At 52.6% G+C, this 56,823-nt stretch carries 59 protein-coding genes and 2 pseudogenes (1 of these 61 only partly in view); 21 read left to right on the forward strand and 40 right to left on the reverse strand.

The features are described from left to right. Positions 1-384: 384 nt before the first annotated feature. The 4 genes from KOL70_RS23020 to KOL70_RS23035 form a co-directional block, all read right to left on the reverse strand. Complete coding sequence (locus KOL70_RS23020; protein ID WP_127835221.1) at positions 385-585, reverse strand: hypothetical protein; 201 nt, start codon at positions 583-585, stop codon at positions 385-387. A 244-nt stretch (positions 586-829) separates the two neighbouring features. Further along, a complete protein-coding gene (locus KOL70_RS23025) occupies positions 830-1,267 on the reverse strand; it encodes an antirestriction protein (protein ID WP_127835222.1) in 438 nt (145 codons plus the stop codon). Positions 1,268-1,708: 441 nt separating this feature from the next. Beyond that, on the reverse strand, positions 1,709-1,939 hold the full coding sequence (locus tag KOL70_RS23030) for a hypothetical protein (RefSeq protein ID WP_215481717.1): 231 nt from the start codon (positions 1,937-1,939) through the stop codon (positions 1,709-1,711). Between the two features lie 20 nt (positions 1,940-1,959). After that, the gene (locus KOL70_RS23035; RefSeq protein ID WP_215481718.1) at positions 1,960-2,604 is read right to left on the reverse strand and encodes a DNA methyltransferase; all 645 of its coding nucleotides are present in this window, start codon (positions 2,602-2,604) and stop codon (positions 1,960-1,962) included. A 359-nt stretch (positions 2,605-2,963) separates the two neighbouring features. Between KOL70_RS23035 and KOL70_RS23040 the strand changes: the two genes are divergently transcribed. Continuing rightward, positions 2,964-3,275, forward strand: a complete 312-nt coding sequence (locus KOL70_RS23040; protein ID WP_215481719.1) for an antibiotic biosynthesis monooxygenase — start codon at positions 2,964-2,966, stop codon at positions 3,273-3,275. A 103-nt stretch (positions 3,276-3,378) separates the two neighbouring features. On the opposite strand, the gene KOL70_RS23045 is transcribed toward KOL70_RS23040, so the two are convergent. Further along, a complete protein-coding gene (locus tag KOL70_RS23045) occupies positions 3,379-3,882 on the reverse strand; it encodes a GrpB family protein (RefSeq protein WP_215481720.1) in 504 nt (167 codons plus the stop codon). 381 nt (positions 3,883-4,263) lie between these two features. Between KOL70_RS23045 and KOL70_RS23050 the strand changes: the two genes are divergently transcribed. Then, the gene (locus KOL70_RS23050) at positions 4,264-4,866 is read left to right on the forward strand and encodes a LysE family translocator (RefSeq protein WP_215481721.1); all 603 of its coding nucleotides are present in this window, start codon (positions 4,264-4,266) and stop codon (positions 4,864-4,866) included. Positions 4,867-4,957: 91 nt separating this feature from the next. Here the strand turns inward: KOL70_RS23050 and KOL70_RS23055 are convergent, their stop codons facing one another. Further along, positions 4,958-5,935, reverse strand: a complete 978-nt coding sequence (locus KOL70_RS23055) for an IS110 family transposase (RefSeq protein WP_215481722.1) — start codon at positions 5,933-5,935, stop codon at positions 4,958-4,960. A 363-nt stretch (positions 5,936-6,298) separates the two neighbouring features. On the opposite strand from KOL70_RS23055, the gene KOL70_RS23060 reads away from it, so the two are divergent. Further along, entirely contained in the window at positions 6,299-7,270 is a 972-nt protein-coding gene (locus KOL70_RS23060) for an IS110 family transposase (RefSeq protein WP_215481723.1), read from the forward strand. Between the two features lie 1,610 nt (positions 7,271-8,880). Further along, positions 8,881-9,345 (forward strand): hypothetical protein, encoded by a 465-nt coding sequence (locus KOL70_RS23065; RefSeq protein WP_215481724.1) that lies wholly within the window; start codon positions 8,881-8,883, stop codon positions 9,343-9,345. Positions 9,346-9,583: 238 nt separating this feature from the next. Here the strand turns inward: KOL70_RS23065 and KOL70_RS23070 are convergent, their stop codons facing one another. Next, positions 9,584-9,919, reverse strand: coding sequence for a hypothetical protein (locus KOL70_RS23070; protein WP_215481725.1), 336 nt, complete (start codon positions 9,917-9,919; stop codon positions 9,584-9,586). Then, positions 9,916-10,164, reverse strand: a complete 249-nt coding sequence (locus KOL70_RS23075) for a hypothetical protein (RefSeq protein ID WP_127835297.1) — start codon at positions 10,162-10,164, stop codon at positions 9,916-9,918. The genes KOL70_RS23070 and KOL70_RS23075 overlap by 4 nt, the downstream gene beginning before the upstream one ends. Before the next feature lie 343 nt (positions 10,165-10,507). Here KOL70_RS23075 and KOL70_RS23710 point away from each other — a divergent pair, with 343 nt between their 5' ends. The 4 genes and pseudogenes from KOL70_RS23710 to KOL70_RS23090 all read left to right on the forward strand — a co-directional run bounded on the left by KOL70_RS23710 (position 10,508) and on the right by KOL70_RS23090 (position 13,052). Next, positions 10,508-10,690, forward strand: a complete 183-nt coding sequence (locus tag KOL70_RS23710; RefSeq protein ID WP_371824688.1) for a winged helix-turn-helix transcriptional regulator — start codon at positions 10,508-10,510, stop codon at positions 10,688-10,690. Between the two features lie 101 nt (positions 10,691-10,791). Further along, entirely contained in the window at positions 10,792-11,112 is a 321-nt protein-coding gene (locus KOL70_RS23715; protein ID WP_254185921.1) for a transposase, read from the forward strand. Beyond that, on the forward strand, positions 11,109-11,456 hold the full coding sequence (tnpB, locus tag KOL70_RS23085; protein WP_211726044.1) for an IS66 family insertion sequence element accessory protein TnpB: 348 nt from the start codon (positions 11,109-11,111) through the stop codon (positions 11,454-11,456). Before KOL70_RS23715 ends, tnpB begins: the two co-directional genes overlap by 4 nt. A 19-nt stretch (positions 11,457-11,475) precedes the next feature. Then, positions 11,476-13,052: pseudogene (locus KOL70_RS23090) on the forward strand (IS66 family transposase). Positions 13,053-13,056: 4 nt separating this feature from the next. Here the strand turns inward: KOL70_RS23090 and KOL70_RS23095 are convergent. The 4 genes from KOL70_RS23095 to KOL70_RS23110 all read right to left on the reverse strand — a co-directional run bounded on the left by KOL70_RS23095 (position 13,057) and on the right by KOL70_RS23110 (position 18,707). Further along, a complete protein-coding gene (locus tag KOL70_RS23095; RefSeq protein ID WP_254185922.1) occupies positions 13,057-15,693 on the reverse strand; it encodes an autotransporter outer membrane beta-barrel domain-containing protein in 2,637 nt (878 codons plus the stop codon). A gap of 719 nt (positions 15,694-16,412) precedes the next feature. Then, complete coding sequence (locus KOL70_RS23100) at positions 16,413-17,453, reverse strand: CAP-Gly protein (protein ID WP_215481726.1); 1,041 nt, start codon at positions 17,451-17,453, stop codon at positions 16,413-16,415. Positions 17,454-17,832: 379 nt separating this feature from the next. Continuing rightward, positions 17,833-18,372 carry a VOC family protein gene (locus KOL70_RS23105; RefSeq protein ID WP_215481727.1) on the reverse strand — a complete coding sequence of 180 codons (540 nt, stop codon included), beginning with the start codon at positions 18,370-18,372 and terminating at the stop codon, positions 17,833-17,835. 143 nt (positions 18,373-18,515) lie between these two features. Next, a complete protein-coding gene (locus tag KOL70_RS23110) occupies positions 18,516-18,707 on the reverse strand; it encodes a DNA polymerase III subunit theta (protein ID WP_215481728.1) in 192 nt (63 codons plus the stop codon). A gap of 54 nt (positions 18,708-18,761) precedes the next feature. Between KOL70_RS23110 and KOL70_RS23115 the strand changes: the two genes are divergently transcribed. Next, entirely contained in the window at positions 18,762-19,436 is a 675-nt protein-coding gene (locus KOL70_RS23115; RefSeq protein WP_215481729.1) for an SOS response-associated peptidase family protein, read from the forward strand. Between the two features lie 104 nt (positions 19,437-19,540). Here the strand turns inward: KOL70_RS23115 and KOL70_RS23120 are convergent, their stop codons facing one another. Then, positions 19,541-19,813, reverse strand: a complete 273-nt coding sequence (locus KOL70_RS23120; protein WP_215481730.1) for an XRE family transcriptional regulator — start codon at positions 19,811-19,813, stop codon at positions 19,541-19,543. Positions 19,814-20,353: 540 nt separating this feature from the next. Here KOL70_RS23120 and umuD point away from each other — a divergent pair. Continuing rightward, entirely contained in the window at positions 20,354-20,803 is a 450-nt protein-coding gene (gene umuD / locus KOL70_RS23125) for a translesion error-prone DNA polymerase V autoproteolytic subunit (RefSeq protein WP_215481731.1), read from the forward strand. Between the two features lie 8 nt (positions 20,804-20,811). Beyond that, positions 20,812-22,086 (forward strand): translesion error-prone DNA polymerase V subunit UmuC, encoded by a 1,275-nt coding sequence (gene umuC, locus KOL70_RS23130; RefSeq protein ID WP_215481787.1) that lies wholly within the window; start codon positions 20,812-20,814, stop codon positions 22,084-22,086. 312 nt (positions 22,087-22,398) lie between these two features. Here umuC and KOL70_RS23135 read toward each other — a convergent pair whose 3' ends face one another. The 6 genes from KOL70_RS23135 to KOL70_RS23160 form a co-directional block, all read right to left on the reverse strand. Beyond that, on the reverse strand, positions 22,399-22,674 hold the full coding sequence (locus KOL70_RS23135) for a hypothetical protein (RefSeq protein WP_254185923.1): 276 nt from the start codon (positions 22,672-22,674) through the stop codon (positions 22,399-22,401). A 45-nt stretch (positions 22,675-22,719) separates the two neighbouring features. Further along, the gene (locus KOL70_RS23140; protein ID WP_141496951.1) at positions 22,720-22,953 is read right to left on the reverse strand and encodes a plasmid partition protein ParG; all 234 of its coding nucleotides are present in this window, start codon (positions 22,951-22,953) and stop codon (positions 22,720-22,722) included. Positions 22,954-23,078: 125 nt separating this feature from the next. Next, positions 23,079-23,699: a ParA family protein gene (locus KOL70_RS23145; RefSeq protein ID WP_166712467.1), complete on the reverse strand. Its 621-nt coding sequence runs from the start codon at positions 23,697-23,699 to the stop codon at positions 23,079-23,081. Between the two features lie 271 nt (positions 23,700-23,970). Then, the gene (locus tag KOL70_RS23150; protein WP_215481732.1) at positions 23,971-24,726 is read right to left on the reverse strand and encodes a site-specific integrase; all 756 of its coding nucleotides are present in this window, start codon (positions 24,724-24,726) and stop codon (positions 23,971-23,973) included. Between the two features lie 26 nt (positions 24,727-24,752). Next, positions 24,753-25,418: a hypothetical protein gene (locus tag KOL70_RS23155; RefSeq protein ID WP_215481733.1), complete on the reverse strand. Its 666-nt coding sequence runs from the start codon at positions 25,416-25,418 to the stop codon at positions 24,753-24,755. A gap of 15 nt (positions 25,419-25,433) precedes the next feature. Further along, positions 25,434-25,793 (reverse strand): hypothetical protein, encoded by a 360-nt coding sequence (locus tag KOL70_RS23160; RefSeq protein WP_371824689.1) that lies wholly within the window; start codon positions 25,791-25,793, stop codon positions 25,434-25,436. A gap of 536 nt (positions 25,794-26,329) precedes the next feature. Here KOL70_RS23160 and vapB (KOL70_RS23165) point away from each other — a divergent pair. Beyond that, positions 26,330-26,560, forward strand: a complete 231-nt coding sequence (gene vapB, locus KOL70_RS23165; RefSeq protein WP_063881285.1) for a type II toxin-antitoxin system VapB family antitoxin — start codon at positions 26,330-26,332, stop codon at positions 26,558-26,560. Further along, positions 26,557-26,970, forward strand: coding sequence for a PIN domain-containing protein (locus KOL70_RS23170; protein WP_215481734.1), 414 nt, complete (start codon positions 26,557-26,559; stop codon positions 26,968-26,970). Before vapB (KOL70_RS23165) ends, KOL70_RS23170 begins: the two co-directional genes overlap by 4 nt. 466 nt (positions 26,971-27,436) lie before the next feature. Here the strand turns inward: KOL70_RS23170 and KOL70_RS23720 are convergent, their stop codons facing one another. The 8 genes from KOL70_RS23720 to KOL70_RS23210 all read right to left on the reverse strand — a co-directional run bounded on the left by KOL70_RS23720 (position 27,437) and on the right by KOL70_RS23210 (position 35,774). Further along, a complete protein-coding gene (locus KOL70_RS23720; protein ID WP_254185924.1) occupies positions 27,437-27,811 on the reverse strand; it encodes a hypothetical protein in 375 nt (124 codons plus the stop codon). Positions 27,812-28,723: 912 nt separating this feature from the next. Beyond that, a complete protein-coding gene (locus KOL70_RS23180) occupies positions 28,724-29,593 on the reverse strand; it encodes an N-acetylmuramoyl-L-alanine amidase (RefSeq protein ID WP_127835280.1) in 870 nt (289 codons plus the stop codon). A gap of 17 nt (positions 29,594-29,610) precedes the next feature. Then, the gene (locus KOL70_RS23185; protein ID WP_215481789.1) at positions 29,611-29,883 is read right to left on the reverse strand and encodes a helix-turn-helix transcriptional regulator; all 273 of its coding nucleotides are present in this window, start codon (positions 29,881-29,883) and stop codon (positions 29,611-29,613) included. A gap of 101 nt (positions 29,884-29,984) precedes the next feature. Further along, positions 29,985-30,722: a molecular chaperone gene (locus tag KOL70_RS23190; RefSeq protein WP_127835160.1), complete on the reverse strand. Its 738-nt coding sequence runs from the start codon at positions 30,720-30,722 to the stop codon at positions 29,985-29,987. After that, the gene (locus KOL70_RS23195) at positions 30,722-32,008 is read right to left on the reverse strand and encodes a fimbrial protein (RefSeq protein ID WP_215481735.1); all 1,287 of its coding nucleotides are present in this window, start codon (positions 32,006-32,008) and stop codon (positions 30,722-30,724) included. The genes KOL70_RS23190 and KOL70_RS23195 overlap by 1 nt, the downstream gene beginning before the upstream one ends. A 9-nt stretch (positions 32,009-32,017) precedes the next feature. After that, complete coding sequence (locus KOL70_RS23200) at positions 32,018-34,501, reverse strand: fimbria/pilus outer membrane usher protein (protein ID WP_215481736.1); 2,484 nt, start codon at positions 34,499-34,501, stop codon at positions 32,018-32,020. Positions 34,502-34,519: 18 nt separating this feature from the next. Continuing rightward, entirely contained in the window at positions 34,520-35,191 is a 672-nt protein-coding gene (locus tag KOL70_RS23205) for a molecular chaperone (RefSeq protein WP_127835163.1), read from the reverse strand. 40 nt (positions 35,192-35,231) lie between these two features. Next, positions 35,232-35,774, reverse strand: a complete 543-nt coding sequence (locus tag KOL70_RS23210; RefSeq protein ID WP_127835164.1) for a fimbrial protein — start codon at positions 35,772-35,774, stop codon at positions 35,232-35,234. 427 nt (positions 35,775-36,201) lie between these two features. Between KOL70_RS23210 and KOL70_RS23215 the strand changes: the two genes are divergently transcribed. Then, on the forward strand, positions 36,202-37,083 hold the full coding sequence (locus KOL70_RS23215) for a winged helix-turn-helix domain-containing protein (RefSeq protein WP_254185925.1): 882 nt from the start codon (positions 36,202-36,204) through the stop codon (positions 37,081-37,083). Continuing rightward, the gene (locus KOL70_RS23220; RefSeq protein WP_215481738.1) at positions 37,076-37,534 is read left to right on the forward strand and encodes a FidL-like protein; all 459 of its coding nucleotides are present in this window, start codon (positions 37,076-37,078) and stop codon (positions 37,532-37,534) included. Before KOL70_RS23215 ends, KOL70_RS23220 begins: the two co-directional genes overlap by 8 nt. A 70-nt stretch (positions 37,535-37,604) precedes the next feature. Here the strand turns inward: KOL70_RS23220 and KOL70_RS23225 are convergent, their stop codons facing one another. Continuing rightward, positions 37,605-39,170, reverse strand: a complete 1,566-nt coding sequence (locus KOL70_RS23225; protein ID WP_215481739.1) for a sensor domain-containing diguanylate cyclase — start codon at positions 39,168-39,170, stop codon at positions 37,605-37,607. A 743-nt stretch (positions 39,171-39,913) separates the two neighbouring features. Here KOL70_RS23225 and vapB (KOL70_RS23230) point away from each other — a divergent pair. Further along, on the forward strand, positions 39,914-40,144 hold the full coding sequence (gene vapB / locus KOL70_RS23230; RefSeq protein WP_215481740.1) for a type II toxin-antitoxin system VapB family antitoxin: 231 nt from the start codon (positions 39,914-39,916) through the stop codon (positions 40,142-40,144). Continuing rightward, on the forward strand, positions 40,141-40,557 hold the full coding sequence (locus tag KOL70_RS23235) for a PIN domain-containing protein (RefSeq protein WP_215481741.1): 417 nt from the start codon (positions 40,141-40,143) through the stop codon (positions 40,555-40,557). Before vapB (KOL70_RS23230) ends, KOL70_RS23235 begins: the two co-directional genes overlap by 4 nt. Before the next feature lie 40 nt (positions 40,558-40,597). Here KOL70_RS23235 and KOL70_RS23240 read toward each other — a convergent pair whose 3' ends face one another. Continuing rightward, positions 40,598-41,476, reverse strand: a complete 879-nt coding sequence (locus tag KOL70_RS23240; RefSeq protein ID WP_215481742.1) for a restriction endonuclease — start codon at positions 41,474-41,476, stop codon at positions 40,598-40,600. 294 nt (positions 41,477-41,770) lie between these two features. Between KOL70_RS23240 and KOL70_RS23245 the strand changes: the two genes are divergently transcribed. Both KOL70_RS23245 and KOL70_RS23250 read left to right on the forward strand, forming a co-directional pair. After that, on the forward strand, positions 41,771-42,370 hold the full coding sequence (locus tag KOL70_RS23245; RefSeq protein ID WP_215481743.1) for a hypothetical protein: 600 nt from the start codon (positions 41,771-41,773) through the stop codon (positions 42,368-42,370). A gap of 162 nt (positions 42,371-42,532) precedes the next feature. Beyond that, entirely contained in the window at positions 42,533-43,573 is a 1,041-nt protein-coding gene (locus KOL70_RS23250; protein ID WP_215481744.1) for an Abi family protein, read from the forward strand. Positions 43,574-43,607: 34 nt separating this feature from the next. On the opposite strand, the gene KOL70_RS23255 is transcribed toward KOL70_RS23250, so the two are convergent. After that, positions 43,608-44,336 carry a hypothetical protein gene (locus KOL70_RS23255; protein ID WP_215481745.1) on the reverse strand — a complete coding sequence of 243 codons (729 nt, stop codon included), beginning with the start codon at positions 44,334-44,336 and terminating at the stop codon, positions 43,608-43,610. 102 nt (positions 44,337-44,438) lie between these two features. Next, positions 44,439-47,243 carry a TrlF family AAA-like ATPase gene (locus KOL70_RS23260; protein ID WP_215481746.1) on the reverse strand — a complete coding sequence of 935 codons (2,805 nt, stop codon included), beginning with the start codon at positions 47,241-47,243 and terminating at the stop codon, positions 44,439-44,441. A gap of 206 nt (positions 47,244-47,449) precedes the next feature. Here KOL70_RS23260 and KOL70_RS23725 point away from each other — a divergent pair. Then, positions 47,450-47,625: pseudogene (locus tag KOL70_RS23725) on the forward strand (ISNCY family transposase); the annotation flags it as partial. 85 nt (positions 47,626-47,710) lie between these two features. Here KOL70_RS23725 and KOL70_RS23265 read toward each other — a convergent pair. From KOL70_RS23265 to KOL70_RS23280, 4 genes are all read right to left on the reverse strand, one after another. Then, a complete protein-coding gene (locus KOL70_RS23265; protein WP_254185926.1) occupies positions 47,711-49,027 on the reverse strand; it encodes a DUF1173 family protein in 1,317 nt (438 codons plus the stop codon). Positions 49,028-49,173: 146 nt separating this feature from the next. Beyond that, complete coding sequence (locus KOL70_RS23270) at positions 49,174-49,581, reverse strand: phospholipase D-like domain-containing protein (RefSeq protein WP_371824690.1); 408 nt, start codon at positions 49,579-49,581, stop codon at positions 49,174-49,176. A 469-nt stretch (positions 49,582-50,050) separates the two neighbouring features. Further along, positions 50,051-50,284 carry a KTSC domain-containing protein gene (locus tag KOL70_RS23275; RefSeq protein ID WP_215481747.1) on the reverse strand — a complete coding sequence of 78 codons (234 nt, stop codon included), beginning with the start codon at positions 50,282-50,284 and terminating at the stop codon, positions 50,051-50,053. 205 nt (positions 50,285-50,489) lie between these two features. After that, a complete protein-coding gene (locus KOL70_RS23280) occupies positions 50,490-51,092 on the reverse strand; it encodes a DUF2913 family protein (RefSeq protein WP_215481748.1) in 603 nt (200 codons plus the stop codon). Between the two features lie 312 nt (positions 51,093-51,404). Here KOL70_RS23280 and KOL70_RS23285 point away from each other — a divergent pair, with 312 nt between their 5' ends. Next, a complete protein-coding gene (locus KOL70_RS23285) occupies positions 51,405-51,719 on the forward strand; it encodes a hypothetical protein (protein WP_215481749.1) in 315 nt (104 codons plus the stop codon). Here KOL70_RS23285 and KOL70_RS23290 read toward each other — a convergent pair. The 5 genes from KOL70_RS23290 to KOL70_RS23310 all read right to left on the reverse strand — a co-directional run. Continuing rightward, positions 51,716-52,537, reverse strand: a complete 822-nt coding sequence (locus KOL70_RS23290; RefSeq protein ID WP_215481750.1) for a DUF4225 domain-containing protein — start codon at positions 52,535-52,537, stop codon at positions 51,716-51,718. The genes KOL70_RS23285 and KOL70_RS23290 overlap by 4 nt on opposite strands. Positions 52,538-52,748: 211 nt before the next feature. Next, positions 52,749-53,246 carry a hypothetical protein gene (locus tag KOL70_RS23295; protein ID WP_215481751.1) on the reverse strand — a complete coding sequence of 166 codons (498 nt, stop codon included), beginning with the start codon at positions 53,244-53,246 and terminating at the stop codon, positions 52,749-52,751. 267 nt (positions 53,247-53,513) lie between these two features. Further along, entirely contained in the window at positions 53,514-53,774 is a 261-nt protein-coding gene (locus KOL70_RS23300) for a DUF2767 family protein (protein ID WP_215481752.1), read from the reverse strand. 829 nt (positions 53,775-54,603) lie between these two features. Continuing rightward, a complete protein-coding gene (gene repA / locus KOL70_RS23305) occupies positions 54,604-55,539 on the reverse strand; it encodes a plasmid replication initiator RepA (RefSeq protein ID WP_215481753.1) in 936 nt (311 codons plus the stop codon). A gap of 722 nt (positions 55,540-56,261) precedes the next feature. Next, positions 56,262-56,823, reverse strand: partial view of a DsbA family protein gene (locus KOL70_RS23310; RefSeq protein ID WP_215481754.1) — the 3' portion only. 236 nt of this gene lie beyond the right edge of the window; 562 of the gene's 798 nt are visible here — the last part of the coding sequence; the start codon falls outside the window, past its right edge — the gene reads right to left on this strand; the stop codon is at positions 56,262-56,264.

The following is a 56,823-nucleotide window of genomic DNA, read 5'->3' on the forward strand; positions in this document are numbered from 1 at the left end:
GAAACCCGCAGGGGTTCGGTGGCGCTTGGCGGCTTTGCCGCTTAGCGACATAGGGCTCGACGACCCGGCTTGCCGGGAAGCCGAAGGTGGCCCCTGCTTTTGCTGTTAATTAGCCATGACCTTAAGAGCTCTTAAATATAACGCCTCTTACTGCGAAGAAATAAAACCTTTAAGGTCTCGTAAATATTGGAAATCTGCACAAAAGACTTTATGGTTTTTAGCGGAAAGCTTAAAAGACTCTGAGTTCTGGGAGTCAGAGTTTTATTATTTCAGTAGGCTTAGGCTTTCTGTAATTTTCACGACAGAAGATCACACTTACTTGCGATCCCAGGGAGTCACTTAAATGATATAAATATCAACAACATAAAACCGCGCCCGATAATCTCAGGCGTCCTGATGTGTCACCTCGCAAATCATCTCGTCCCCTTGCATCCACGTAGTCAGCTTTTCACCGGACAGCAGTTTTTGTGTGATTCTTGCGCCTTCCTCGTACATTTTCATAAAATCATCAATATAAAAAGTGACGCCATTAAATTCTGCGAAAGGCGGGCGCTTTTCATCCATGGCATATTTATTAGTTTGCATCAGATATCCTTTAATTAATTTTGGCGCACATCCTGACTGATTACATATATAAATTCAAGCTGGTTTTAATATTTGCTTAACCGGTGTTGTCTGTCCTGATACCGGCGCGGCCACCGCTGGCGTTAGCCAGGGGTGGCCATGGGGTTTACGCGCGCTCAGACGGGTCCGCTGCCGGATGTTAAATCCCTCCATCGTCAGCCCGCATTGCATGGTGGGGCGGCGGCAACACCGCCCGCGTAGTTAATCAGTCCAGCGCACGGAAAATCGCGTCTGCTTCGTGATGTTCACCGGCGTACTTCATCAACTGCCGGTGGCGTTCGCAGTAGTGTGCACAAAGTTCTTCTTCATCGTGTCGGTCATACATCCAGCTCCGGTGATTGAGAACCAGCGCGGTGACGATGATCCCCGCCGCCTCCGCGCTTACGTCCAGCTCGCTGTAATTGCCCGGATTTGAAAAGTGCCAGCGCGCCTCCCCTTCCGGCTTCATAAAGCCGCCGCCGCCGGGCAGCTGCGCGAACTCCCATACGCCGCCGTCATAGTCGCTGAGAAAGCGATCGGCATACTGGTATATGTTGAGTTCGGCGCGCATGAAATCGCCGGCAAAAAGCATCGGCAGAAAGCGCATTTTCACGTAACCGTCCAGGATTTGCGCCGGCTGGGGCGCGTGCAGTGCTGTGTTCATCAGAAACCTCCGCAGTCAGAGTGGATAACCGTTCCGGCCTGTGCCGTGACTGAATGACAGCCCGGCGAAAAGCGAAGTGTTCAGGAGCGACACCGCAGGCCGCAGCGCAAGCGAGCGGGAGGCGGGATAACGGACGGCGGCGACGCGAAGCATGAGCGGAGGCGCGACGGGAGTGAGCCCGCCGGAGCGAGTGCGAACGGGCGAGGACGGCGAGCGAAGCGATCTCTTGAACACGCAGCGGCCGGGCTAAAGTGAAGTCACGGCACCGGCCGCAGACCGCACGTTTTTCCTCCCCCGCCGCAGGCGGCATAAAAGCGGCGCGCAGCAACGTCCTTTTCCTCTCAGTCCTGTCCACAGCCGGCGTGCATATCAGCGCCGGAACCCTGTGGATAAAACTGGCCCTGCCGTACGCCGGCAGGGCTTTTGTGTTTTGGTTATTTATTAACCACCCTGGCGATAGTGTTTCCGGATCTGCGCCGCGCGCCGGCAGAGTTCCACCAGGTCGTTGTCGATTCCCTCAATGAGTAAGCCGGTCATGCGCTGCTCCAGGCTGGCGCCGTGCCAGAGGTGGCGCGCTGTCATATCACGCAGCCGCAGATGAAACTCATACAGCGATTCTTCAAGATCTGCCACGTCGTCGGCCAGCGCGTTTTCAGGGGTTTGCGTATTCATGTTTTTCTTCTCCGTAATGGTCAGGCGGCGCGCGCGCTGCGCCGGGCGTAAAGGCGGCGCAGGCCGGCGGCGTGGTACTGTTCCAGCAGCTCGATACCGATCCAGCGGCGCCCGCATTCCTCGGCTGCCACGCAGGTCGAACCGCTGCCGGCGAACGGATCCAGCACAATGGCGCCCGGCTGCGTAAAGGCTTCAATCAGCGGCCGCAGGATGCTGAGCGGCTTCTCGGTCGGGTGGTGGCGGTTGCCGGTGTATTCCCATGGCATCACGTCCGGCAGCGGTTTTGCCGGCAGCGACGGGCGCCCCTTCGCCAGCAGGTAGGCACTTTCATGCTGATAGCCGACAAAGGCCGACTTTAAGGCGTAGGGCTTGGTGAAAACCAGGTGACCGACAACGCGAAACCCCGCTTCCTTCCAGGCCTGCATGAACGTGTCCACGCGGTTCCAGCCGTAGAAACTGACCGCCAGGCTGTTATCTTTCAGCACCCGGTACATTTCCCGGCTCGCCGGCAGCACCCAGTCGCTGTTTACGTCATTCGCAATGGTGCGCCCGGACCGGTCTTTAAAGCCGACCAGGTACGGCGGATCGGTGAGAATGAAATCAATGCTTTTGTCCGGAAAGCCGCCCATAACCTGTACGCTGTCGCCGTGCATGAATCGTGACATTGCTGTGCTCCTGTGGATGAAGGGGGGCACCACTCTGGTGCCGTGACCTCCACAAAGCCGGGCGACCAGCTGAGCAAACAGGGGCGGACGCGCAAGCCGCACGCGCCGCCGGAGCGGACTGAATGTCCCGCGCACGGCGGGGAACGGGTGAGCAGTTGTGTTTGATGTCAACCTGGAAGGATGTTTCAAAGACGTCAGTGGTTACAGGTGATGAGCGTCCACTAAGAGCGAAGAGCGGACGTCGAAATAATGATGACAGGTGAGTTCTGCCAATTTTACCATAACATCCCGATCACGAATCACATCACCTTCCACATCATGTTATGTTTAAATCCCTTCCAGAACATGAGGATAGAAACGTGATCGTAAGAACATGGCACGGATGCGTACCGCTCAAGCACGCAGAAGGCTTTGCAAACCATCTGCAAAAAACCGGCGTTGAACATTCAGAGAGTACGCCAGGAAATCTGGGGGCATATGTACGCAGAGAGACGCAGGGTGAATGGGAGCATTTCTTCCTGGCTACTTACTGGAAAGATCTTGAGGCCGTAAAGGCATTCGCAGGCGAACAGTATCAGGTTGCAGTCACCTATCAGGACGACGAGCAATTTGAGCTGCTGTCCGATCCTTACGTCTTCCAGCACGACGTACAAGCCGTATCCTCCCTGTAGTTATTTGCTGGCCGCACCCATGAGGCGGCCTCTCCTCTTCTGATTCTGCCCAGCACTCATATTTAACATAACAGTGCGGCAACGAACTCAATCACTATCGTTTTCAGACAGCCAGTGCCAGTTGCAGATGATGCTCTATGAAGTCCGCTTTTAGGATGCTATAGCGGTGAACATCATTCCTGCTAAGCAATGCTGCTGAGTGTTTTATCTCAGCATACTTCCCTGTAATCTCCTTGTTTCGTCGGAGATAATCACGGAAAGCAAGATGCTTTAATACCTGCAAATCTCCGACGGCAAACGCATGCACTTGATGACTACGCTGATCACCACCCTTAATGAAGTATCTACGCCCCGGAATCCCGTTCTCACCGCGAGCAACATACCCGCCGCGAACCATTGCTGAGTTATATGTATCCAGTTCATTGATGTCGGAAACTTCAAGCAGCATGTCGATTACGGGCTTTGCTGAGAGACCAGGCACTGACGTACTTCCAATATGATGGACACTTTTAGCCACTCCGCCGAGCAATGTCCTTATCAGTAAACTTTCAGCCTCAAACATCTCAGGCCATTTATCATCGTATGGCACAACAACGACTGTCCGCATAAGCACATCCTCCATGCCTGAGTATTTACCATAACACCTCGATCACTTGGCCGCACCCCCTGAGAGCCCCTCAGCGCGTTTCTGACGCGTGCGGGCCGTTTCCGGCACCTTTCCCTAGCCATAACCCTGAAAAACGCCCCTGATGATTTCGGCGCATATGAATGGTTATGCAATGAGATCCGTTCTCCACCGACGAGTGCTCGCAGATGTTGAAAATGACAGCTTTTGGCACAAAGCGGTAGGTTGGCGCTGAAGGTCCGCTATGAGCGAGGAGCGGACTTTGATTCATGACGATTCCCTGTTTCTGCCCAGCTGAAAATTACCTATATGCGAAACGCATGACTGGCAATTTCAGGAAGTGCCAATTACTATCCAGAATCTATGGATATGAACATTTTTGGCTTTATGCCAGCATTACTCCCTGTTGCACTGTCCCCTGGAGCGAGCTTTACTCTCGTTATGAACAGTGCTCTGACAGGAGGTAACAAAGGTTTATTAAGAACCCTCACCGGAACAGCTCTGGGTATATATACCCATGCATTTTTTATAGGGCTTGGTATCACGGCAGTGCTCATCTCGTCGCCAGCAGCGTTTGCTGTACTTAAAGTAACCGGAACTGTCTATCTGCTTTGGTTAGGCGCGATGCTTATTCGGAGTGGGATAACGGTAAATGCAGGCGGGCTTACTGGTGCAAAGCATTCCGTGACTTTAAAAGAGGCTTGGCTGGCTAATGTTTTGAACCCTAAAGCCATCCTTTTTTATCTGACAGTCGTTTCACAGTTCGCAGGCGCGAAGGGTGGCGTTGGCAACTACCTTATACTGGCATCAGTTCATATAGTAGTAATGAGCATCTGGCTTTTTGCAATCACTCAAACGCTCATATTCTCAGCAAAAAAAACCAACCCATTGATGCTGAAAAAATACGTCAACATTGTCGGGGGGATGATGCTAATTGCTTTTTCTCTGCACAGCCTTATCTATTAACTCCTCAGCAAGAGCCTTCACGTCCGCTACTGGCACATAGCGGACATTAGCCCTATCTCCCAATCGTAGTTGAAACAATTCCTTTATAATCTCACTTTTCAACAAGTGAAACATTCCTGTCGCTGTTCGGGAGCACTGAGCTCTGCTTTTTCTCACCATCCCGGATTATCGCATTTATGATAGTTATCAGCTTCCGCATACATGCAGTCATAGCAACTTTGAAAACTTTGCCTCTGGCAATCAGATTTTCATAAAAAGCCTTTATCTCTGGGTTAAAGCGCACAGCCGAAAGTACGGCCATGTATAACATTGAACGGATATCAGAACGACCACCCCATATCATCCTGCGCCCACTGAAATTCCCACTATCCCTTGAGTAAGGACATAGTCCAATAAGAGCACTTATCTTACGGCGCTCAAGAGATCCCAGTTCAGGCACTTGTGTTAGTAATGCCGCCATCACAACCGGCCCAGTTCCTTTAACCTCTTTAAGCAGCTCAACTTTTTCTTTCAGTTTGGGAATCTTCCCGATCCTTCCAGAGAGGACTTCGTCGATACGCTTAATTTCCAGGGTCAGCCACTGAATATGGCGACGTATATCAGTTTTAATTTCCTGTTCTGTTTGTGCTTCAAGACGGTTCGTCTCCATTGTGCGATTAGCGACGAGCTGACGTCGGCGACTGACCATTGATTTAAGCTTCAAGAGTTCTTTATCAGGCTGCTCTCTGATCGGCGGCTCCATACGCATACCGTATTCACAAATTAGTCTTGCATCCTGTACGTCAGTTTTTGACCGAAGACCTAACGCACGACTGAAATTTTTTATCAGGCGCGGATTAACGACAGCAACTCGAAAATCATGAAATTCCAGTACTTCTACAAGTGCTCTGTGATAGTTACCTGTTGCTTCAACCACGAATGAACTGATTTTGTGGCTGCTGACTAAATTCAGCAATTCTTCAAAACCTTTGGCTGAATTTTCAAAATGATAGGTGCCCGAACATCCACTGACACATACGTCAAAGCTGTTCTTAGCTATATCTACACCCACAATGACTTTCGTATTCATTTCAGTTCTCCCAATCTTGCAAAATTCGGGCTGGAATTAACCGCCCAGGCAGTTGTTCGGGCTGGTGCTGAAAAAATGCTGCGCTATTCAGCTCACCCTCGGGCTTGTAAACCCAGCAGGCCGATCGTGCAGCAGCATTGCCAGTTTAAAGAGGCTTGCTCAACATACAAGCAGGCCGGCGACAGCTCCCTTATATGTCGGGAAATATCTAAACTGACTTTGCAGGTCTGGCGAAGTCTGTGCAGCAGGTGAAGCTTCCGGGGCGCAAGAGCCCGTAAACAAGCGAGTGCGCACGGACTGAGCCACTCATCATTAGCCCGGACAGTTGTCTGAACCCCAATTCGTATCGTAAGGAGGGGCACCATGAGTCAGCCGGATTTGCAGTGCGTGGGAATTGACGTAGCCAAGGCCATGCTGGATGTGGCAGGAACTGAAGGGATGCCCCCTTTTACTGCCAGCAACGACGGGGCCGGCTTTAAGACGATTACCGATAAACTCAGCGGAGTAAACGTTTCGCTGATACTGATGGAAGCCACGGGCGGACTCGAGGCAAAGATTGCTGTATACCTGCAGTCAGAAGGCTTTGACGTGGTTATTATCAACCCGCGGCAGGCGCGCGATTTTGCCCGTGCTATGGGACATCTGGCGAAAACGGACCGCCTGGATGCTGCTGTGCTGGCACAGCTGGCGCGCGTGATTGACCGCCACCCTGACCGCAACCGCTACATTAAGCTTATGCCTGATGCGGCCAGGCAGGCGCTGACGGCTCTGGTGGTCAGACGGCGTCAGCTCAATCAGATGCTGGTTGCGGAACGCAACCGGCTTTACCCCTCCCACCCCGATGGCCGTGAAAGTATCAGTCGGGTCATGACGGCCCTCAAGGCTGAACTTGCTCTTGTGACCAGCATGATGAATCGTCAGGTACGACAGCATTTCCGCGATCAGGCCCGCCAGATGACCAGCGTGAAGGGCGTGGCGGAAATCACCGCCGCCACCCTGCTGGCCGAACTGCCGGAGCTGGGTACCCTGAGCCGCAGGGAAATCAGCGCGCTTGTCGGTGTCGCCCCCGTTAACAGAGACTCAGGAAAAATGCGGGGAAGACGAACGATTTTTGGCGGAAGGGCCGGCGTGCGCTGCACGCTTTACATGGCGGTCATAACCGCCATTCAGTTTAATCCGGCAATCAGGGCCTTTTATGTCAGGTTAGTTGAAGCCGGTAAGGCTAAAAAGGTGGCGCTGGTTGCCTGCATGCGTAAGCTGCTGACCATCCTGAACGCCATGGTCAAAAGCGGGACGTACTGGGAGGACCATTTCACGTCACCCCCGACAATTTAGTGAATTAAAAACTCAGTCCGGTTCTGAGATTAATTTCATCAGAGCTGTTTCGATGCCACCCTGAAAAAGTTCTGCAGGGCCATCAGTGCTCTGCTGGTTATAGCTGTTTCTGATACCATCACGGCGTCAAGCTGATCTGGCCACGTCGTGAAGCGGCTCATGCCTGTGAAGGAACAAAACGAACCAGATGTCAGCTTAAGCTGCGTCGGTCTTTTAATCCGGGCATTCAAAGACGCTCTGCGAGCTCCTGATAAAACAGATCTCATTGTGAAAAAATAACGTTTTTTACGCCCCTATACTCTGATTATTCAACTTAAATGTAACCGATTACAATATTCGAATAATGTTTTCCTTCACCAAAGGGAGGTTGCGCATCAGGTACGGAGACATGCTCATGTATCATGGAGAGTCTTTGCAAAACAGAACTGTCAATCCTTCTTGGTACTTTCGATGAGTGACTCCAGAAACTTACGTTGTTTATCATTCAAATCAAGCGATTTTACTTTTTCCCGAATGCTTTCACTGCTTTTGTCTGTGGGCTGTGATGGTTTTCCTTTGTCAGGCTGTGCTCCATAAACGAACGCGGCGAAAATGCTACCCCATACCAGACAGCAAAAAATTAACATAATAATCCAGGCAGTTCTGCGACTTACTTTCATCATTAATCCCAGTAATCGTTAAGAACACGTAAGACAATTCTCATGTGATGTGGTTCTAGGTGTAAGCGATTACAGTGATATGTGCGGCATTTACAGTGCTATGGATAGCTGTAGTAAAATTTCCATCTGAAATAGTTTCAGTCTGTGGGAAGATATCTAAGTACCCTCGCATGTTGTTAGCGCTCGGACTATTATGGCTGTTTACGATGTCATCCCATTATCATAATACTTACCGCTCTGAACGCCATGGTCAAAAGCGGGGCAAACCGGGAGGATCATTTAACAACGCTTTAATAATTTACTGGGCCAGAAATTCATAGCAGCTCTGAAAGAGCATTAAAATTCTTTAAATGGAACCTGGTAAAATTTTGCATGCAGTTATCTTATTTTCAAGCATAATTGCCCACGTGAGATATCAGAAACGTAGTTCAGGATGCTTACAGAGCGCAATGGCATCAGCCCGCAGCCCGTTACTTCGCTTACGGGTCTGCGGGTATAAGCAACTTAATGTTACAATATAACATTTGAAGTTGCGCCCGAATTTTTTTGCAATGACACGGTACAGGTGGGCGGCGTTGACTCCGTGCCGTGTGTCGCTGCGACCCGCCTGACAAATGGCCGTCTTGCCAGTAACATCCGGCAAGGCGGCTTCCCTTGAGTGCTCCTGCAAATGCCAGCGGCTGCGGAGTCAGTTTTTATCAGCAGCCGTAGCGTAAATGCGGGCCCGATAATCCTTACTGTCCGTTCCACTTGCTTGGCTTTTTCACATCTCAGCCGTTCCCTCTGGCTGCGGTCTTCCCGGTGACGATGAAAGTACGCCCAGACAGCCCGGGAACAGGCATGAAGGAAAATGATGATGACGACATGAGCGCAGCAGCCCCGCCCTTGCTCTACAGCGATGGCACTCAGAAGGATAACGCCTGCTCTCTCATATCTTCTCAGAGGTAACTAATGACAATAGCCCCAGACAGGGAATCCAGACTATTCGAAACGATATATAAAAATGTCCTTTCCGCCTTGGGTATGCCCGGCGTTACCCGCTTTGGCAGTACACTTAAAGCTTATGTAACCTTCCGTACGTTAATTATTTTTAAACTTGATTTGATGCTGTACGACTATAAAGAGAAGAACGATCCATTTCGCTTTACTCTGCGCGGTCGGGCTGCGTTGGACTCGTTTCTTTTTAACTACAAAGGAATTACCTTTGATAAAACAGCCACATTAACGCTCCATGAGGTGCTAACTTTACTTGCGCCCGAAATTCAGACGTATCAGATCCCTAATGACGTTATGCAACTTCTGAAAAAAAAACCTGAGTTCAGTTTTGAGCCTTTTGAGAGGAGCTTTTCAGCATCACAGCCGGATTTCTTCGGAACCGAATGGGATCCTGAACTTCTGGACAGGCAGTATCGCTGATCAGCAAAGCTAGACACGTATTGCCCGCGCACCATCGACAAAAAATTACCATCAGATGATATGCAAGCACAGTTGCTTGTTTGCGAGGCCGCCCGGCTACCGTGAGGGCACGGCACTTTATGCCCGCCGTTTACCGGCCGCAGGACGGGAGACGGCATAAACGTGGAGCGAAGCGACGTCATCATTATCTTTCCCGTGAAAAGCGCCGCCCGCCGGGCGGCCGCCTGAGTCGTCGTTTTCAGCCCCGGAAATCAGGCCAGTGGCAACCGCACCGGTCGCTCACCACGGGTGCCAGAAGCGTACCGGTCACTTCCCACTCATCCAGAAAATGGAGGCCGGAAAGTGTTGCTGCCTGCTGCGCATCAAGTTGCACGAGAGACTTCAGCCAGACGTCATTGCCGTCAAAGCGCCAGTAACAGCCTTCACTCTCACGGGGTTCGCCCTTCCACCACGTACGGCCCATGAGCATGCAGCCCGCCTCTGCCAGCTGCTCATCCGGTGACAGGATGAGCATATGCTCCTCTGAGCATATGCCCTGCCACTCTGCCTGAAAGGAAGCCAGCCAGGTGTTCACTCTTTTTCCTCCCGTTTTGCCAGAACCGTGTCAGCGCAGTGGCGCAGGAAGTACCAGCTGAGACTGATATCCGCATCGAGCGTGGCATCGGCCAGCGCGATCGTGGCCAGCACCTCATCGGACGTCAGCTCCGGTGCCACGTCTTCGAAATCATCGGCTACCCACAGGTGCACTACGCAGGGTGTGTCTGGTGCAAAACGCTGCAGCTGTTCGGCCAGCTGGCCAGTGGTGAGAGGGTGATTCATGGTTACTCCGGTTACAGGTTGCACGGCATCAGCGCCGTGACGTCACGGCAGCCGGGTCACTGCGGAGTACGCAGGATCGAGGGACGAAGCCGCACGCGCCGCCGGAGCGGACTGAATGTTCCGCGAACGGCGGGGAACGGGTGAGTCATGAGGCGAAGCTGCCTTGCGGACGAAGCGGTCCGGCTAAGGTGAAGTCACGGCGCAGCCCGACGGTCAGGAGGGAGGTACACAGGCAATTCATGCTGTAAAAGTTGTGGGATAAGCGTAAGCGTCTCGTTCACACCGTCTTCCATTTCTGGCCGTGTTTCCTACCATGGACCCTTTCGCGAACGTGGACACTACCGTGGACAGAAACACGCCTTACATCAGCAGACCCTGGATCATCACCGCACTCAGCCTGCGGTTTAACGACGCCCTGACTTACCGTGAAATCGCTGAGCAACTGAACATTAGTACTTCCGCCACGCATAAAATGTTCAAACGTTTTCGCCGCACGGGTATTAACTGGCCGCTGCCGGATGAATAACGCCTGAGCGCCTGGAGGAGGAGCTTTACGCCTTCAACCTTGAAACAAACCTGCCTGTCAAAAAACGCCGTCCGGACTGGCCACTGGAGTTCAAAATCCGCATGGCGGATTTGACCCTGCAGCCGGGAGCCTGTGTGGCGCAAATTGCACGTGAGCATGGCATCAACGATAACCTGCTCTTCAACTGGCGGAACCTGCATCGTCAGGGACTGCTGGACCCTGCCAGCAGGGCCGCTCTCATTCCGGTCTCCGTGGAGCCGCTTCCGCCACCATCCAGACACAACGGGGCCGTTTCATCAGACCAGCCACCGGTCATCAGCTGTAAGCTGACACTACCGGGTGGCAGCCTGAGCCTGACCGGGCCACTGACGCCGGAGCTGCTGCGGGCGCTTGTGAGTGAACTCCGGGAGGGTGAGGCATGATTAACTTTCCGGCTGGCTCGCGCATCTGGCTCGTTGCCGGCGTGACGGACATGCGCTGCAGCTTCAACGGGCTGGCGGCCAAAGTGCAGAACATGCTGCGTACAGACCCGTTCAGCGGTCACCTGTTTATCTTCAGAGGCCGGCGCGGCGACATGGTGAAAATCCTCTGGGCCGATGCTGACGGCCTTTGCCTGTTCACCAAGCGCCTGGAGCGGGGCCACTTTGTCTGGCCGGTAAACCGGGACGGCAGGGTGCACCTGACGCAGGCCCAGCTGGCGATGCTGCTTGAAGGTATCAACTGGAAACACCCGCAGCGAATAAATCATCCTGGCCTGCGCATCTGAACCGGCGTAATGTGGACGCATGGAACGCTCACTCTCTGCAGAAAACGCCCGGCTAAGGGCTCTGCTGGACACGCAGCAGCACACCATCCGCCAGATGGCGGAATATAACCGCCTGCTCTCACAGCGGGTGGCGGCCTACGCCAGCGAAATCAACCGGCTGAAGGCGCTGGTCGCCAGGCTGCAGCGCATGCAGTTCGGCAAAAGCTCCGAAAAGCTGCGTGAGAAAGCGGCACGTCAGGTGCGCGAAGCTGAAGATCGCATCAGTGCCCTGCAGGAAGAGATGGCGGAGGTTCTGGGTGAACAACATGACCCGGCTCTCCCGCAGCCGCTGCGCCAGTCTTCCGCCCGTAAACCGCTGCCGGCCTCGCTTCCCCGTGAAACCCGCATTCTGTCGCCAGCCGAAACCGCCTGTCCGGCTTGCGGCGGCGGCCTCAGCCCGCTGGGCTGCGACGTGTCGGAGCAGCTTGAGCTTATCAGCAGCGCCTTTAAAGTTATCGAAACGCAGCGGCCAAAGTTTGCATGCTGTCAGTGCGACCAAATCGTTCAGGCATTTATGCCTTCCAAACCGATTGAGCGCAGCTACGCCGGACCCGGGCTGCTTGCGCGCATCGTCACAGCAAAGTATGCAGAACATATTCCACACTACCGTCAGTCGGAAATCTACCGCCGGCAGGGCGTGGAACTCTCCCGGGCCACGCTCAGCCGCTGGTCCGGCGCGGTCAGTGAGCTGCTGGCACAGCTGTATGACATGCTGCGGCAGTACGTGCTGATGCCGGGCAAGGTCCACACCGATGATGTCCCGGTGCCGCTGCAGGAGCCGGGCAGCGGCAAAACCCGCACGGCGCGGCTGTGGGTGTACGTGCGGGATGACCGCAACGCAGGGTCGCAGCTCCCACCGGCAGTGTGGTTCGCGTACTCGCCGGACAGGAAAGGTATCCATCCACGACAGCATCTTGCAGGATACAGCGGCATTCTGCAGGCAGATGCCTACGGTGGCTACAATGCCCTGTACGAAACCGGCCACATTACTGAAGCGGCCTGCATGGCGCATGCCCGGCGAAAAGTCCACGACGTGCACGTCCGTACACCCACGGACATCACCACCGAAGCGCTCAGGCGCATCGGTGAGCTGTATGCCATCGAGGCGGAAATACGCGGCAGTCCGGCAGAGGAACGACTGGCGGTCAGAAAAGCCAGAACCGTCACGCTGATGCAGTCGCTGTACGACTGGACACAGGTGCAGATGGCGGTGCTGTCGCGCCACTCGGATACGGCGAAGGCCTTCGCGTACCTGCTGAAGCAATGGGAGGCGCTGAACCTGTTCTGCGGCAATGGCTGGGCGGAAATCGACAACAACATCGCGGAGAACGCGCTGCGCGGCGTAGCCCTGGCCGGAAAAACTGGCTGTTTGTCGGTTCAGGTGCAGGTGGGGAGCGCGCTGCAATCCTTTACTCCCTTATCGGCACCTGCCGGCTCAATGGCGTGGACCCGGAAATATGGCTACGCTATGTGCTGAGTCATATTCAGGACTGGCCGGTGAACCGGCTGAATGACCTGCTGCCCTGGAAAGCTGCCCTGCCGCCTGCAATGGGATGATGTCTCAGAACCGGTAGCTCACCTGCAGCGAACCCTGACTGTCGCGGTAGCCACCGCCCCCGGCCTGCTGCGTGAATACTACGGCGCCCGTCAGACTCTGCGAAAGACGCCCCTCCACGCCCGTTTTCAGCTCCGCGATATTACGGCTCCCCCGCACACCATCCGCGTCCTCGTTCATGCGCACGCCGTACACCTGTGTATTGTGCAGCCAGTTCACTTCCACGAACGGCTGGAACTCGCGCACGGTCTGCTGGTCTGCCCGGCTTTTCCCGTTCAGGTAAGTTCTGAGTCCGAGGCGGGTGGTAACGCCGTCGTTTGCCGTATTCTGCACGCGGGTGCCGCCCGCCTCGGTGTGGTCATCCGCCCGGATGCCGGACCAGATGACCTGCGCGTGTGGCTCAAGGAATACCCGGCTTTCCATACCGGTGTCACTCTGCCAGCTGTTTACCTGCCACGCGTAGCCTCCTTCCAGCGACGCTTTCAGCCCCTGGCTGTTATAGCGCTCCACCGGCAGCATGTCGCCGGATACCTGGTTGCGGAACCAGTTATATTGCGCCCACGTCTCTGCCCACGCTCCGGTCTTTGACTCCGCGTTCTGGTACCACGTGCCATAGGCCCCTGCGCTGTATCCGCTCACGCGGCCTTTCGCGTCCCGCCCGGTGAGACCGTTGTGCGAGCTGCTGTCTGCCCTGCCATATCCGCCCATGAGGCCGGCGTGAAGCGTGTCCGTACCGTTTGTTGAACCCTGAATAACATCACCGCCCAGTTGCAGCACGTAGCGGTTAGTCTGAGTACTATTCTGTCCATCTGCCATTGATGCCCGCCCGTGTCCGCCCAGGTTGCGCATCCACAGGCTGGTTGTCCGGTTTTCACCCGTTAACGGGGCGGTATAGCGAATTTCGCCGCTGCGATCCCGCATTGACAGGTCAAACAGGGTACTCGCCGCCTGCAGGTTGGCGGTATAGGCCGCCGCTTCCGGGCGGTACATTCTGACCAGCTCAGAAACAGGCTGAGGCTGGAGCTGGGCCTGAGGCTGGGGCTGAGGCAACACGGAGGTGAAACTTGTCAGGTACCAGCCCGCCGTGTCAGTGCCAGAGACATTTCCTTTGCGCAGGCTGTAGTCATAAGCTCCTGCCACCACGCGGCTCCCCAGCGAGAACACCGCATCAGAACGTCCGCCCACGCTGATGAGCTGAATACCGTCCAGCGTCTGAGCGCCACCGCCGTTCTCATTGGTCACGAAGAGGGTGCTGGCACCGCGCGTGTTCCCGGTCACCACCAGACGGTCGGTCAGCGAGTCATCGCCGCCCAGCACGCTGCCGAGCGAGACTGAACTGCCGGGCAGGCCGGTATAGTCACCGTTAACGGTCAGGGTATTGCCGGCGCTGATCGGGGTCGGGTTCAGCACAAGGCTCCCGCGGTTGGTCAGGCTGGCGTTGATGGTGGAGGACGCGGTCTTTTCAGTACTAAAAAGAAGCGTGCCATTCTGGGACAGGGCGCCGTCAAGCACGCTACCATTTTCCAGCGTCAGGGTGCCGTTGTTTACTGTACCGTTTACAGCCGCCCAGCGGGCAGAGGAAGAGAGGGTCAGCGAACTGCCGGAGTTGACGGTAATGTTGTCTACGCTGACGTTATTCGTGGCAGTGAAAGCTGCGTTGTTACTGCCGTCGCCCACGGACACGTTGGAGCCAGCCTGACCAGTCACTGCACCGTTAATAACTGCTCTGGAGCCACTGATATATATTGCTGAGTGACCAAGGTATACCGGCCCGTCAATCAATCCCGAGTTGTGAACACCGCCACTTATATTACCTGAGTTATAAACAGACCAGTTTCCCCCCCTTATTGTACCGCTGTTTTCAATCTGAGAGATGTTTCCGGCATTGCTGATTCCGGTGTCTGCGCCCTGAATGATTCCGGCAGACTCGTTTATAATACTGCCTACTGTTCCTTCATTGAGAATGCCATTGCCGACGGTGCCCGAGATGATGCCTGAGTTGCTAATCTGGCCTATCCGGTTGGTTATTCCACTCGTTGTAAGGTTGGTGATGCCGGTCGCCGCCCTGATTACCCCGCTGTTAAGCACCGAATCAATCGATGAAAGATTATAAAGAGCCGTGGTGTAATTGTCTTTCCCGGTCAGGTCACTGTTCAGAGCCAGGCTGGTGATTGCTGAATCGTTCTGTAGAGTTCCGTTATTTGTAAAATCACCAATAAACCCTGAAATATTATATACAGCCGCGATGCCCGCTCCGCCCGTGACAGATATCAGACCGTCATTCATAAAATCTTCTATATGCGTTTCATTTGCTGAACCAGGTCCGTTACTGGCCACGCGAACAGCAATGTATGCGGAAGCTATTGTTCCGCCGTTGGCAAAATTGTCGAGGTTGTTTTCAGGAACAGAGACCGCAACGAAGCCATTGCCTTCTCGGGTGACGTCAACAGAGGCACCTTCTGCCACCGTAAAAAAGCCCAGTGACGGCGAGACAGTACATTCTTCGGTTTCCTGACTGGTAATAGTCTGAACTTCATTATCGCCAGCTGAAGCACACACGCTGGCTGCCACTGATGAAAATGAAAGTAAATTTAAACTCATCAGGCTAGCGGTCCACATTGCGTGCTTTTTTTCATAAACCATTTTTAATTCCCGTCAGAAAACAACTTTTTAAAACATCGGCGTGAACGTAAAAAAAACAGTCTTAATCATCACGATTATATCGCGTCCTGTTCAGTCAGAAATAATTAAGAATCACTTAACTTAGCAATATTCCACTTACCAGACAAGATACCGACCGGAACTAAAATGAGCGCAGGGCATAACTGGCCTCACAGCAGGTTACCCCCCTGACAAATCCACACTGAAGTTCAGTACTAGCGGCTAACCGGAACGGAGATCAGGCTGTCACAGCTTACCACCGTTATGAAAATACGGTTTTGAACAACGCTTTTCAGTGCCGGTGATAAGCAGAGTAATGCCAAGATTTCGTGGGAAGTGTGTTATTTTAACCGGGCGGTGAATCCCCCTCAGCGGCGGGGCTGAGCCACAGACGGGGTGAAAGCCTTGGCCAATAAGCGGGTCAGGTTGTGGCTTTTCCTGACTCACCGGGAGGCACCCGGCGCCGCTCAGTTTGCCTCAGGGAAGCTGACAGATGTAAACAAACGGACGTAAATGGGTCGGGGTCGGCTCTGCTGCGTGCAGCCGGCACGCCCTGAACAGCTACCGTTTTCAGCAGGCAAAAGGCCTGCGGTTAAAACCACAGGCCTTTTGATTTATGCTGAATCCGGAGGCGTGCTACACATCAAAAAAAGCAACCTCCATTCCGGAGTGTTGGGGTTATTACGCCCATCCGGTGTCTTTCAGGTCCTGATTTTCCGGTAGGCAGGGTGAGTATTCACCCCCCACAAACCGGCCAGCGCACTGACAACAGCCCCCGCCAGAAGAGCGATGAATGACCACAGAGCGATTTTTGCAGCCGCGCTGGCGGCTTCGTCAGCTTTCTCTTTTGCCTGCTTTTTGAATTCCGCGTACTGCGCCTTCGCATCGTTCAGATTACTCTGGAGCCGGGCCATGCGGTCGCTTACCTCCTGAACGGTTTTGTCACGCGCCTGAATGAAGTTATCGACGGCCCTGTCCGCTTCTTCCGGTGACAGACGGGTATTTTCTGCCAGCGCTTTTTTCACCTCATTCCTGTCGACACCTTTGCTGACCGCATCCGCCCGTGACTTCAGTTTACCGCTCAGCGTATCAATAATGGCGTCACTGTTGCCCGGGTTAACAGCCAAATCTTTGACCGAATCTGCAATATCACTCCCCGCTGCCTGAAGCTGGGACTGCAGAAATTCCGGCTGAAGTTCTTTAATGTTGCTCCTGCGCAGCGCATCCAGTACCTGTTTGTCCGCCTGCGGGGCTGTGAGCTGCGTGTTCAGTCCGAGCCTGTCAGCAATATTCTGAGCGATATCGGCTGTTGCGCCCGATGCTTTTCCTGCTGCACTGCCCAGTCCACCCACAGCAGAACCCGTGGCAGATGCTGCTGCGCCAACGGCGCTTCCCGCCATGTGCAGAATGCCGCCAGCGGCGGCGAAGCCCAGCACGGAAGCAATAAGCAGGGATGTGGCCCATGAGAGAAATCCATGGATGGTTCCATCCGCGCCCGCCAGCCTGCCGGCCACAAAACCGCCGCAGGCCAGACTCAGCACTATCGAGATAACTGACCAGATAATAACAGCCTTGTCAGCACCGTTAATGACATCGTCAGACTGAGGTGAAAGCATTGAAAAACCCAGGCTTGACCCAAGCGTGGTCAGTAGCAGGGACACAGCCATTACCGTTACCACGCCCGCAATGATGCTGCCCCACGAGACGCTTCTGTTCAGTTCCGCTTCATTTACAAGTTCCATTGTAATCTCCATTTAAAAGCTATTAAAAAGACGGGATTAATCCACGCCCAGATTAATCTTAGTAAAAATATGGGGCACTCAAAGCCGATTAGACGAAACAAGCATCACCTGTGCTGTCAGAGAAAGGTGTGCCGAACCGATAAAGCGCAAGACGGTGCAGGTAAGACGCTTACCCGTAATCTTCACGACCGTTTTTCAGGATTCTAACTGAAAAAGGTGCCGGAAACGGTTCGTTAGCGCCAGAATCGCCCTAAGGGTCTATCAAAGGTGCGCCCAATTAGTCTTGTGTTAAATCGGGCAGCACCAACGCAAAAAAAAGCCGCCTCTTAAGCGACCTTTTTTAGAAATTTTTTCAAGTGCCACTACCCTGCGATGTCGTTTACGGTTCAGGTATCCATGTATCTGCTTCGTTATCGTCGGGGTAATAATAACCATTCGGTATCGATTGCAGCTCTATTAGGCTTCCCCATGGGGCCTGGAAGTATACGCTGGCATTATCTTCAGTATCTTCATGACGCGAGTTTCCGTGTATTTCTGAAAGAAATCTGCCTCCTGCTGCCTTTACCCTTTCCACCGCATAATTTATATCGTCCACGTAAAGTGAAATGTGGTTCCAGCCAATATCCTGCAGTCTTACAGGTTGTTCCTGTTCCCGGCTTACTATCTCAAAAAGCTCCAGATTTGGACCATTACCAATCCTTAGTAGCCTTTGTTTGATAATCATTGAGCCCGAGCTTAAACCCAGCTGTCTCTCAGTATCAGTCCCTTTTCTTGGGGGATCATTGTCTGTAAGGCCGTTATAAACAAACATGGCGTCCAGCGCCTTTTGCAAAAATTCAGTTGCCTGCTGCAGGTCCGGAACGGTTAGCCCTACATGGTTTATGCCCCTGGTAAGGGTGCGTTCCCTTTTATTTCCCATGCTTACCCTCTGTTAGCGAGTCTTAGGATACCTACAAAGGGTAGCCTCTTTTCGCTTAGAAGATGTGTTATGTCTAGTGTGGCAAAATTTCCCGATCGCCATCATTTTAATGTCCGATCTTCGCTCAAAGGAGACACTATTTTTCAGCTTCCTTTTGATACACAGGGTCGTCGCTCCCTGTAATACTCGCGCAACGCTTCTGACTGCTGACGCTCGACCTCTGCCGCGTTCACCGGCAGATTCAGGCATTCTTTGTACGCAACACCGGCTGCGGCTAAATTCACGTTGATCCGATCGCGCTCTTCCCGGGGCCGGGCGGCAAGGTTATGTGACATGATAATCCCTCCGGACAAAATTATACCGCCTATGCTGAATAGCAGGAGGGGCTTATGTGTGGACGATTTGCGCAGTACAGCAGCAGAGATGACTACTTTGACGCTCTGGGTATTGGCCCGGAAGAACTGACCCGGGATGCTGAGCCCATTGGCCGGTACAACGTGGCGCCGGGTACTAAGGTTCTGTTGCTCAGTGAGCGTGACGGCGAGCTGAAATTTGATCCTGTTTACTGGGGCTACGGTCCGGAGTGGTGGGATAAACCGCCGCTCATCAATGCCCGCAGCGAAACGGCTGCGACAGGGCGTATGTTTAAGCCCCTGTGGGAACACGGGCGGGCCATTGTGCCGGCATCGGGCTGGTTTGAGTGGAAAAAAAGCGGTGCCAGGAAACAGCCCTACTTCATTTATCACCGAAACAGAGAGCCGCATTTTTTTGCGGCCATCGGGAAGCCGCCTTTTGACCGGGAGCACGGGCAGGAGGGTTTCGTCATCGTCACCGCAGCCAGCAATCAGGGGATGGTCGATATACACGATCGCCGTCCTCTCGTGCTGACGGCCGACGCGGTCCCGGAGTGGCTGAGTCATGACACTTCGCCGGCGCGCGCGGCAGAAATTGTGCGTGACGGCGCGCTGCCTGAGTCCGTCTTCACATGGCATCCGGTAGCGGCAAAAGTCGGCAACGTTCACAACCAGGGGCCTGACATTATCCGGAACACCGGCGATGGCTGACAGAGTGTCCGGACATCTGCTTATGAAGGGCGCCGGTACGGGCTGCAGTTTATTTACCCCCTGGTGAAGGCGGAGAATATAATCCCGTACCGGCACCGGTTAATTTAACACGGCGGTGTCCCGTCGACACCGGCGAATGCGTCAGCACCTGATTCAGCCCGCATCCAGAGGGCCTGACGGGTGAGCCAGAAGCCGGGGGAGTGGAACACGATGCCCAGCTGCTCCGCCAGCGTCTGCGTCACCGGCAGGCGCCCCGCCAGAAAAGCCCGGGCGATATCGCTGTCCAGCCCGCAGCGATCACACAGCTGCGTCACGGAGATATCGTGCTCAGTCAGAAGATAAGCGAGAAAACGTGCGGGAGAGGTGTGGCCATCCATAGATTGCCCCGGAGGCTGATGAGGAGTTTCATCCAGATTAGAACGGTCCGTCAGGCCTGCACAACGGGTCCCGAAAAAATACCTGCCGTTAACTGCCAGCCCGCCACGCTCGCCGCAGTCACGGCTGAGGCGTACCGCAGCAGCGCGAGGAACGAACAGTCGTGCCGAGGAAGCGTCATTTCACCGATGCCGGCATCGACTGCTTACGCACATTACGCTTATTGTGCATTTCAACAAAACCAGCCCGGCCCAAGAGCGCCGGGCTGTAAAGATACAACCGGAAACGCCTCTCCACGTCTGCCGGCCCTGACCTGAGCATAGTGGCGTCACTCAGTATCAGCCAGCCGACCTTCATAAAAATTTCCCGGCGGGTCAGTCAGATGGCTTCGCTTCTGCGCCAACCCGTTTCGCTCCCTCTTGCCAGATAATTCCCCCTCAATAATACTGTATGTATAAACAGTAAAACAACAGGAGGAATTTTATGCGCGATTTACTCAGCACTTTTGAAGTCACACTGCAGCATGGCCGGGGCAGCGGATCATGAACCCGGGCAGCTATACCGCCGGCCTGACGCTGCTCTGGCCACCCATTATTACGCCGAGGGTCAGGGTACCGCTTTATGCCGATCCGTGCGCCGCCGGCTTCCCCTCCCCTGCGCAGGATTACGTCGAGAAAGAGCTCGATCTGAATGAGCTGTGCATCCGCCGGCGCGCCTCAACTTTCTTCGTGCGCGCCAGCGGCAACAGCATGCGTGACCTGGGCCTCTGCGACGGCGACGTCATGGTGGTTGACCGGGCCGAGGAAGCCGCTCACGGCGATATCGTGATTGCCGAGGTCAACGGCGAGTTTACGGTTAAGCGTCTGCAGCTGCAGCCCAGGCTCGCGCTGCTGCCCATGAATCCGGCCTACCCGGTGATCCACCCGGAGGAGCTGCAGCTGCTCGGCGTCGTGACCTGGTTCTTTAACAGTACCCGTGCCCGCCGGAGGTGATCATGCCCATGTTTGGTCTGGCCGACGTTAACTCCTTTTATGCCAGCTGCGAGGCGCTCTTCCGCCCTGACCTGCGCGGCAGGCCGGTGGTGGTGCTAAGCAACAACGACGGCTGCGTCATTGCGCGCAGCGCCGCTGCCAAAAAACTCGGCATAAAGATGGCCGCACCGTGGTTTCAGATCAAAAATGAGGGATATCCTGAAAAGATTCATGTGTTTAGCTCAAATTACGCCCTGTACCACTCGTTGTCGAACAGGGTCATGATGGCACTGGAGGAAATGACGCCGAAGGTCGAGCAGTACTCTATTGACGAGATGTTCCTCGATTTAACCGGCATTGATGGCTGCGAGGACTTTGAGCACTTCGGCCGGCGCCTGCGCGCCCACGTGCTGGCCACGACCGGCCTGACCGTCGGCGTGGGCATGGGGCCAACAAAAACCCTCTCAAAATCAGCACAATGGGCCAGCAAGGAGTGGCCGCAGTTCCGCGGGGTGCTGGCACTGACGTCGGATAATCCGAAGCGTACCGCGACGCTGCTGGAAAACCAACCCGTAGAGGAGATATGGGGCGTTGGCCGGCGCATCGGCAGGCGGCTCAATCTGATGGGCATTGAAAACGCCCTGCAGCTGGCGCGCGCGCACCCTGCCCTCATCCGAAAAAACTTCAGCTTGGTGCTCGAGCGCACCGTTCGCGAGCTCAACGGGGAATCGTGCATTCCCCTCGAAGAGTTTGCGCCGGCGAAACAGCAGATCGTCTGCAGCCGCTCTTTTGGTGAGCGCATTACGACAAAAGTGGCCATGCAGGAAGCGCTGTGTCAGTACGCCACCCGTGCGGCGGAGAAGCTGAGAAATGAGCGCCAGTTCTGCCGGCGCATCAGCGTTTTTATCCGGACCTCACCGCACGCGCAGGGAGAAGTCTTCTACGGCAACAGCGCCGGCGAGAATCTCACCCTACCCACGCAGGATACGCGCGACGTGATTGAGGTGGCCATGCGATCGCTCGACCGCATATGGCTTGAAGGGCGGCGCTACATGAAGGCCTGCATCATGCTCGATGACTTCACGCCAGACGGCGTCAGTCAGCTGAACCTGTTCGATGAGGACAAGCCGCGGGCCAACAGCGCGCAGCTGATGAAAGTACTGGACGGCATCAACCAGTCCGGGCTCGGCAGCCTGTGGTTTGCGGGTCAGGGCGTGAATACAGAATGGAAAATGAAGCGGGAGATGTTATCTCCTGCCTGGACAACGCGCTGGAGCGATATTCCCGTGGCGCGCGTTAAATAGCTAGGCGCAGGCAGCTAAAGCTGGAGCTGATGCCTGCCGTCACCCTGCCCTCTCAGGAAAACCGATGCCAGAATTCATCCACAATATACAGAGGCTTGCCGGGTTTCTTACCGCGGAAATAACTACCGCGTGGCAACTTGTCACCACTTGAAAGCTGACGAATCCAGTCTTCAAAAGCAGGGCGACGCCGGCGGTACCTCCTCTTAAACATGTCGGCTGACTGAGTATACTCATGCAGGTTTACTCCATACCCGCGCGCCTGCTGCAATAGACCCTGTATTCCCATCTTTGTGCCTTTTTTTGCTGTATTCTTCAGCGTGAGCTGTTTTTCTTCCAGGTATCATTGGCCATGAATGCCGCACGCGACACGCAAGCGCCCCACAGCAGCCGCAGGCCGATTTTTATCAACTCGCTGGCGTGCGGCAGGAAAAAGAGCGGCACGATAAATACCGCACTCAGCAGGAATCCCCACTCAGCAACAGTTTTGCTGTCTTTTCCATCGAGCTTTTTAAGCCCATAAATCCCAAAATTAAATTGATCAGTCTGTTCATTGTGACCTTCAGATTCAGTGCCCCAACATCTTCTCAAATGGCTTGCAGCTTTATAGCCAGTAGATTAATCAGGGGATCGCTTTTATTCGTTCTCTTTAAGCCAGTCATCAACAAGGAGGTTGATTACGTCTGTTATAGAAGTACCTTTTCTGGCGCAAGCAGCCTTGAATCTTAGGTGCTTTTCCTCATCAAAATTGACGTTTACACGCTTAGCTTTTCCAGTCACAACTGGAGTGGTGACAACATTTTTAAGATCCCTGTTTTCACCAAAAGTCATTTTCTTATTACTGCTGCTATGAGCCTTTTCAAGCGCCATGTGACTCTCCACGGAAAAATTTCACTGAGTATATGAGTATATGAGTATATGAGTTTCAAAAGCTTCAGTCAAATGAGTAATTGAGCGCATGAGTATCATTAACACTCATATGTGTAAATACTCAATCATTCAACACTACTAACTATCTCTTTTGTAAGGATTTCTATTTCACCCTTAGCTGCACCATCATTGGATTCAAACACACTGTCACCATCGAGAATTGATTTTACATACACCTGTCGCTGAGTTATTGCAGTGCGAAAACATTTGACACCTGTATCCTTAATGCTTTCTTTAAGAACATTGAGCATGGTTGCCTGCTCAATTTTTCGAGTGATCAGGAAGCGGGCTTCAACTTTTCGGCTGTATGCTTGCGCTTCAAGCACCGTAACAACACTGCCAGCTGCAGAGAAATCTAAAGGACTTGGGGTAACAGGAATTATGACAAGATCGCTGACCATCACGGCAGCAGAGGTGATTACGGAAAGCGAACCAGCACCGTCGACGATAACGTAATCATACTCAGCAAGATCTTTGCGGATTCCGTAAACATCTTTTTCTGAGGCAGCTGTATATACATCGAATGCTGCTTTGTCAGACTTACTCCAGTTTGTCAGACTCATCTGGGGGTCTGTATCAACTACTGCAATATTGTACCCGCTTCTGGCCATAGCAGTGCTGACATTGATAACAGCAGTCGTCTTACCGGAACCACCCTTTGGGTTCAGAAAAGAAATAACCTTCATGTTAGATAATCCCTACGTTAAAACTCAAATGAAGCTGTGAGTAAATGAGTATAGAGACTTAAAGCTTACGAATAAAGAGTTTTTACACATCAACTCAAAAACACAAATGAGTATAAACTCAAAAAAAGCTTACTATGTGATTGATAAAAAACAAGAAACGCAACTTCAAAAACTCATTTGAGTAAAGACGCATATGAGTTTTGATTCAAATGATGTTCTGAAGATGCAGTCATCGATAAACGAAACACAAATTTACGTACCATACCCAGTGTCATCCTTTCCTCAGCATCGCCACAGCCTCATTGCCCGGCATCTGAAACTGCACCCGGTGCCGCGCCGCGACGTCCAGCGCAAACACTCTGGTGTAAATCTCCGTCGACTTGATACTTTTGTGCCCGAGCAGGCTTTGCAGCGCCTTGAGGGGCGTGCCGGCGTACAGCATGTGCATGGCATAGCTGTGCCGGAAGGTATGCAGGGTCACCGGAATGGAGAACGTCACGCCTTCTGTCGCCGCCTGGCTGACCGCTTCGTTCAGCCAGGTCCGCGCCGTCCTGTCGGTGATCTCCCACAGCCGTACCCGTTCAGTCCTGCCCGCGATTTCGCTGCGACGCTCCAGCGGAATGCGCAGGGTGGCGATCATCATCTCAAGCTGGTTAACGTACTGCGCGTCGGATAGCGGCACCAGGCGGTGGGGCACGGCCCCGGCGGGCAGGCGTCCGGCGCGGCGCTCCGCCTTTGCCTCGCGCTGCTTGAGCGTAGCCAGCTGCACGAAGGGGTACTGCTGGCGCAGCAGGAAGTCTCCCCGCGTTAGCGCCAGCGCCTCACTGATGCGCGCGCCGGTGTTCCACAGCGTGGTGAACAGCATCTTGCGGCGCAGGTCGGGCATGAAGTGGAGCAGGGCGCTGACCTCCGGTGCCAGGAGGTATTTCGGCAGGTCGTCGACCAGCGCGGCCATCTGCCGCAGCGCCAGCGCGGCCGGGTAGTCGATGGCCACCGGCAGCTGTGCGGCCCCTAGCTGCGGGAACATGGCGGGCAGGTTAATTGTATTGATATTCAGCTCCCGGCGGATTCTCTGTGACAGTAGGACGTGGGCTCCCCCCGGGTTTGCACCGTATAGGAAGGAAAATTCGTGATTTCTATATTACTGAATGGCGTAAAGATTTCGCCTGCAGGCAGACGCCGGCGGAATCCTTCCAGGACAGTCTTTTCACCCGCAGGGCCGACGGACGGCATCGATACCGACAAGCTGTCAGGAACGATGCGGGAATGGCTGCCTTTATCATCCATCCGCTCCAGCATTCTGAGCTTCAGCGTCAGGTCAGAACTGCTTTTTTTACCCGGAATGGTCCATGTCGATGAGACCTCATACACTGCGCTGTCCTGCTTCCTGTCAACCACGGTTCCCCGCATCTGCAGTATAGTCGGCTGGATCATTTTTCCGTCGCCCGGCAGATTCTTACTGCATACCATAACGGAGCCGGACGGATAGGCAGCGTTCAGGTGTATAACTTCATCCCGCGTCGCGGCATGCGTGGCAGGCACCACTCCTGCTGACGCAATGACTCCGGCAATCAGACCGGCAGCCAGGCGTCCCCGGATCCCTGCCCGCGGACTGCTCCCCCGGACGGTCAGCGGGTGAGCAACCGGAACCGTAATGCCGCGGACTATATCATCTGCCTTCACCATCGTTTTTTCTCCATTTCCTTTAAATCCCGCCATCCGGAACCGGTATCTTCAGCGGGCGCGATCGCCGTCGCGGCTCTGCCCCGGGAGGGCGGCCTGCGCCAGTATCCTGTCGCGGTGCGCGTCAAGCCGCTCCAGCCGGACGCCGGCGTCCCCGGCGTGCGTGATTTCCGGGCTGCCCGCGTCCCCCCTGAACCGCCAGCGCGGATGTATCCCCGGCAAAAGGCCGCCGCCGTCGCTGAGGGTGCAGATGACCCGCCCGCCGCCGGTGACGATCTCGAGCCGCACCTGCGCCGCCTGCCACGTGCTCCCGGCGATCCGCGTTTCCCTGAGCCAGAGTTCCCGCAGCCGGAACACGCCCCGCGTGAGGGCGGCAATGTCGTCCATCGTGTTACTGTCGATCAGATTCACTGTAATAAACCTTATTATTTCAAATGCAATAATCAATGCTACCTATGAAACCCTACGTGATAGTCACATTTCATACAGTAAAGTCCGGACGCATACCTCAGGTGATATTACCACCACGAAATTAACGGAAGGCGGCATCTGGTTGATCCGCTTTCTGTAGGATTTACCGCTTTTGCGGAAGCGTAGCACGCACCGCCGGCGGGGAAAAGCGCCATTTCCGCGGCCGCGTCCGCCCGGAGATCCCCATATATAGTGCCTAAAACAGCTGAAACAGCCACTACATGTAGTATTTAGCGCAGAAAGCCGCCACCAGGGAGAAAAGATCCGGTTCTGTCTTTTTTCGGATCTTCGATAAAAAGAGACAAATAAGAATATGTGATGCATATACATATGTCCTACATCTGCATATACTTAACAGATGCATATGCTTTACATCTGCATATACAGTGGATATGCTTTATCTATGCAGCGTTGTACTGCCACAAAAAATAGCCGGTATCGGCACAGTGTCGGAAATCCGACCGGAAGGAGTAACCATGAGAACCGTATCCATTTTTAAAAACGGCAACAATCGCGCCATTCGTCTTCCTCGTGACATGGATTTTGAAGGAGTGAGCGAACTCGAAATCATCCGGGAAGGGGACAACATCATCCTGCGTCCCGCCCGGCCGACCTGGAGCTCATACCTGGAACTCGAAAAGGCCGATCCAGACTTTATGGCAGAGCGCGAAGACGTTGTCAGCGACGAAGGACGATTTAACCTGTGAACACAACCTATATGCTGGATACCTGTATCTGCTCGTTCATCATGCGCGAGCAGCCGGAAGCCGTACTGAAGCGCCTGGAGCAGGCAGTGCTGCGCGGCCACCGCATCGTGGTGTCGGCCATCACCTACTCAGAGATGCGCTTCGGCGCCACCGGCCCGAAGGCCTTGCCGCGACACGCACTGCTGGTTGACGCGTTCTGCGCCCGGCTCGATGCCGTCCTGCCCTGGGATCGCGCCGCGGTGGATGCCACCACGGAGATTAAGGTCGCGCTGCGGCTGGCCGGGACGCCGATAGGCCCGAACGACACGGCGATCGCCGGGCACGCCATCGCTGCCGGTGCCGTGCTGGTGACGAATAATACGGGGGAGTTTGAGCGGGTACCGGGTCTGACACTGGAAGACTGGGTATGACAGGCGGCCCCCGTTTTCCACCGTTCCGGACAGGGGCCCGTCCCGCACTGTCTTCTGCGGATTGGGCTTCCTCGCGTGCGAGTCTGACAAGCACCACCACCTAAGAACTGGCCATGGCAACCCGCTTTCCACCATTCTGTAATGCCACGCCCGGCGCGGCGAGGCTGGCACGCGTTTCAGAAGCCTGAAGGCATATTTCTCAGGGAAAGTGGCCAGTCACCCGGCCATACATATCTGTCTTTCAGGATCCCGGCACTGTATCCAAGGCAGACACGAACCGGATAATCTGGATAAATACGATCCATTTCATCCATCAGCTACTGCGCGTTCTCACTGCGGCGTAGTTCCTTCACAAAATCGTTGATGTACTGTCGCGTATAACTGATGGCAGAAGAGTGGAGTGTCATTGCACTGGAAGAGTGTGCAATCCATACGTGACAGTCGGTGAATACCAGATCAGAAGCAATCAGCGTCCGGCTGGCCGGGATCCATAAGGGCGCAATGTCAGTACAGTCTCCGGCCACAAAACCGAGGATCTGAATTGTTTCACCTTCCAGCAGGATTTTATCTTAAGTCCATTTTTTTCAAAAGAAAATTTAATATTCACACCGTTATGTCCAGGAACCGTTTTTCCCCAGTACTGAATTTTGAAGTCATACACCTCAATGATACCTGAAGATACTTTTTTATAAGCAATCACTCTGGCGTCAGGATACTTCTGCTTGTTCACTTCCATACCCAGATAATGATCGCGGTGAAGATGAGTAATATAGATAAATATAATATTACGGTCGAGCCCAATCAGTTCGGCCACTAACCAGTATGCATTCTCTATCGTCATAAATGACTGTTGACGTGATACCGAAACCGTTACAATTATGGCTGCTCAAAAAACCTTTTTTCTGAGTGAAATTTTTACTAACCCTGACAGTAATGGTCTTAAATATGTATAACGCCCGTTTCCTGATACTGTAAAAAAGAGTTCTGAAAGGAATTCAGTACCAATTAAGGAATCCGGACACGCGAAAAAACTATCTTTCAGACAACAATGATAAAACACCTCAGAAAAGGCTTTTTGAAAGACTTTCTAACAAATTTCATCTGGCAGTAATATATATTCTCAGTTCCGGAGCAGGCCGTTTCAATCAGATATTGAAATGTAATGACGGTATCTCACAAAAATGCTTTACCGTACTCTAAAGAACCTTGAAGAGAATGGCATGGTAATGCATAGCGTCTATGGAGAAAAAGTCCCGTAGAAATGGTTTTCAGCATTACGGATTCTGGCTCTTCACTGATTAAAATTCTGGAGCCGCTCATTACCTGGTCGGGAGAGAACGTCAGCAAAGTCAGTAAGTACCGGCTGATTTACGTGACTAAATAAGGCGAAGATAAAAGCGGTGATTTTAAATAACAACGAAATCTGCGGCACTGGATTTTTTACGATGTAATCAGCATCATCATTAAAACACAAGCACTATAACAGGAATTTAATATCAAACTGTAATTCCAGCCTTCATTTTTAAAAAGGTAAGCATACCTCACTTACCTAATCTTTAATCTTTAAGCCAGACGGAACGCAGAAGCATATTCCGGGAACAGAACACACAGATATCGGGAGTAGTATTTTCCGTGAATGACTTTTACTTTCAGCTGGTTACTGACCATCAGAAAGACGGTCAGGCTTCTCTGAAGTGCGCGCATCCTGCTGCCCGTGATCCGGAAGAAAAACGGCTGGCTGACACTCTGCCTTTCAGACAGAAGTAGCACGGTACTGCTCATTGAGCGCCTGTGCAATCGCCTCGGTTTCTGCATCGGGTGTGCCGTCAGTGTTTTCCGGCCTGAAATGCATCTGAAATGCGCTGATGGTTTTTCGGGTGTCTTCATCCAGGAAGCCGCTGAGCGGGATCTGATCGTAACCGTATCGCTTAAGCAACGTCTGGACGCTCAGGACATCCGCAGGGGCATTCATTGCACGTCCGGCCAGATACTTTTGCACACGTTGTGGCTCAGGCCAGGCTCCCACACCCTGAGCCGCAAGCGCCTTCCACGGGAAAAGTCTGCCTGGATCCTGTTTACGTAGTGGTGCGATGTCACTGTGGCCGAGCACGTTATCCGGCGTGATGCCATAGCGCCGGATGATCTCTTTGGCCAAGGCTGTCAGGGCGCTAATCTGCTGCTCACGGTAAGGATACCAGGTCTTTTGTCCCAGCATATCTTCCGTGAAACCGGGATTCACGATTTCAATGCCCACCGAGGAGTCATTCAGGTTGATCCGCCCGTTCCAGTTGCTTACACCGGCGTGCCAGGCCCGCCTGTTTTCACTGACCAGCCTGTAGACGACAGGTTTGTCTGTGCGGCTGTCTGTCTGATCTGAAATCAGATAGTGTGCGCTGACGTTCTCGCCGGTAAGCAGTTTCAGCGAAGTGGCCTCGTCGACTGCCGTGTAATGAAAGACCAGGAAACGTATCCGTTCGTTTTGTGCTGCTGAGGATTGGGTCTTGTCCAGCAAATAATCCTTCATGCTGACGCGTTGAGATGTTTGCGTACTGCAGCCTGTAAGTACGCTGAAACAGAACCAGAAGGTGAGGATTAATTTAATTCCTTTACCGTAAACTGACATGCGAAGTCCTTTATCCATTAATTCCGGGAGGCAGGGGTTCTGCGACGCAGAATAGCGGATTCCGCGCGCCCCCCTTGATAATTCTTTCTGTTTTCTAAAAACCAGATAATAAATTCATTGTTGTTTACCACCCCAATTTTTTTCATTACTCTCCTTTTGTGATAGCTGACTGATTTCTCGGGTATCCCGGACCATTCGGCAATCTCCTTCATTGTCATGCCGGTCATAAAGAACCAGGTCACTGCAACTTCCCTCTCTGTGAATGACAGACAGCGCTGAGCATTATCCATAAACTTCACGGATCCTCCATTTTTAAATTAATTAAATAATCATATGAGCCCCGGCGCCAGAGCAGGTTGACAGCCAGAAAGCAGACATTTATTTTTAAATTTTAATTAAGCACCTTCATAAATCTGGCATTTTTCCCGACATCATCAACGATGGTGTATTCAACAGGCGTCTTTTTACTGTTTACAGCTTCTGATAATTTAAAGCGCTTATGACTGAAAGGTGCAATCAACCGATCCATGCCAAGTGTTACTGGCTGCCCGGCGCCAGGCGAATTTACCTTTACCGAAACAGGCGTAATGTAATACGGTGTAGGATTAGTTATTTCCAGTATTCTTCCTCCGTCCGTTAAACGTAACCCTATGGATTCACCAGTAGTGTTAATATTCATGGCTTCTTTGAATGGCCGGTAAATAATCTTCAGCTGCGAGTTTAATCCGACCTCTATTTTATTTATATGGTGCGATTGCTTAGTTTGCTTGACGCCCGGTATTTCATAGAGGTTGATCCAGAAGACGGACTCACGGTCTGTTGGTAATTCACTGATTTTTTCCGTGGGCAGTATCTTCAGGTTTAAAACCTTACCCGGTGCCATCCGGGTCACCGCCGGAATGACCACAAAAGGATAGTTTTTTTCTTTGTTCATATCACCTGTAGCACCGTCATCAATCCAGCTCTGAAGAAGCACCGGCGCTTGTCCGTCATTGTTGACGATGAGCAGGCGCCTGTCGCTGTCGGTACTGCTAAACAGCACCCTGTCCTGCAAAGGAACAACCGTTGCGTGGACCCCGAGTGAAATAAACATGAAGACAACGCTGAAAAGGTGAACCATGTGTCTCATCACCAGTACCTCACATTAATATAGGCTGTCGCGTCAACCTGACCGGGTATGACTGGTTTAGACGGGTCAATGATGCCGTAAAATGCGAAATACTGTGACGTAATATCTACCTGATTATTGCCATTGTTAGAACGGGAGACAACCCCATCGAGTGGAGAAAACCATCCGACTCCCAGATCCTTATATGCGTTGGTTAAAAACCCGACTTCCTTACCCGCAACAGATAAGCCGATGCCAACATTAGAAGCATAGCCGTCCAGCCCGTCATTATCCGATAATGTATAACGCGACCAATCAACCCCATTCCCCGGTACGGGATGGTTTGTACTGAATGCCACCGATATTTTATCGGCCCCCGCCCCCGCGAACCTGTCAATAAGCTGAGCAATGGCTGCTCCTCCACACCTGTAAGTGACATTAAAGTTAGCGCCTTTTTCTACGCCGGCCTTCAGTTCACTGAGAGTGACCGGAGGAAGAGTTACAGGATTGGTGTAGTTGAAAACACGGCATCCCCATAGTGTCTGTGTGAAGGAATTATCCGCGGCGTAGTGCATCCCAAAGCCAATCCAGTTACTGGCGCTGAAGCCACCCCAGTTGGTATTGCTGTCGGTGCCGGGCTTGATGTTTCGGGTGTCATTCCAGCCGGGACCGACAAAAACCGTATAACCATTTGGCTGGGAACACGTGTAGCCTATCCCATTCGCAGTATCATCGGCGGGGCCGTTACATCCCCAGTGTGCGATCGGATCACCGCCCCTGAGCGTCGCAGGCAGACGGTAAATTTCTGCCGTCACGCTACTGAAGTCGCTGGCATAAAAGTTAAGTTTATTACCTTCTCTGTGTCCTCGAATGGGCGAACTCTGCCAGTACCTTGAAAATACTTTTCCATCAGTATCCCGGATGAGCTTTATGCCAATAAAGGGGAAAAAGGTCTGATAGACGCTGTCACCCGCGCTGATGTTGCCGCCGACGTTACTGTCTCCGTTGGTGGCAAAATACTCATAGGTCTGTCCCTCATCGGCAAGATCGCAGGTATATAACAACGTATCCGGCCCCTGTCTTGCCTGAAACGCCTGGGCCTGCCCCACGCTCACATTTGTGACGCCTATCAGGCCGGCTGGCATGAATTCTGCCGGGGTAAGTTTTATGGTACCGTAGCTGAGAGGCACACCTCCCTGAGCATCCCCCCCCGGGGAGCCGTGCTCGACAGATTGACATCTTGCCAGGGCTGATGATGTAAAGAACATCGCCATCAGCAAGGAAAAAATAGTTACATGCTTTTTCATGTTCTGACCTTATTCACAGAGTGCAGTGACATAATTGAGGGCCTTTACGGGCGTCGCATTCACTGGCGCATAGTGGATAACACACTGTTCATCCTGTGCGCTGCCCCAGCGGGCGCTCAGCGCCTCACGGTTTTCCAGCCGCAGATAGGTATTCCCCGCCTGACTGACCGTTGCAACACTATTGCCACTGGAGTCAAAGATATCTGCTCCCAGGGGAACGTAGCTGCCATCCCGGCGTTTCAGCTGCATCATGACCGGTATTCCCTGACGGGTTTTGAAGACCACCCGGTTGACTGAACCTGCATAGGGGGTAACCACTTGATGACTGTCGATAATATCCACATCAGCGGACTTCCCCTCCGGTGCATCAAGGTTGACGTTGTTACGTCTGTACGGCATCAGCGAAGGAACGATGGCGTAACCTGAACTGTCAATTTTAATATTCTGGCCGTTCAGCACCGTCGCACCCTCAGCTCCTTTGGCTTCTACGATGGCAAAGGTGTCGCTTACGGTATGGCCCAGGGTGATACCGCCGCTGTGAACGGCGACCGCGCCACTGACAGAACCCGATGCCTGCCAGCTGCCCGTGGATTTTGAGACCGTTCCGCTTACGTTGGCTTTTGGCAAAACTGTGGCCAGATTAAGACCCGTACCACTGCCCGTTCTGTCCCGACTGTAATTGACGCCCCACTGGGTATTATTATTCCTGCCTGCGCTGCCAGACAGCGATGTCTGATAGCTGCCTTCATTGTTGCTGTTAATGTATGAGGTACTGAGCGTGGTATTCCGAGTATCCCGTCCGAGAGGCACGGAAAAGTTAAGGGCAAACTGGGTATCTTTGGAATACTCCTTGTAACGGTCATTATCACGTGCCCCCCATCTTTGCGCATCTGATACGCGGGTGCGGTACTGTCTGGAAATGCTGAAATCCATGTGAATGCCGTAGGGCAGCGCCGTGGTGTATCCGAGCTGGTAAGACGTGTCTTTGTTCCGTCCGTCATAGTAATTCTGTGAAGAACCCGAAACATAGATGCTCCCCAGCCCGTCCAGCGGCTGACTGACGTTCACCTGAATGCGATTTTTTTGCATGAACGTCCCCCCCTCAACCGACGACAGCGGGGTGTCGTAATTATTCAGCGCGACAATGTCCTGGAGATCCCTGTACCCCTTCGTGGAATACCGGTAGCCAGCAAAACTGATCGTGGTTCCGGTTGGCCCCAGCGTCTTACTGTACTGAGTGTTTACCATCCATCCCTGCGTGGTACTGCCATTTCTCAGCCTGGCATTTGACCAGGTTGCGGAGCCCCCGAAGGCTCCGAGCGATGATGAGTAAACGGCCCCACCGTTGACAGCCTGGTAACCGCGACCAATACGTAACCCACTGTTGGCCGTCGTCGTATTGGAAACACCGTAATTAACAGATAGTTCAGAAAACTGATTATCGCGGGAATAGTCGCGAATTTCCCCGGCAGAAAATGCATAGTCCAGTCGACCCGGGCGGACCGAACCCGGCAACGTAGAATAAGGTACTGAATATTCGGTTGTACTGCCGTCACTTTCCGTGACCCTGACACTCAGGTCACCGCCGTAGAATGCGGGTGCAAGGTCATCAATGCTAAAGGCGCCCGGTGGTACAGTCGTCTCATAAATCTTGTTTTTCTTCTGAAAAACCTCGACTTTCGCGTTAGTTCGCGCCGTCCCTTTTACAGTGGGGGCGTAGGCGACAAGCGAGGGGGGTAGCATGCGGTTGTCCGTCTTCAGGCTTAATCCCGTGAAACTAAGCCCGCTGAAAGTATCTGATCCCGAGCTGAGCTGTCCGAGCGACAGTTCACTTCTCAGCGCGGGTAAACCGCGTCTCACATACAGGCGCGATGAATTCCACCGTGAACCGTAACGGTTACGACTGAAATTGCCCTGCTGCCGGAACTGCCACTTGCCTGCATTAAAGCCGCTGTTGAGTCCAAGGTATGTTGAGCTCAGCACGCTTCCATAGGCGCTGTGCGACTCATACTGGTTTACCGTATAGTTTGAGAATAAAACGCTACTGCCCGCCTCAAACTCACTCGCCGGAATATAGTCATCCGGTCGTGTTTCCAGCAAAGACTGTGGAACGGCAATATCGACCCTCAGAGAGGAGAGATCAAGCCCAACTTTTGACTGGGGCAGGACTGATTCCAGGAAATATTTTTTATCCCCGTCAAGAGCCTCAGGCTTTTTTTTCAGGGGCATGCCGTTTATAAAATCGCCTGTAAATAACGGAACTAAGTTTTTACCTTTCATTTTAAAAAGTAGCGTTCTTTTAGAGTACAGCTTGTTATTCACATAAACAGAAACCTCATACTCTCCCGGTTTATAAAAAGCATTTCCATCTGATAAAGCAGCAACGCCCGTCAGGCCACTTGCTTTCAGCATGGCGGGGCTGAATTCGTATTCTTCCGCATGTAAAAGAAAGGGGCAGAAAGAAAAAATGAAAAGTAATATCTTAATATTCATTTCACTGAAATCATTAGTTTATTTATCGGTGATCAGGAAATTTACTGGTGTACCGTAATCATTGATCATTACCGCATGAAGCGGACCTCTTACAGAACCACTTTTAATATCTTTAGAGAAAGAATCACCAGGCTTCAGGGTCAGATTTTTCGCAATTATCAGTTTTCCATTGTTGATATCTCTGATGGAAAGAACATTCGGGCTCTGATTGCTGATGGATAACCTTCCATTCTGAATATGGTATGACACTTTAGTTTCTTCTTTTGCAGAAAACGCATTAATTGACTCAGGTCTGTAGATAATTTTCAAGCGGCTTTTGATGATAATGTTTAAATGGTTATCGTCATTTTCACTTTTTTTGGCACCAGGGATCTGAGTGAAATTAAGGTAAAAAAGTGACTCTTTATCCTCTGGAAGAGATGAATGCAACAATCTTATTTTTACCGTCTGCCCCCCTTTTTCTTTAATTTTGAATACAGGTGGCATGGCAATAAAATCAGGGTCCCCGGCATTATCGGATTCAACCTGTACGATGAAAGGGTTATCGCTGGTATTATCGAATGTAACGGTTTTCTCCATGCTGCCTTCCATGACGATCCGCGAAGCATTCAGCACAACGGCAGCCTGCGACAACCCACTGATAAAGAATAATGAAAGCAACATCGTCTTCATAAATGATATAATTTTCATGATATTTTCCGACCCCGCGAATATTCGCGGGGCACTTTAATTAAAGGTAATTAATGGCGTACTGAACTGATGCCTCGACATTACCGGCTGTGGCCGCACCAGTGGCAATATACTGCGCGGTAAACTGTGCTTCTGCACTGTCAGTACCTGATAGCAGTGAAAACGCTTTTGACGTAGCCTGGCCAGACGATAAATTGATGGCGTGACTGTCTGGATCCAGTAACTGAATAGCCACGTTAGTCGCAGGGGATGTGGTGGCAATATTTTTCAGGTTGCCAGAAGCATCAACATTATTAGATACAAAGTTGATTTTGATATCCTCCCCAGCGGTTCCCGGATTCGCACATCCTGTCAGCTTCATGCTGAAAGTTGTTGGAGTTGAAGTATTACCCGCCGCAGTAAGGTCACTGACTTTTGCGGCCTGCAGAAGGATAACAGGCGCTGCAGAAGTTGAGTCATTGACGCTGATATTACATGTCTGAGCCGACACACTTCCTTTGAAACGAATGCTGTTTTGCTGTGCTGCAAATGCACTGCTTGCAGTCAAAGCAACAATCATCGTGACTAGAGTTTTCTTAAACATTTTTTCTCCTTTAAGGTTCATAAAAAACTGATTACTGTTTTAGCCGAATAACCAGCCAGCTTAATTACCTGCATTACTGTTAATACCGAAGTATCACTTTCATACCGGCACATTAAAATTTCACCGGCATGTTAGACACTGAGGGGTAAAAAAGCACCTTTGAATATCTCTAAATATATTTCATCTTATATTAGTTCTAGTTTGTTATTTTTTTTAATGAAAATCAATGATTTATGTTTTAAATTTCTTTTTTTAAACATAGTAGGAGAGTGGCCTAACATCGAAAAAAATATGAATTATATCATTTAAATTGATTCATACAGTTTTAAGTATTATGATCATCTTTTTACAGAAAAATCTTAAAGAATTTTTATTCCTTATATTTATTGTGGGTTTATGGTTTTCTTTCGCGTCACTGGAGAATATCTTGAGCAGAAAAATCACTCTCAACGAGTTTCTGATTTTCGAACCGGAAAAAAAAAGAATAACCGGCAGGGGAAGACCTGTGATTATCAGTGCATCGGCATCACTGTGCCTGGAGCTGATGATTGAGAACGCAGGTCAGCTGATCACACATCAGCAATTTTACGATTTTGTATGGCGTCGTTTCGGAACAGAGCCTGCGCCGACGGCCCTCTATCAGAATATATCAGCCCTGAGGCGAGCGCTGAATAAAGCCGGTCTCCAGGAGGATATTATCCGGACTATGCCCAGGAAAGGGTTTATTCTGTCACCTAAAACGACTATATCCAGAGAAATTACTTCTGCTCCGGCTTCCGTTCAGGTGCAGGCAGAGAGTGTTCAGGCTGTCAGGTCCGATGAGAACAGCAACTTTGTGAATACAGAAAATCCTCTTAAGAAGACAATATCTGAAGAAAAGCCCAATGTTATACACTCCGCCAGGAAGCGACTCACACATTCTTTTTTTATCAAAGGCATCCGTTTCTGGTCGGCCTTATCCTTTAAAGAATCTATGGCAATAATCTCATTCACGCTTATGCTGTTTGTTATTGTTTATTTTTTCTCTCTCAGAACGGGCATGGATGATGAAAATGCATTATTCAGTTACAGCACAGATTACAAAGGCTGTAAAATTTTCAGTAAATCGGACGCATTACTAAGCACTGAAAATGTTCTAAAAAAAGTAGATCAGCTTAAAATAAATTGCAGAACTGCACCTTATATCTATCTTACTGCTTATGAAAACGCTGACAGACTGTCATATTTCAGCTGTCAGCATCCCCTTGATAGCAGTCTTCGAGCAAACTGTCGCTCTTTCTACTATGTGAAAAATTTCAACGATGAATAAGATAATTTATCCTGTTTCGCTGTTTTTTTTGTTCTATCTTTTTTGTCCTGTAAAACGTCAGGGTGGGCACGTTATTACGTGTAAAGCCAGCGTCTCTTATTTCTGGAATGAAGAGCGGCTTGACCTGCGCATCTCGCAGGACCTTGATGGTGGAAAAGGGTTTCTCTCAGTGTCAGGCATTGTTTATAACAGTGATAAAACTAAATCCTATCTGGACAAGACAATCTCATTTTCATACAGACAAAATAAAGATTTTTATTATTTTCAGTCTGAGATCATCATGAACTCGCCACAAATGACGATGAGTGTCAGCGAGCAGAAGAAGTGGTTGCCTGAATTTTTTATCAATCGTGACGCGGCAATGTTGCTGAAGATAAAACCCTATGGCAAAAATGCTTGGTTATTTTATTCTGCAACCAGTCCGCTTTTTGTTTGCGAAAACATTCGCTGACGGCCTTCACTTGCTCGAACCCACCTTTGCGGCACAATTCTGAGAACTGAATACGTCATTAAAATCCGGTTCAGGGTGACTGAACTACTCCTGAAGTCATCACCCTGTTCCGGCCTTCATGCTTTGCGCTATATAGAAGTTGATCGGCTACAGACAGGGCTTTTTCCATATCTGTATCATCGTGTTGAAGGCCGCAGACGCCTGCTGAAACTGTGATGTGGCCCGCTATGGGGAACCGGATACCGGCTATGGTTTGACGAATACGCTCAGCAACAGACGTAGCTTCAGTCAGCGTTGTATATGGAAAAAAAATAACAAACTCTTCACCACCAAACCGGCAGATAATATCCTGCGTGCGGCATCCTTTTTTCAAAAAACCGGAGACGGCGACCAGTACCTCGTCACCAACGTCATGTCCGTAACGATCGTTAACATGTTTGAAATGATCAATATCAAAAACAGCAACGCAGTGGGGCCCCGGATGACCAACAAAATGGGCCGTGAGTTGTTCAAAACCACGTCGGTTGTGCAGTTTCGTCAGGTGGTCAGTCAACGCCTCATCGCGTAACAGTGAAAACGTTTTGTTGATGGTCTTTGTATACATCAGAAATGCTTTTTTTAGCCTGTCTGCTTCTCTGTACCAGGTTTTTACCTCTCCGATCTTTCCGGTTAATCGCTCTGTGGTACCAGTGCCAGTCAAGCGGGCCAGCTTTTCAAGGGGCTGTGAAATACGGGCAGAGATATACATGCTCGCGCTTACCAGCAGAAGTGCCAGCACCAGCCCATAAAGAATGACATCACGGAAAACATGGTCAAGGACATTGCTGGTGACGTCCGGCGAAACGCAAACAAAGACATGCCAGTTTGTTTTGACAACATCGGAATACCCCAGCAGACAGCGCTGCTGATTTAATGTCGTTTTTAGCGACCCGTATCTGTGCCGTTTAAGCTGCGCTGAGAGATCGGAACTCAAGTTGAGAGTTTGCCCGGTCAGCGATTCATCGGTTGAATAAACGACTTCACCGATGTCTGACACAATACTGACGACCGTTTTATCAGCATAGAAATGTTCACTTAAAAGACGGCTCAGCATACTCTCTTTTTTCAGATAGATTGAGCCAGCCAGATAGCCCAGATATTTTCCCGTGGACGAATGTAAAGGGGCTGACAAAAATACGAGGTAATTTCCTGTATAAGGCGTGAGGGGTTCCGAAACGAAAGGGCCTTTTTTTACGGCCTGTAACTGCTCAGGGGCAACATTCAGCGAAGCACCGGATGGAATAAAGTTTAAGGGTGAAGTAATTATCACCTGCCCCTCAGGAGAAAGAACGAGCACCGAACCGAACATGTCTGACTGCAGGCGCAGCCTGTCGGTTTCATACCGCAACGCCTGAGAATCCGAGAAACTGGTGATTTGACTGGCGCTGAAAGCCAACTCCTGCTGCGCAGTACGGAATAAATTATCAGCACTGTCAGCCAGTTTACGGGCATAAGCAGTGTTGGATTCAAGGATTCGCTCTTCAGTAAAAATTTTGAGCACAAAGACAGTTATTGTGACAAGCAGTATTGCTGTTATCAGTATGCAACTTAAAGAAAGAAGACACAGCAGACTCTTCAGTGGCGGCTTGTTCAGCATGGCGTGTACCTGAGTGACCTTTTGTTTTTACGGCCGGAAGATGTTTTGACAGCCAGTTATCAAGATAGGGTCGCTTTAGCAATAAGTAAATCAGTTATTCCATTTGTATCCAGGAATGACACAACAACGGTATTTTCCAGGAATTATGTCGGGTATTCATTTACTCGTCTCAGGCCCTTGAGGCAGACAAACAACATTTCCTCTTTCAACCGAACTTTTAACTAAACGCCGCACTCCTGCCATTATACCACTTCATTAAGTAGCAGTACCGGACGTAACGATCACAGACTGACGACATGAGTTAAGCCTATGTCATTGCTTTCAGGCTTTCCGAAATCTTCAAAAGATGTTTAAGAAGAATGAAATTTTCAATTAACCGGTTGATTTATAATAATAAAAACTAAAATATAAAAATCGCTAACTGCTGCCGGATCATGGCGATTGCAAAGTTATCCGGAACGTACGAACTCCTCTATTACAGAAATATCAAACAAAAACACATATGAATCAACACTAAACTCTGTTTCCGGTTCTAGCCTTTTCCGGATCACTGCGTAAGAAGTAAAAAATACCGGGCACATACTTAGCATATCCCTCAGATATGCATATACAAACCATCTGCATATTTACAGCATATACATATCCTATGTATATGCATATACTTAACCTGTTCAGACCCATTGTGGCTAAAAAAGAGGCCGGTAACGGCACAGCGTCGGAATTTCGACCGGAAGGAGTAAACCATGCGAACTGTATCTGTGTTTAAAAATGGCAATAACCGCGCCATCCGCCTGCCCCGCGATCTGGATTTTGAGGGGGTGAGTGAGCTGGAAATCGTCCGGGAAGGGGACAGCATCATCCTGCGTCCCGTCCGGCCGACCTGGGGCTCATCCCTGGAGTTCGAAAAAGCCGATCCGGATTTTATGGCGGAGCGCGAGGACGTTGTCAGCGACGAAGGACGATTTGACCTGTGAAAAAAACGTATATGCTGGACACTAATATCTGCTCATTCATCATGCGCGAGCAGCCGGAGACCGTGATAAAACGCCTGGAGCAGGTGGTGCTGCGCGGTCATCGTATTGTGGTCTCGGCCGTGACCTACGCCGAGATGCGCTTCGGCGCCACCGGCCCGAAGGCCTCGCCTCGCCACATGCAGCTGGTTGACGCGTTCTGCGCCCGCCTTGATGCCGTCCTGCCCTGGGACCGTGCCGCGGTGGATGCGACCACGGAGATTAAAGTTTCGCTGCGGCTGGCCGGGACACCGATCGGTCCGAACGACACTGCGATCGCCGGGCACGCCATTGCCGCCGGCGCCGTGCTGGTGACGAATAATACGCGGGAGTTTGAGCGGGTACCGGGTCTGACGCTGGAAGACTGGGTGAAGTAAACCACTCTCTTCAGGGTAATATCCTGAATTATCCGGCAGGTTATTTCGGCGTGCCGGGTATTTTGTCTTTAAGGGTGTAGAGCCTGTCAAATTCTGCATAAGGCTCCCCTGTTTCAGCCGCATGCCGGAGCTTAGCTTCCAGCAGATCAGGCAGAGAGATACCGTGACTGAGTGAATGATAAAGATCATAACCACTGACACAAATCACCCGTTTTCCTTTCCCGAAGGCCATCAGACATTCATCACTAAACCCCATCCAGCTGATGAACACGCCCCGGGCCCATTTTGCCTTGGTGCTGAGTTTTCCTTCAAATACGTGCAAATCTGCCGCCGGCGTTTTGTTCTGATGACACTTCGCTTCCATCAGGTAAAAGTCATCATTCAGCCGGAAGCTGCCGTCAATCTGCTCACCCGTGTTACGAAATGACGATCGGGGGGCGAGCTTAAAGGTACTGAAAAGTTCTGCAAGCCATGCTTCAAACCGGAAACCCCGCGGATGTGGCGGCAGGGATTTCATTTCATTCATTTCGGCTATCAGTGAAGGCCAGTCAACACCGTGCCATACCTGAACAGGCCTGTCGCCTTTGGCTGTATCAGCATCCGTATTTTCCAGCCGTGAAGTCAGTGCGAGCCAGTCGTTGCGGCTTTGTTCGGCCTGCTCAGGCATGGTCTCCATTTTATACCGCCACAGAGCATCAAGAACCCGCAGGGCGGTTTCACGATCGACCTGTTTCAGCAAACATCTTACCCGTTTGGCTTTTGAGGTTCCTTCTTCCTGATAACGTTCATCATCAATATCAATGTTCAGCTCTTCATCAAAAAAAGCCGACAGCGTGCGGTTGGAGAAATCGAGTATCCAGCCCGGAGCGCTTTCAAAGACGAGATTAAACAGTCTCAGATCCTGCATTTTCAGCTTCACGCCAGCCTCCTGTTTTTTAAGAGTATAACGGGATGTCAATGCAGTACTGAGTCAATACCGTACATCAATTTCGCATGTTCCGACTTTGCATTTTTCCGGATCCGGCCGGATGCGGAGACAGATAAGCAGGCCGAGCGGGAAAGGAATTGGCGAGTTTCAGGCCGTTTGGCGTGTTTTACGTAAAACTGCATCAAACACTCCAAATTGCATCACAATTAACCTTATGACTTTTTTATGTTGCATTGCCATTTACCTGATGCAATTATGGTCCCGTCAACATACCGGAGCCAGAACATGCCTGACAGCATCAGACCCAAGAAAAAACCACTCCCACCGCTTCTGCCGCCGCCCTCCACGATCACGGTCCGCAATGTTCCACATGACATTGACGCGGCAATTTCGGCGCAGGCGAAGCTCGCGGGCAAGTCCAAGAGTGATTACGTGCAGGAATTCCTGACGGCGCACTTCGGCGACCTGATCGGCAACTTCATCCGCACCAGCGAGCTGGTCGCGCTGATGGACAAGGACGTTGCCCGCATGCTGGAGGCCTCGCTGAGCGATTACTGGTTTGATGCGGCCCAGACCCTGGCCGAGAACCGCGCCTGGTGCCGCATCCTTGGTCTGAGCAGCGAGGAGCAGCTTCATACAATAATGCGCAAGGGCTCGCCACATCTTGAGGTCAGGCTGCGTCAGTGGCGTGACGTGAATGTTGTGCCCTACGGGGTTTCTCTGCTGTTCTGCCTGTTTGCCGAGGCGGCCAGGCGGGATCTGCCGGAGCTGCAGAAGCTTCATCAGGCGCTGTTCTTCGCCATCAGTGAGGACGAATTCCTGGATCAGATTGACGAGATGCGCGCCGACATGCGGCTGGATCCTGTGGAAAGATCGCTTATCTGAGCGACAAAACGAGAAAAGCCACCCCGAGGGGTGGCTTTTCCGGACTGCTATTGTCGCGTGAGACCTCCGAAGAGGCGACTCCGCCTTGATGGATTTATTACGCCACAGACTGACGCTGACGTCAATTATTTTAACCCCCCTAGCGGCAAGAGAACGTAAAGCATGAGCCTGGAAAATTACATATCAGCTGAGCGACTGGACATATATGAAAAGCATCTCAAGGTAGAATCCGGACAGGTCATGGCCGCCTACTACTGGAATAAAGCTCTTGCCGGCGCCATGCTGCCCGCGCTCCAATGTCTGGAAGTTACCCTCCGTAACGCCATCGATAAGGCGGTTCAGTCCGGACCCGTTCCGGGTGCAGCAGGGCTGTGGCTAACCGATCACAACTGGATTTTTAGCCTGCCGCGTTATATGGGTAAAAAGGCATATCCCAAGCTCTGGAAGCGGTACAAAATGGCAAAGAAGTCCGCCGACCGGCAGGATGCGCAGGGAGTCATGCTGGATCAGTACGGACACCGGATCATTGCACGTAAGGTTCGTGAAGAAACGCTGGTAGATCAGGCACGCGATATTATCGTAGCAGAGGGTAAGACCATCACCCCGGCGCGGGTGATTTCCGGGCTCAGCTTCGGCTTCTGGACAACGCTACTCGGCACCAAATATGAGGACGTGAACAGTAAGTCTCTGCTGTGGCCGAATCTGGAAGCTGCCGTTTTCCCGCATGCCCCACCAGGTTTTGGGATGCCTGAAGTCAGGAAAGCTTTTCACCGCGTTCGTGCATTACGTAACCGCCTTTCGCATCACGAAGCCCTGTGGAAATTTCATTATGACGATCCGGCTACAGGACAGCCGGACTACTCTAATCCGGTATATGGCGCTCAGGCCAGCTGCAGTCTTCTGCGAAAACACTATGATGATATCATTGAAATGACTGGCTGGATGAGTCCGGCTCGCGCCACTAATTTTCTCAGTCACGGCGCAGACAGGCGGTTTCGCGCACTGTGTTCGGTTGACGGGCTGCACGCCTTTATAGATCCCGGCAAGCTAAGTAAGACGCTCAGTCTGTCTGATGACACGCCTGCTGACGCGCTTATAGAAGCGCTGGCAGAGCCCGAATACACCCTGCTCATAAGGCCAGACGGCAGTTTTCAGGTCGTAACGGGCGCAGACATCCCGGCCACCGGATATCCCGGAACCTGAACTCTGAACCGTATATCAGAATGGTGCTCCATCATCAGGGAAGCTCTTCAACCTGAACGATGTCTTCCGGTGGAACTGCGATGCCTTTTCTGTCAATTCCCCAGTTTGCACAGCTGTCTGGCGGGAGGTTACGTACTGACGTATAAGCGTAAGCGAGAGCTGCCTCGATGCATCGCTGGCTGTCGGCCGGCGGGGCGATAAACCATATCATGCGAGGTTTTAATACAGCGAGATAGTGCTGCATAAGATCTGCTCCGTGCTCTTCCCGATAGGCATTGCAGACGTCCTCGACCAGCTCCGGCATCGTTGAATAATTATTATGCATTGTCTCCTCATTGTTCAGCTGAACTTCCCTGACGAGAGAGCCATAAGGCCCCCAGTGAGTGGCATTTCTGTGGCGAAGCTGAAACATGCTGTCAGGCACACCGCTTCCCGCCCAGGCACTTATCCGCGCACGCACCGTGCTATCAGGCGCGTGCTCAGCCAGCATCCGGATCACGGCCTCAGCCGAGTGATTCAGGGGAAAAATGCCTTCATTAAACCGGTTAGCCGCTGCGGTGCGGGTCCCGTGAAACCAGTACGCTGAAGCCACTTCATCTGGCTGACCGAGCCTGCTGCAGATATGTTCATAAAAAAACTGGTTTGCTGAAATCATGATATCCGGGTCAGAGGCAAAGGCCACCTCAACATCAATACCCAAAAGCTCTTTCTGCAGCTCCGAAACCGGGCAGCGAAATCCTTCACTGAGAGATTGCAGAGCCATGCCTCTACCTGAACAATTCAGTACAAAACTCAAAATGATCCCCTTATCTACGGTTTAGCTTATCAGCACCTTTTTAAATTGATTTCAGTTTGATTTGTATCGTTAAAGGCCGTACTTACGCTCTCTCTCTTTAAAGGCCTGAATCCCGCCTTCCAGAATTTCACAGACGTGCTCCCTTATTCCCTGGTCATTCAGGCGGCCGGAATTTCCCAAGGAAGCAAAGGAGCATTCCAGGGAGCCGGTGAAATATTCAAACCGGTATTCATTATTTTCAATACCGGATCGCTGCCCGCTCTGGTTGGAGACAATAACGCATTCCGCATCCGTCCCTACGACAAGATTGGCATTGTGTGTCACCATGATGATCTGACGGTCGGCCTTTCGCAGCCTTACGAAGTCATTCAGCTGTGAATAGATGGTCCGGTTGTCGAGGTTATCCTCAGGCTGGTCTATAAGGATTGGGTGCTGGGAATTGCTCAGGTGGAGGATCAGGTTAAGTAGAACCAATCCCCGCTTGCCTGGTGACATCTGTATGATGTCGTCGTTCCGGTAATGGACAGAAAAATCAATTAGGAAACAGTCATCGAAAAGATAACCCAGAATATCTGAATCTTCGATTCCCTTTCTCACCGAAGGATTACCGGCGCTGCTTTTGAACCGTTCATGAACACCTGCAATAGTCTTTGCATGGCCGGATACGTCAAATATGTATTCTCCTTTTGCATTGACCAGCTCGCCAAGCAGAGCGTTCATATTTCCTCGCCGGTCAAAGCAGCCTGTAAATCGCTCAAACTTTTCTGTGTTAAGCGATATGCTGGCAGAAATACTGATTTCGCCTGCAGGATGATATTCCGGTTTGCTGAGTTCCTCCGTATAAGTCTGGTACAGGCCAGCCAGAGTCGCATATTCAGCGTGCAACTGACTTTTTGTGTCATTACCTTCCTGGGTAATGGACCGGCGACGCTCGGAAAGCTGTTGCAGGTTTCTGAGCTTTTCTTTCTCTTTTTCCAGCGCGCCCAGCGCTGCTTTTAACGTCTCCTGGTCAGTAATTTTGACGGACAGGGGAAGCAGCCTCTGCTGTTTTACTGCGCCTTCTTTATCAATTCTTTCCAGCAGCGACGGACTGTTGCCGAAACGATTTTCCTGATCAGCGATAAAATTAACGACTGCCGACGTCAGGCTGGCTTCAAGCTTACGGAGGCTTTTTTCCAAAAAAGTAGAGTTCTCAGGCAACGGGAAATCGATCCTGATCTGATCTGACAGGCTCAGGAATGTACTTCGGGCATACCGGTTGAGGCTCTCTGTAAGACTGTCGTTGGCCCGGTCAAGATCCGTTAATGTACTCCTGCGGGCCTGAAGGCAATCAGCGCGGGTTCTGAGCGCCATGTATAGCGCTTCTTCTTCTGGTGAAAAAGACGCCTGTTTTCTCAGCAGAGCTATTTTCTGTTCCTGGCGCTGGATCTCTTCACTTACTGCCTTTTCCGTGCCGTACTGTTCCATTTCCTTGATGCATTCGCTGTATTTTTTCCTCAGCTCGGAAAGGTAATCAATTCTGGCAGTTATGGTCTTTAAAGACGCCTCACGCTGCGCCGCATTTTCCGTAGCAAAAGCTCTGAAGGTATCATTTTGAAAAAGAATATCCTCGACCAGCTGATTAAGCTGATGCCGACCGCTGCTTTCAGCAAGGTGGTTAATATAAAGCTGTGGGATGTACGTGACGGGGCGGCTGTCTTCGCCATGCAACGAGCTGACTTCGCCATTTCCCCATGTCACCTCCACGTCAATGTTATTGAGCTCATCATAGACCGCCTGTTTAGTCAGTCGTATCTTTTCACTGACCTCACTGCTGTTGATGGCACGCGCCATGTGGTACAGCAGCAGGGATTTACCGGATGATTTTCCGCCGATGATCGCATTTAAATCGGGGCTGAAATGCACCGGCTGACCTGAGAACAGAAGCTTACCGCTGCGATCGGTAAAGCGGACGTGCTCAATGTATTGATAAGGCGTTTTGATATTGGGGGATGTTTTCTGAATTTTGACGCGGCTGTGATCGTACAGTATCTGTTTTAATCCAGCGAAGGTCGGATCGGCCTTAATCCAGCAGAACCGATCGTGGTCGGGACGAAAAATTTTCGCCAGTTCGTGAGCATCCGAACCATGCAGGCAGGGAAGCAGTTTGCCGTATTTGGCGATAACGTCAGCCTTGCTGTCGCTGCCCAATCCCTGAAAATAGTCACGATCCTGCGGATTACCGGAAAAAATCGCATCTATCAAGCGATACATATTCTGCCGCACCGCGAGCAAGCCGCTGTCGCGAAGCCCGGAAATACCGTCCCCTGAGCTGTTTGACGCAACAATTACAACGTTCTCCCGCAGCCAGGTTTCATTACGCAGCCATGACTCAAACTGTTCAAAAGAGGGCTTGAACTGATTGATGCCCTCACGCAGATTCTTCTCCGCAGAGGATGGGCCCGCGACAGCAATGCCCAGATCGGCCAGTTGCTGGTCACTACAGGAATAATTCTGCTCTTCGTAACGGAACGTAAGCCGGGCCAGCGCATTTCTGATTTTGGAGACGTGATCGGCGGCCGCAGGGTTAATGATAAGGTGGATATTGACGCCTTTATCCTTCTGCGTTTCCGGGGTAATGCGAAATTCGATATTGGGAAAAATCGCCTCAATATTAGAAATCCTGCCCTTCTCACGGTATGCAAGTAACTTTTCATAACCCGTAATAGTACAGTAATCAGTGACACCGATGACGGCAACCTCGTCACCGAAGGCTTCAATTGCCGAAAGATAGGCCTCCCAGTCACCGCCATACAGATTTTGCAGCGATGACTGAGGAGTATGTACGTGTAAATCCCATTTGCGCCACTCTGAACCTTTCGGGAAAACCTTCACTGTCACCTCCATTTAACATGCGTCAGGAATGCGCAGCCGGCCATTGATAACCGGCACGCCAGGAAATAATTCATAACGTATTCTTAACGTCATGCATTTACAAGCTGCTAGAAATGGCATATTTGATTCTGAATGACAGCGGACAAACGATGCGTGCCTTTTTAATTAAATGATCGTCTAAATGCATTCATGCTCTACCGGCATTCAAGCGGCTGTCATCAAAACAGATACAACTGGGTGAACAGCGCGGTATTCAGCAAGGCAAGATAGAGGGGGAGCGCGAGGCCACCCTGAAAATTGCCTGCAGAATGGAATTGACAGACATTTTGTACTGAAGATGACCGGTCTGTCTGAAAACGATCTCGCGGACCCGGGGCATTAGTCAGGCCCCTCCGGGCAGCACAGGTGCCCGGTGAAGACCTGTCTCTGTTCGTATTTATGCTCTGCTTCATAAGAAGCCAGCATAATTATCTTACCGGAAAAGCCGGCATTTTTTCCCCTTCCGGATCCTCTGATGCCTCCCACTGCCACCACCGCCCGGCACCATATTCACTGTCGTAAAAGACCGTTTTTTCCCGCTTGCGCTGGAGGTAATCCGGAGTGTTCATGCCGAAGACTTCCATCGGTAGCACTTCCGTTCCCGGCACATCGGTCAGCACGAAGTCCGGAAACACGTCCTCTTCGCCGTCGTAGCGCAGCGGCTTGATGAACGCGCGCTTTTTCTCCCACAGGCGTACCTCGACCATTCCCTCATAGCGGGAATCCAGCGGAATGTAGCGCGGACTGACGGTCATCAGCGCCGCGTCGATAACCCTGCAGCTGCTTCGCGGCACGTTACGGCCATCTTTGCGTATAAAGGTGGTCTCCGGCGGCTCGGTTTCACAGATGAGCATCGTCCGGGCGCCGCGGCGCCAGTCTCCGAGCTCCCGCGAAAAGCTCCGTGCGAGCCGGTCCCTGACGTCGTCAGGCAACGCCAGCGAGGGAAAGCCGGCAAACAGCCCCAGCGGCAGCGTATGCTGCAGCCGTTCTTCCGCGGCATCGCTCCAGGCAGCCAACTGCGAAAAAAAAATCAGGCGGCGGGAGGCGCTGCCGGCGTCCTTCGCAGTCTGCCGGTTCTGCGCAGCCTGCGGCGAATCCTTCATGGCCATCAGCATCAGCGACTGCTGCAGCGGGATCCGGCCGATGCGGATGCGCGCGGCAGTCTCATTCAGGCGCCAGCTCACCCAGCCCGGCGAGCGTTTCTTTTTATCGAATGCAGGATGCCAGACGTTGATGCCGGACTGCTCCCAGAGCAGGTGCAGCAGCCCCAGCAGGCGCATCGAGGGCTGCCGGCGCCGCCTCCCCGGTCCGGCACCGGCCGGAGGCGCATCATGGGTTTTATCAGGAACGTCTTTCTTCTGCAGGCCGGTGGGCAGGCGGACTACAAGCCGGCCATCCGCCGCCGCTCTGACCACGTCGGGCGCATAGATGGCGGCCTGTCGCTCATCCGGCCAGACGGAGTAAAAACGGCAGTCTGGCGCGTGTTCGTGCCCGGAGAAGGCCCATGAGGCGAGCCAGCACTGGTCCGTTTTCTGTGACAGATGCACTTTCAGGCGCCGGCGCTGCGCGTCTTCCTCCGGGGGATGGCACAGGCAGGTGACCACCGTGGTGGCTTTGTTGTCACGCGCGTGCTTCAGCCAGCGCTGCCACTGCTCCGGCTCAGCGCTACGGAAATCCGCACCGCATTCCCGTGAGCCCCGCAGCCCGGTGAACCGGACCGGATACGTTTTCTTTGCCGCCATCATAACCCCCTTTCCGTAAAGAACGCTGAATATGCGACCTGCGTGATTTTAATTCAGGCCGGCTGCCGGGCAGATTACCGGTGAGGATTCATTCCACAACCGGTTAAATTCAGCCTGATACTGGCGGGCAATATCAGGTTCGTCTTTAATCACCAGCGCGTTCTCCGCATTTCTTTTTCAGCAGAAGACGTGTAATTAAATGAGCCGGTTTCCACCGCACTGCCGTCGGCCACAATAAACTTGTTGTGCATAATGCTGTACATACCGTTGAGGCGCACGTCCACGCCAGCGCACGCGAGCTGGCTGACAAGAGACCAGCGGTCCCGGCTTTTCTTTTCATCGGCGACCAGCCGGACCTTAACGCCCCGCGCAACGGCCGCTGACAGCGCCTGCGCCAACGGCCGGCTGGTGAAATCCCAGGCCGCCACGTCGGCGCTCTGACGCGCGCTGCCGGTGAACTGCAGTATCAGATCCAGCGCCGAGCCCCCGGGCGAAAAGCCGGCCGTTACGGAGGCCTCCGCGCCGTGAATAACGGGAAGGGTCAGTAATGCCGTCATGATTAAAGCCTGTCTTTTCATTATCTCTCACCACCATAAAATAATGTTGACAGATTTTACCACCTGAAAGTTATTAATATAAACATGATAATATGAATCCATTATAAATATTAATTCAGGGCTGAAGATATTCCGTAATCTGACGATAACAGTTACGTGTCAGGGAGCAGATAATATGAATACATTTCACGAATTAAACATCATGACGTCACGCGGCGATATTCACGGCGCCTTTTCGCTCATCCGCAGCTGGAGCGAAAACGTCGCCCGGAAAATCATGAAAAAAGCGGGCTACCCTGTGACGCCGCACACGGGGCGCGCGTTCTGGACGTGGGTGCAGGAGACCCTGATCCGGGCGGGCCGCGAGCGGCGCTGCGGCTACCGGGCGCGCGCTGAACGCCAGGTACCGGTGCGGCGCTGGCGGCAGCAGGCCGCGGAAGACTATGATGCCTGGGCGCAGATGATGGCGTCAGAGGCCGCGCCGCAGGCTGAGGCTGCCCCGGAGGGAAATATAGCGCCCCTCGATGCTGCTCCTGAAAAATGCGTCGCCGTCCGCGGCCGCGCAGAAGGCCTGGTACACCTTTGCCGGCACCGCGAGCCAGCGCCGGCACGCGCCGTTCCGGTACTCCAGTTCCAGCACGCCGGTGGTCGGATCGTAGCCCGCGCTGCGAAACAGCTGAGACGTCATTTCATGCCTGTTCATAGTGTGGTTCCTGTCAGGGCCATCGCTCACGTGGCCGCCGTCCGAAAAAGTGGGGTGCCACCCGGCAGCTCCCCCTGTTCAGGGAATAAAATCAGAGAATTTATTATTCAGCTTACGCGGGTGTTATCGGTTGCCCGCCGTGAAACCTGAGCCGGCGCGGAGGTTCACTGTAGTCTGTGAAGTACGTTACCTTTCCGGTCCCGCCTCACGCAGCGCTGAATCCGTCCGCGAGCAGAAGATGCAGATGTTCATCAGAACCTCCGGCCGTTCCCCGGCGCCAGCCCGAACGCTGCAGCAGCTTATCCAGCGCGGCCAGGTCGCCGGTGATGCGCACCGGCAGGGGACTACGCTGCCGGCTGTGCTCGTCAAAGCCGTTATCCAGTGCGCTGCGCCTGAGGTAAACACCGGAAACGGACGGGCTGAGCCGCAGCTGCCGGCGGCCGCTCCATTCATTTTCTGACAGCACCATATAAATCCAGCCGGTGAGCTTCACGGCGTGCAGGGCGTGCTGGAGCCGATACAGGTCGTTCTGCGCCTGCAGGTGGCCGTTTCCTGCGCGCCACAGGTAATCCAGCTTGCCGGGCAGGTCGGCGCGCAGGCCCTTCTCTCGCCCTTCCTTCAGCAGCCAGCTGATGTCGCTGGCCAGCGACCGGGGAAAGCGACGCTGTTTTTCAGCGGTGGCCAGCCAGCGGGTCAGAAACAGGTTGTCCTGCGCGGGTGACGTCACGAGCCCGTCGCGGCGGGCGGTATGCAGCGCAATCAGGCCGCACCAGGCCAGGTGGCTGACGTTCAGATTGTCGTTATTCATAAACCGCGTCCTTCATGCCAGACCACATGAAAAAGTGGCCCTGAAATACGGCATTTTATGACATCATCAGGCCTGAGGAAACCCGGCGGAGCCGGCAGGAGGTTCAGCAGCACGGACTGACTTTATCCGGCTGGCTCCGCAGGTGTTCAGTCTCGCAAATCAGGGCGGGAGCAGGCGTAATGAGAGCGGTCCTGGTTGCAGGGACCGGGTTGATTAGATTAAATACCGCTCCGGATTGCTGAGGTCGATTGTCAGCAAAAATTCTGCTATATCTGCGTGCTGACAGGTTCAAACAATTTAGGGATGAGGGTTATGTTGGTCAGTGAAGAGGGGTTGCTGCGTTCCGGCTTCAGTTCTGCGGAACTGCAGGCAGTTAAAAACAACGTCGAAAGTTATGGCGGGACGCTTGAGCTGGCCATCCATGACCTGGCAAGGCGATTTAACAGAATGCTCTGGACAGGAGCGGTTTTTCTGGCAATTTTCATTATCCTGGTGCTGTTCAGTTCAGGGATAAAAATAATTGCCGGCGGCATATCTTTCCTGTTGGGTATTGGCTTTATGATACTCAGCCAGCCCCCGGTGCTTTGCTACAAGTCATGGCGATACTGGCGGGCGGTACAGTCTTAGTGCGACGAATTATCGACCGTCAGCAGGTCAAAAACCACCTTCGCTTTTAGCCCATAGCCAGCGATACGCATAGTCAGCTTAGGCTTACTTATGCTATCTACTTTGCGGTAATAGTCTCTGGGCATCCATCGGAACAGGCGCCATGCCCCGGCTTTCCTGGCTGCGCCAAAAACACCGTAGACGCTGGCAGATAAAGTGGCCGCATTATATATAGCCAGACCCGTCTCAGGCCTGAATCCTAAAAATTCAGCGCCGGCCATAGCCGCATCTCCGAATATACCTTCGGAATGAGCACTCCCTGGCGGTGAAAAATGGTTAATGATTTCCAGTGAAAGACCATTGATGCCGTCGCTTACCAGTACAGCACCGGCCAACATCCCGATTGCAGGCATCGAGGTTATCATCGCCAGCCCGGTGAACAGGGCAATGCCCGATATGGCAATATGGACAGCAGACAGGGTGTAACCAACAATTTTGTTATTCTCCCAGACAAATTCGACCTTCGCGTACAGTTGCGCCGTCTTGATTTTCAGCAACCTGTCCTGCTCAGCCAGATTCTCAGATTCTTCACGAAGGTTTTTTATGCAGGCCATGCATTCTTCGTCAGTCCTTGCCCGTCTGGCGATCGCAAACTGACCTTCAATGACATCCCTTATTTCCTGCACAAACTGAAGTCGTGTGAGTCCATCCCTTATGTGAAATCCGGCTACACGGTTAGCTGTTTCAATCAGCTTACGGGCTTCAAGATTCACCATCGTTTCTGCCCAGGCCTTATTGCGCGCATTTGAGCGCATCATAGCGAGTAGAGCTTCATCCATTTCACAGTTCCTTTGACTGGCCGATGATTTGATAATACTTAATCAGTTCCATCCGTAAAATGAGAAATTAATCCGGGCGCCGGGTTTACGCATATCCGGAATCCTCCGCGTCAGTTTTCGCTTTGTTGAGCATCAGCCCCATTTGAGGGCTGACGGGCAGTGTGCAGCCCGCCCTCTATGCCGCGTCAGCGGCATATGTAAATGCCTTTACTCATTGTTTAAAATCAGAAAAAACATCATCGGTGATTTGCGCAGTAAACGTAATACCTCTTGGCAGCTCAATATTTACACTCTTTTCAGAGTTAAGCTGAACAGTCACTGGAGGAACCGGAACTGATTCAATGACATCGCCTACCAGTTCGCCGTTCACATATCTCTGGGTATCGTAATAGTTGATAACCCCGGAAATTTCTGCTTTGTAACCCCCATTATTTTCAACAAGATCGATATACAGAGTGGTCGCGTTATATTTCCTTTCCAGCGTATCGTGAAATTGTTTACCCGGAAGAGGCGACAACGAATAGCGGTGGATGTGACGGACATTGTCCTCCTTGATGTAGCTAAGTACCGGATCTGTAATTACTGCTTTTTCTGAAACAGGAGACTGCATTTCCGTTTTCAGATAGAGGGGGGCAGAAGATTGCGGTTGTGTTGCACAGCCTGTCAAAAGAACAGCTGCAGCCAGAGTTAAGCTGGTTAATAGTTTCATTTTATTCCTGTTTCTATGCGGGACCTGTTCCGTATATCGGCTGGATTATGCGTGGCTTGATACCATTTATAACGAGGATTTTGACAGAAGCAGGCAAGCAGCGCGCAGCCGGCCCCTGAATGCCGCGTGAGCGGCATGGAGGCGTCAGAAACCATTCAGGACGGCGCTGATGCCATCGGCCGCCGTGAGCCCGGCGGAGCCGGTTACAGGCCAAAACCACAGAATAAACTGGCCCTGAGATCCGGAATTTCAGGACGTCATCAGCCCTTAGAGAACCCAGTCGCCGCCATCGCGGTGCCTCTCCACGACCTCCTGGTCGGGATAGATTTCCAGCGTCTCGATCGCACTCAGCATGGCCGTTTCCATCTCCGGCGACCATGCCTGCGTTCTGACCAGTTCTCCGCGGATAAAGCTGGCAATCCGCAGCCGCGTGGTTTCAAGACCGTCGCCGGCCATGGCCATGACCACGGCGCCGATCATGGTGTAAACCCTCTCCAGCTCCCCGTGCTGCTGTTGAGCCATCTGCATCGCACTTACCTCTCAGACGTAGCCGGACGGGCGAGCAGTGCGCAGCCCGTCCTGTGAATGCCGCGTGAGCGGCATGGAGGCGCCAGAAACCGTTCAGGACGTCTCAGATGCCAGCTGGCGCCGTTAGCCCGGCACAGCCGGTTACAGGGCCGATGGTGGCGAAAGCCCAACCCCGCCCTGACCGACGCCGTTTAAGCAGCGGCCTGTCAGCAGCTTATCAGTCAGACGGTCGGAGACGAAAGAAAGATACCGCGGGCCTCCGGCCAGAAAGCGGCTCAGATTCTGTAGTTACAGCATCCATTAATCAGCCACTGCAGTTCCGGCCCTCCGGGCCGGGCGGCCGGGGCTGGTTAGTGGGGGCAACCGGGCTTCAGGTACGGCGCGGGTCCGGTCTGAGAGGGGCTGGATGGTTCAGAACTGGCTGATTACAGTGAATTATTTGTCTGTTGTAACTAATTGCTCAGAAGGGGCCCGCGTAAGCGGGAGGTGCTTCAGATTCTGAGCGGCGCGGCCGTTTACGGCCGCTGCAAGCGAAGGCCTTATTTATCCCCGCAGAATGCCGGCATGAACACTTTATTTATCTTTTCTGATTAATTCTTTCTGACGTAAGTCAGGAATGTTTTGCGGGTAGTTTCAGGGTCGTTTGCAGGTAAGTAACGCTTTCCAATTGCGGGTAAGTGTGGATAAAAAAATCCGCGACCGGAGAGCGGCGCGAATGTGGGATATTTTGCGGGAAAATGGATGCCGCAGCGGGCCGGAAATACGCGATTTAATCTGCGGCACAAACGCCTTTACCGCCAGTCAAGGCGGTAAAATTCGCAGGTGTTCGTCAGTGGACGACGTCGGGCGGGGCGGGCTCGTAGCCGAGGCCGAGCTCCAGCTGGTTCAGGTTCTGCCACACCAGGCGGTCAAAGGCGTCCGCGTCGGTGTTCATCAGCTCGTGGTTCGGCAGCGTCCGGATAAGCCAGCTCGCCATCGCCGTACGGCGCTCGTCGAGCGGAAGTTTACCCAGCTTTTTGCGGCGCTTCTCTTTCACGGCCTTTTCACGCCGCTTCAGCAGCGTGGCCATGCGCATGTTCTCATACCAGCGCTGGCGGGCGGCGCGCACCGATTCATGCGTACCCGGCACGATGATGCCCTCCGCTTCGGCCTCAAGGCGCTCATTGCGCTGGACGTACAGTTTGTCCATATTGACGCCGCACAGCTGCCAGAAACGATCGGTGAGCACGATATGGCGCGGCATCCAGAATTTCTCAACCGGGTCCCACTCAAGCGAAGGCATCTCCAGCAGCCCGTATCGCGCCAGCTCCGGAAAAAGGCGCGACAGCCGGCACGGCTCTACCCGGGTGCCGGGTATGACGTCGCCGTTCTCATCTTTCGGGCTCAGCTCGCCGGCCAGCCGGCCGACGTTGACGGTGACCACCCAGGTGGCCATGTCAGCGCGCTGAACCAGCAGCGGAATAAGAGCGTCAATGAGGGCGCGGCGCTCCGGCCGGAAGTCCCGCTCGCGGCCGGCCGCGTGGCGCAGCCTGACGAAATACGGATTACGTGAGACCCGCTGGCGCAGGCGCAGCTGGCCGGTGCCCCGGTCCTTCACGACGAGCCGGCGCATGGCGTGGCCGAACTCACCCGGCAGCGGGCGATAGTTCTGCGGCGCGAACCAGACTGGCTCAGGACATTTGCAGGTGACGGCGTGATCGCCACGATGGCGCCCGTCAGTTCTGGAGGTCGGGTCGTTTAACCCGATTAAAATCTGGTCATTCACCCTGTCCTGAACTTATGGCGGACAGGGGTTGTCTTATGAACTGCATGCGTTATAATCCTTTGCAGGCGCAGCGCCTGCTTTTGGACCCCCTGATTCTGATTCTTCCGCCAAGTTGAGCTCAGATTCGGGGGGTTTTTGCATTCAGAGCCCGGTAAAACCGGACTCCGTACCCTGGACGTTTTTACGGATACGTCCCATCCGGTTGATTCTTCCCGCGCCGCGCATGTCCGGCCACAGGTTTTCGCACATCCCCGTCATCAACCACCACAGTATTCGACAAGGATCTAAAAAGGATCGCCGCCCGGCGAATTCTGAAAAGAATACCCATCTCAACCGGTTAAATCCAGCACAGATTGCACATAGCACGAATCGTATGGATAAAAAAAGTTCACCGATAAATTTTACCGTGACCGTCATCACAACTGCGGTTGTGGCTTAACGCAGTTCTGCGCTTGGCGGGACGCTGAAACGACAGAGAGCATGGGGGACGGGTAATTTTTCATTATTCAGCGGAACGATCGCAGACGATCGCCATTCAGGCGACGGGCAGGGCGGTCAGGCTGAGGCGTACCGCAGCGGCGCGAGGAACGAACAGCCTGAATGACGTGGCCGTCAGGGGGTAAAGGTTCTGGCGGGATGGCCGATACCCCCTCACGCGCCGGCAGTGAAACCATTCTGATAATGCCGTCGCTGCTGGTTGCCCGGTTCTGCCCCGGGCTTTTTTAGTTTCCGCCTGCGCGGACGATGGCCTGCTGCAGGACCTCTTCGCTGACGACGCCTGGGATGACGGTGGTGTTGTCAGCCGTGGCATTCTCTGCCGGCATGACGATAATGCCCGGCGTGCCGGTCAGTCCCAGCATCTCCGCCAGCGCGTCGTTGTTTTCGATGAGCCTGTCGGAGGCAGCACTGTCATCACCGGAAGCCGTACCTGCGCCGGCGGCCGTGGCCACCTTTTCAATATCCTCTGCCGTGAGTTTCCCCTCGTTGTGCCCGGTCCGGTAAATCCCGTTGTGGAAGGCCATATAGGCCTCCGCGCCCTGCCTGCGGTAAATACCCAGCCCGCGGTGCGAGGCAAGCCGCGATTCCGGATAGCGTGCAGCAAAGATGGTCCAGTCGCGGAAGGCAAAGCGTACGCCGGCGTTGGCGGCCATCACCTTTTCCATCACCGGCGCCATCATGCTGCAGGCGATGCATTCGTAGTCAAAGAACTCCGTAACGATGACCTTCGAATCCGCCGGCCCCTTAACCGGTACGCCGTCGAGCTGCATCAGCAGCCGGTGAGCT

It is taken from the genome of Pantoea sp. B270 (assembly GCF_018726825.1).
In the GTDB taxonomy this organism is placed as follows: Bacteria; Pseudomonadota; Gammaproteobacteria; order Enterobacterales; family Enterobacteriaceae; genus Pantoea; species Pantoea dispersa.

Bases quoted from the DNA above. Each gene is read 5' to 3' on its own strand.
- KOL70_RS23020 (WP_127835221.1), bottom strand. From the start codon at position 585: ATGCAAACTAATAAATATGCCATGGATGAAAAGCGCCCGCCTTTCGCA.
- KOL70_RS23025 (WP_127835222.1), bottom strand. From the start codon at position 1,267: ATGAACACAGCACTGCACGCGCCCCAGCCGGCGCAAATCCTGGACGGT.
- KOL70_RS23030 (WP_215481717.1), bottom strand. From the start codon at position 1,939: ATGAATACGCAAACCCCTGAAAACGCGCTGGCCGACGACGTGGCAGAT.
- KOL70_RS23035 (WP_215481718.1), bottom strand. From the start codon at position 2,604: ATGTCACGATTCATGCACGGCGACAGCGTACAGGTTATGGGCGGCTTT.
- KOL70_RS23045 (WP_215481720.1), bottom strand. From the start codon at position 3,882: ATGCGGACAGTCGTTGTTGTGCCATACGATGATAAATGGCCTGAGATG.
- KOL70_RS23050 (WP_215481721.1), top strand. From the start codon at position 4,264: ATGGATATGAACATTTTTGGCTTTATGCCAGCATTACTCCCTGTTGCA.
- KOL70_RS23055 (WP_215481722.1), bottom strand. From the start codon at position 5,935: ATGAATACGAAAGTCATTGTGGGTGTAGATATAGCTAAGAACAGCTTT.
- KOL70_RS23060 (WP_215481723.1), top strand. From the start codon at position 6,299: ATGAGTCAGCCGGATTTGCAGTGCGTGGGAATTGACGTAGCCAAGGCC.
- KOL70_RS23065 (WP_215481724.1), top strand. From the start codon at position 8,881: ATGACAATAGCCCCAGACAGGGAATCCAGACTATTCGAAACGATATAT.
- KOL70_RS23075 (WP_127835297.1), bottom strand. From the start codon at position 10,164: ATGAATCACCCTCTCACCACTGGCCAGCTGGCCGAACAGCTGCAGCGT.
- KOL70_RS23715 (WP_254185921.1), top strand. From the start codon at position 10,792: ATGGCGGATTTGACCCTGCAGCCGGGAGCCTGTGTGGCGCAAATTGCA.
- tnpB (WP_211726044.1), top strand. From the start codon at position 11,109: ATGATTAACTTTCCGGCTGGCTCGCGCATCTGGCTCGTTGCCGGCGTG.
- KOL70_RS23095 (WP_254185922.1), bottom strand. From the start codon at position 15,693: ATGGTTTATGAAAAAAAGCACGCAATGTGGACCGCTAGCCTGATGAGT.
- KOL70_RS23100 (WP_215481726.1), bottom strand. From the start codon at position 17,453: ATGGAACTTGTAAATGAAGCGGAACTGAACAGAAGCGTCTCGTGGGGC.
- KOL70_RS23105 (WP_215481727.1), bottom strand. From the start codon at position 18,372: ATGGGAAATAAAAGGGAACGCACCCTTACCAGGGGCATAAACCATGTA.
- KOL70_RS23110 (WP_215481728.1), bottom strand. From the start codon at position 18,707: ATGTCACATAACCTTGCCGCCCGGCCCCGGGAAGAGCGCGATCGGATC.
- KOL70_RS23115 (WP_215481729.1), top strand. From the start codon at position 18,762: ATGTGTGGACGATTTGCGCAGTACAGCAGCAGAGATGACTACTTTGAC.
- KOL70_RS23120 (WP_215481730.1), bottom strand. From the start codon at position 19,813: ATGGATGGCCACACCTCTCCCGCACGTTTTCTCGCTTATCTTCTGACT.
- umuD (WP_215481731.1), top strand. From the start codon at position 20,354: ATGAACCCGGGCAGCTATACCGCCGGCCTGACGCTGCTCTGGCCACCC.
- umuC (WP_215481787.1), top strand. From the start codon at position 20,812: ATGTTTGGTCTGGCCGACGTTAACTCCTTTTATGCCAGCTGCGAGGCG.
- KOL70_RS23140 (WP_141496951.1), bottom strand. From the start codon at position 22,953: ATGGCGCTTGAAAAGGCTCATAGCAGCAGTAATAAGAAAATGACTTTT.
- KOL70_RS23145 (WP_166712467.1), bottom strand. From the start codon at position 23,699: ATGAAGGTTATTTCTTTTCTGAACCCAAAGGGTGGTTCCGGTAAGACG.
- KOL70_RS23150 (WP_215481732.1), bottom strand. From the start codon at position 24,726: ATGTTCCCGCAGCTAGGGGCCGCACAGCTGCCGGTGGCCATCGACTAC.
- KOL70_RS23155 (WP_215481733.1), bottom strand. From the start codon at position 25,418: ATGGCGGGATTTAAAGGAAATGGAGAAAAAACGATGGTGAAGGCAGAT.
- vapB (WP_063881285.1), top strand. From the start codon at position 26,330: ATGAGAACCGTATCCATTTTTAAAAACGGCAACAATCGCGCCATTCGT.
- KOL70_RS23720 (WP_254185924.1), bottom strand. From the start codon at position 27,811: ATGACGATAGAGAATGCATACTGGTTAGTGGCCGAACTGATTGGGCTC.
- KOL70_RS23180 (WP_127835280.1), bottom strand. From the start codon at position 29,593: ATGTCAGTTTACGGTAAAGGAATTAAATTAATCCTCACCTTCTGGTTC.
- KOL70_RS23185 (WP_215481789.1), bottom strand. From the start codon at position 29,883: ATGGATAATGCTCAGCGCTGTCTGTCATTCACAGAGAGGGAAGTTGCA.
- KOL70_RS23190 (WP_127835160.1), bottom strand. From the start codon at position 30,722: ATGAGACACATGGTTCACCTTTTCAGCGTTGTCTTCATGTTTATTTCA.
- KOL70_RS23195 (WP_215481735.1), bottom strand. From the start codon at position 32,008: ATGAAAAAGCATGTAACTATTTTTTCCTTGCTGATGGCGATGTTCTTT.
- KOL70_RS23200 (WP_215481736.1), bottom strand. From the start codon at position 34,501: ATGAATATTAAGATATTACTTTTCATTTTTTCTTTCTGCCCCTTTCTT.
- KOL70_RS23205 (WP_127835163.1), bottom strand. From the start codon at position 35,191: ATGAAAATTATATCATTTATGAAGACGATGTTGCTTTCATTATTCTTT.
- KOL70_RS23210 (WP_127835164.1), bottom strand. From the start codon at position 35,774: ATGTTTAAGAAAACTCTAGTCACGATGATTGTTGCTTTGACTGCAAGC.
- KOL70_RS23220 (WP_215481738.1), top strand. From the start codon at position 37,076: ATGAATAAGATAATTTATCCTGTTTCGCTGTTTTTTTTGTTCTATCTT.
- KOL70_RS23225 (WP_215481739.1), bottom strand. From the start codon at position 39,170: ATGCTGAACAAGCCGCCACTGAAGAGTCTGCTGTGTCTTCTTTCTTTA.
- vapB (WP_215481740.1), top strand. From the start codon at position 39,914: ATGCGAACTGTATCTGTGTTTAAAAATGGCAATAACCGCGCCATCCGC.
- KOL70_RS23245 (WP_215481743.1), top strand. From the start codon at position 41,771: ATGCCTGACAGCATCAGACCCAAGAAAAAACCACTCCCACCGCTTCTG.
- KOL70_RS23250 (WP_215481744.1), top strand. From the start codon at position 42,533: ATGAGCCTGGAAAATTACATATCAGCTGAGCGACTGGACATATATGAA.
- KOL70_RS23255 (WP_215481745.1), bottom strand. From the start codon at position 44,336: ATGGCTCTGCAATCTCTCAGTGAAGGATTTCGCTGCCCGGTTTCGGAG.
- KOL70_RS23265 (WP_254185926.1), bottom strand. From the start codon at position 49,027: ATGATGGCGGCAAAGAAAACGTATCCGGTCCGGTTCACCGGGCTGCGG.
- KOL70_RS23270 (WP_371824690.1), bottom strand. From the start codon at position 49,581: ATGACGGCATTACTGACCCTTCCCGTTATTCACGGCGCGGAGGCCTCC.
- KOL70_RS23275 (WP_215481747.1), bottom strand. From the start codon at position 50,284: ATGAACAGGCATGAAATGACGTCTCAGCTGTTTCGCAGCGCGGGCTAC.
- KOL70_RS23280 (WP_215481748.1), bottom strand. From the start codon at position 51,092: ATGAATAACGACAATCTGAACGTCAGCCACCTGGCCTGGTGCGGCCTG.
- KOL70_RS23285 (WP_215481749.1), top strand. From the start codon at position 51,405: ATGTTGGTCAGTGAAGAGGGGTTGCTGCGTTCCGGCTTCAGTTCTGCG.
- KOL70_RS23290 (WP_215481750.1), bottom strand. From the start codon at position 52,537: ATGGATGAAGCTCTACTCGCTATGATGCGCTCAAATGCGCGCAATAAG.
- KOL70_RS23295 (WP_215481751.1), bottom strand. From the start codon at position 53,246: ATGAAACTATTAACCAGCTTAACTCTGGCTGCAGCTGTTCTTTTGACA.
- KOL70_RS23300 (WP_215481752.1), bottom strand. From the start codon at position 53,774: ATGCAGATGGCTCAACAGCAGCACGGGGAGCTGGAGAGGGTTTACACC.